50 protein-coding genes and 2 pseudogenes (2 of these 52 cut by a window edge) are annotated in these 57671 nt (G+C 61.4%); 26 read left to right on the top strand and 26 right to left on the bottom strand.

Going from position 1 to position 57671, the window contains the following annotated elements:
• The 3 genes from LOY53_RS12445 to LOY53_RS12455 all read left to right on the top strand — a co-directional run.
• Positions 1 to 489, top strand: the 3' portion of a protein-coding gene (locus LOY53_RS12445) for a LysR family transcriptional regulator (RefSeq protein ID WP_252824046.1). 408 nt of this gene lie to the left of the window's left edge; the window shows 489 of its 897 coding nt (coding positions 409-897); the start codon falls outside the window, past its left edge; its stop codon occupies positions 487 to 489.
• A gap of 93 nt (positions 490 to 582) precedes the next feature.
• A complete protein-coding gene (locus LOY53_RS12450; protein WP_258704098.1) occupies positions 583 to 1398 on the top strand; it encodes an alpha/beta fold hydrolase in 816 nt (271 codons plus the stop codon).
• A 130-nt stretch (positions 1399 to 1528) separates the two neighbouring features.
• On the top strand, positions 1529 to 2977 hold the full coding sequence (locus LOY53_RS12455; protein ID WP_258704099.1) for a sodium:alanine symporter family protein: 1449 nt from the start codon (positions 1529 to 1531) through the stop codon (positions 2975 to 2977).
• A gap of 278 nt (positions 2978 to 3255) precedes the next feature.
• Here the strand turns inward: LOY53_RS12455 and LOY53_RS12460 are convergent, their stop codons facing one another.
• The 10 genes and pseudogenes from LOY53_RS12460 to LOY53_RS12505 all read right to left on the bottom strand — a co-directional run bounded on the left by LOY53_RS12460 (position 3256) and on the right by LOY53_RS12505 (position 12764).
• On the bottom strand, positions 3256 to 4251 hold the full coding sequence (locus LOY53_RS12460; protein WP_252824051.1) for an aldo/keto reductase: 996 nt from the start codon (positions 4249 to 4251) through the stop codon (positions 3256 to 3258).
• A 116-nt stretch (positions 4252 to 4367) separates the two neighbouring features.
• Positions 4368 to 5218 (bottom strand): annotated as a pseudogene (locus LOY53_RS12465) (LysR family transcriptional regulator).
• A gap of 37 nt (positions 5219 to 5255) precedes the next feature.
• Positions 5256 to 5876 (bottom strand): TetR/AcrR family transcriptional regulator, encoded by a 621-nt coding sequence (locus LOY53_RS12470; protein ID WP_099454225.1) that lies wholly within the window; start codon positions 5874 to 5876, stop codon positions 5256 to 5258.
• Between the two features lie 2 nt (positions 5877 to 5878).
• Positions 5879 to 6703, bottom strand: coding sequence for a CoA ester lyase (locus LOY53_RS12475; RefSeq protein WP_252824055.1), 825 nt, complete (start codon positions 6701 to 6703; stop codon positions 5879 to 5881).
• The gene (locus tag LOY53_RS12480; RefSeq protein WP_085272895.1) at positions 6700 to 7542 is read right to left on the bottom strand and encodes a MaoC family dehydratase N-terminal domain-containing protein; all 843 of its coding nucleotides are present in this window, start codon (positions 7540 to 7542) and stop codon (positions 6700 to 6702) included. The genes LOY53_RS12475 and LOY53_RS12480 overlap by 4 nt, the downstream gene beginning before the upstream one ends.
• 40 nt (positions 7543 to 7582) lie before the next feature.
• A complete protein-coding gene (locus LOY53_RS12485) occupies positions 7583 to 8785 on the bottom strand; it encodes a CaiB/BaiF CoA-transferase family protein (RefSeq protein WP_027593334.1) in 1203 nt (400 codons plus the stop codon).
• 63 nt (positions 8786 to 8848) lie between these two features.
• Entirely contained in the window at positions 8849 to 10012 is a 1164-nt protein-coding gene (locus LOY53_RS12490; RefSeq protein WP_252824056.1) for an acyl-CoA dehydrogenase family protein, read from the bottom strand.
• Positions 10013 to 10081: 69 nt separating this feature from the next.
• Complete coding sequence (locus LOY53_RS12495; protein ID WP_252824058.1) at positions 10082 to 10678, bottom strand: thiamine pyrophosphate-dependent enzyme; 597 nt, start codon at positions 10676 to 10678, stop codon at positions 10082 to 10084.
• The gene (locus LOY53_RS12500) at positions 10666 to 11196 is read right to left on the bottom strand and encodes a thiamine pyrophosphate-binding protein (RefSeq protein ID WP_027593331.1); all 531 of its coding nucleotides are present in this window, start codon (positions 11194 to 11196) and stop codon (positions 10666 to 10668) included. The genes LOY53_RS12495 and LOY53_RS12500 overlap by 13 nt, the downstream gene beginning before the upstream one ends.
• A 201-nt stretch (positions 11197 to 11397) precedes the next feature.
• Positions 11398 to 12764 (bottom strand): annotated as a pseudogene (locus LOY53_RS12505) (MFS family transporter).
• 190 nt (positions 12765 to 12954) lie between these two features.
• Here LOY53_RS12505 and LOY53_RS12510 point away from each other — a divergent pair.
• The gene (locus tag LOY53_RS12510) at positions 12955 to 13878 is read left to right on the top strand and encodes a LysR family transcriptional regulator (RefSeq protein ID WP_027593329.1); all 924 of its coding nucleotides are present in this window, start codon (positions 12955 to 12957) and stop codon (positions 13876 to 13878) included.
• Here the strand turns inward: LOY53_RS12510 and LOY53_RS12515 are convergent.
• Positions 13875 to 15074 carry an MFS transporter gene (locus LOY53_RS12515; protein WP_252824060.1) on the bottom strand — a complete coding sequence of 400 codons (1200 nt, stop codon included), beginning with the start codon at positions 15072 to 15074 and terminating at the stop codon, positions 13875 to 13877. The genes LOY53_RS12510 and LOY53_RS12515 overlap by 4 nt on opposite strands.
• Positions 15075 to 15166: 92 nt before the next feature.
• Positions 15167 to 16102 carry a LysR family transcriptional regulator gene (locus LOY53_RS12520; protein WP_258704101.1) on the bottom strand — a complete coding sequence of 312 codons (936 nt, stop codon included), beginning with the start codon at positions 16100 to 16102 and terminating at the stop codon, positions 15167 to 15169.
• Between the two features lie 106 nt (positions 16103 to 16208).
• Between LOY53_RS12520 and LOY53_RS12525 the strand changes: the two genes are divergently transcribed.
• Entirely contained in the window at positions 16209 to 16481 is a 273-nt protein-coding gene (locus tag LOY53_RS12525) for a PepSY domain-containing protein (RefSeq protein ID WP_252824061.1), read from the top strand.
• 7 nt (positions 16482 to 16488) lie between these two features.
• On the opposite strand, the gene LOY53_RS12530 is transcribed toward LOY53_RS12525, so the two are convergent.
• Positions 16489 to 17412, bottom strand: coding sequence for a LysR family transcriptional regulator (locus LOY53_RS12530; RefSeq protein ID WP_085272891.1), 924 nt, complete (start codon positions 17410 to 17412; stop codon positions 16489 to 16491).
• 102 nt (positions 17413 to 17514) lie between these two features.
• On the opposite strand from LOY53_RS12530, the gene LOY53_RS12535 reads away from it, so the two are divergent.
• Entirely contained in the window at positions 17515 to 18267 is a 753-nt protein-coding gene (locus tag LOY53_RS12535; protein ID WP_252824063.1) for an SDR family NAD(P)-dependent oxidoreductase, read from the top strand.
• Between the two features lie 50 nt (positions 18268 to 18317).
• Here LOY53_RS12535 and LOY53_RS12540 read toward each other — a convergent pair whose 3' ends face one another.
• Positions 18318 to 20864 carry an HWE histidine kinase domain-containing protein gene (locus tag LOY53_RS12540; protein ID WP_258704102.1) on the bottom strand — a complete coding sequence of 849 codons (2547 nt, stop codon included), beginning with the start codon at positions 20862 to 20864 and terminating at the stop codon, positions 18318 to 18320.
• Between the two features lie 232 nt (positions 20865 to 21096).
• Between LOY53_RS12540 and LOY53_RS12545 the strand changes: the two genes are divergently transcribed.
• Positions 21097 to 22041 carry a GlxA family transcriptional regulator gene (locus LOY53_RS12545; protein ID WP_258704103.1) on the top strand — a complete coding sequence of 315 codons (945 nt, stop codon included), beginning with the start codon at positions 21097 to 21099 and terminating at the stop codon, positions 22039 to 22041.
• A 40-nt stretch (positions 22042 to 22081) separates the two neighbouring features.
• On the opposite strand, the gene LOY53_RS12550 is transcribed toward LOY53_RS12545, so the two are convergent.
• The 5 genes from LOY53_RS12550 to LOY53_RS12570 all read right to left on the bottom strand — a co-directional run bounded on the left by LOY53_RS12550 (position 22082) and on the right by LOY53_RS12570 (position 27898).
• A complete protein-coding gene (locus LOY53_RS12550) occupies positions 22082 to 23458 on the bottom strand; it encodes an amino acid permease (protein WP_258704104.1) in 1377 nt (458 codons plus the stop codon).
• A 331-nt stretch (positions 23459 to 23789) separates the two neighbouring features.
• On the bottom strand, positions 23790 to 25178 hold the full coding sequence (locus LOY53_RS12555) for a tripartite tricarboxylate transporter permease (protein WP_099454212.1): 1389 nt from the start codon (positions 25176 to 25178) through the stop codon (positions 23790 to 23792).
• A complete protein-coding gene (locus LOY53_RS12560) occupies positions 25175 to 25651 on the bottom strand; it encodes a hypothetical protein (RefSeq protein ID WP_258704105.1) in 477 nt (158 codons plus the stop codon). The genes LOY53_RS12555 and LOY53_RS12560 overlap by 4 nt, the downstream gene beginning before the upstream one ends.
• 58 nt (positions 25652 to 25709) lie before the next feature.
• A complete protein-coding gene (locus LOY53_RS12565) occupies positions 25710 to 26612 on the bottom strand; it encodes a hydroxymethylglutaryl-CoA lyase (RefSeq protein WP_252824070.1) in 903 nt (300 codons plus the stop codon).
• Positions 26612 to 27898, bottom strand: coding sequence for a hydroxymethylglutaryl-CoA reductase, degradative (locus LOY53_RS12570; protein WP_252824071.1), 1287 nt, complete (start codon positions 27896 to 27898; stop codon positions 26612 to 26614). The genes LOY53_RS12565 and LOY53_RS12570 overlap by 1 nt, the downstream gene beginning before the upstream one ends.
• A 138-nt stretch (positions 27899 to 28036) precedes the next feature.
• Here LOY53_RS12570 and LOY53_RS12575 point away from each other — a divergent pair, with 138 nt between their 5' ends.
• The 4 genes from LOY53_RS12575 (at position 28037) to LOY53_RS12590 (ending at position 33726) form a co-directional block, all read left to right on the top strand.
• Positions 28037 to 29416, top strand: coding sequence for a PLP-dependent aminotransferase family protein (locus LOY53_RS12575; RefSeq protein WP_258704106.1), 1380 nt, complete (start codon positions 28037 to 28039; stop codon positions 29414 to 29416).
• 85 nt (positions 29417 to 29501) lie between these two features.
• Positions 29502 to 29924 carry a hypothetical protein gene (locus tag LOY53_RS12580; RefSeq protein WP_252824073.1) on the top strand — a complete coding sequence of 141 codons (423 nt, stop codon included), beginning with the start codon at positions 29502 to 29504 and terminating at the stop codon, positions 29922 to 29924.
• A gap of 14 nt (positions 29925 to 29938) precedes the next feature.
• Complete coding sequence (locus LOY53_RS12585; protein ID WP_258704107.1) at positions 29939 to 30556, top strand: dTMP kinase; 618 nt, start codon at positions 29939 to 29941, stop codon at positions 30554 to 30556.
• Between the two features lie 320 nt (positions 30557 to 30876).
• A complete protein-coding gene (locus LOY53_RS12590) occupies positions 30877 to 33726 on the top strand; it encodes an HD domain-containing phosphohydrolase (protein ID WP_258704108.1) in 2850 nt (949 codons plus the stop codon).
• Positions 33727 to 33835: 109 nt separating this feature from the next.
• Here LOY53_RS12590 and LOY53_RS12595 read toward each other — a convergent pair whose 3' ends face one another.
• From LOY53_RS12595 to LOY53_RS12605, 3 genes are all read right to left on the bottom strand, one after another.
• Positions 33836 to 34477: a 3-oxoacid CoA-transferase subunit B gene (locus LOY53_RS12595; RefSeq protein ID WP_027593312.1), complete on the bottom strand. Its 642-nt coding sequence runs from the start codon at positions 34475 to 34477 to the stop codon at positions 33836 to 33838.
• Between the two features lie 8 nt (positions 34478 to 34485).
• Positions 34486 to 35181, bottom strand: coding sequence for a 3-oxoacid CoA-transferase subunit A (locus tag LOY53_RS12600; RefSeq protein ID WP_027593311.1), 696 nt, complete (start codon positions 35179 to 35181; stop codon positions 34486 to 34488).
• 246 nt (positions 35182 to 35427) lie between these two features.
• The gene (locus LOY53_RS12605; protein WP_408981361.1) at positions 35428 to 36333 is read right to left on the bottom strand and encodes a LysR family transcriptional regulator; all 906 of its coding nucleotides are present in this window, start codon (positions 36331 to 36333) and stop codon (positions 35428 to 35430) included.
• Positions 36334 to 36447: 114 nt separating this feature from the next.
• On the opposite strand from LOY53_RS12605, the gene LOY53_RS12610 reads away from it, so the two are divergent.
• The 5 genes from LOY53_RS12610 to LOY53_RS12630 all read left to right on the top strand — a co-directional run bounded on the left by LOY53_RS12610 (position 36448) and on the right by LOY53_RS12630 (position 41569).
• On the top strand, positions 36448 to 37638 hold the full coding sequence (locus tag LOY53_RS12610; protein ID WP_258704110.1) for a CaiB/BaiF CoA-transferase family protein: 1191 nt from the start codon (positions 36448 to 36450) through the stop codon (positions 37636 to 37638).
• Positions 37639 to 37654: 16 nt separating this feature from the next.
• Positions 37655 to 38620, top strand: coding sequence for a hydroxymethylglutaryl-CoA lyase (locus LOY53_RS12615; RefSeq protein WP_252824077.1), 966 nt, complete (start codon positions 37655 to 37657; stop codon positions 38618 to 38620).
• Positions 38617 to 38994 carry a VOC family protein gene (locus LOY53_RS12620; RefSeq protein ID WP_252824078.1) on the top strand — a complete coding sequence of 126 codons (378 nt, stop codon included), beginning with the start codon at positions 38617 to 38619 and terminating at the stop codon, positions 38992 to 38994. Before LOY53_RS12615 ends, LOY53_RS12620 begins: the two co-directional genes overlap by 4 nt.
• A gap of 38 nt (positions 38995 to 39032) precedes the next feature.
• Positions 39033 to 39284, top strand: coding sequence for a hypothetical protein (locus LOY53_RS12625; RefSeq protein ID WP_258704111.1), 252 nt, complete (start codon positions 39033 to 39035; stop codon positions 39282 to 39284).
• A gap of 215 nt (positions 39285 to 39499) precedes the next feature.
• A complete protein-coding gene (locus LOY53_RS12630; RefSeq protein WP_258704112.1) occupies positions 39500 to 41569 on the top strand; it encodes a PAS domain-containing sensor histidine kinase in 2070 nt (689 codons plus the stop codon).
• 133 nt (positions 41570 to 41702) lie between these two features.
• On the opposite strand, the gene LOY53_RS12635 is transcribed toward LOY53_RS12630, so the two are convergent.
• Both LOY53_RS12635 and LOY53_RS12640 read right to left on the bottom strand, forming a co-directional pair.
• Positions 41703 to 42380, bottom strand: a complete 678-nt coding sequence (locus tag LOY53_RS12635; protein ID WP_252824085.1) for a type 1 glutamine amidotransferase domain-containing protein — start codon at positions 42378 to 42380, stop codon at positions 41703 to 41705.
• 16 nt (positions 42381 to 42396) lie between these two features.
• Entirely contained in the window at positions 42397 to 43140 is a 744-nt protein-coding gene (locus LOY53_RS12640; protein WP_258704113.1) for an SDR family oxidoreductase, read from the bottom strand.
• A 105-nt stretch (positions 43141 to 43245) separates the two neighbouring features.
• On the opposite strand from LOY53_RS12640, the gene LOY53_RS12645 reads away from it, so the two are divergent.
• Together LOY53_RS12645 and arfB are read left to right on the top strand one after the other, a co-directional pair.
• A complete protein-coding gene (locus LOY53_RS12645; RefSeq protein ID WP_258704114.1) occupies positions 43246 to 44172 on the top strand; it encodes a LysR family transcriptional regulator in 927 nt (308 codons plus the stop codon).
• A gap of 115 nt (positions 44173 to 44287) precedes the next feature.
• Positions 44288 to 44701 (top strand): alternative ribosome rescue aminoacyl-tRNA hydrolase ArfB, encoded by a 414-nt coding sequence (arfB, locus tag LOY53_RS12650; protein ID WP_085272877.1) that lies wholly within the window; start codon positions 44288 to 44290, stop codon positions 44699 to 44701.
• 310 nt (positions 44702 to 45011) lie between these two features.
• Here arfB and LOY53_RS12655 read toward each other — a convergent pair whose 3' ends face one another.
• Both LOY53_RS12655 and LOY53_RS12660 read right to left on the bottom strand, forming a co-directional pair.
• Complete coding sequence (locus tag LOY53_RS12655) at positions 45012 to 46088, bottom strand: aromatic ring-hydroxylating dioxygenase subunit alpha (protein ID WP_252824089.1); 1077 nt, start codon at positions 46086 to 46088, stop codon at positions 45012 to 45014.
• A 36-nt stretch (positions 46089 to 46124) separates the two neighbouring features.
• Complete coding sequence (locus LOY53_RS12660; protein WP_252824090.1) at positions 46125 to 47078, bottom strand: PDR/VanB family oxidoreductase; 954 nt, start codon at positions 47076 to 47078, stop codon at positions 46125 to 46127.
• 285 nt (positions 47079 to 47363) lie between these two features.
• On the opposite strand from LOY53_RS12660, the gene LOY53_RS12665 reads away from it, so the two are divergent.
• The 8 genes from LOY53_RS12665 to LOY53_RS12700 all read left to right on the top strand — a co-directional run.
• A complete protein-coding gene (locus LOY53_RS12665; protein WP_027593298.1) occupies positions 47364 to 47834 on the top strand; it encodes a MarR family winged helix-turn-helix transcriptional regulator in 471 nt (156 codons plus the stop codon).
• A gap of 369 nt (positions 47835 to 48203) precedes the next feature.
• Positions 48204 to 49883, top strand: a complete 1680-nt coding sequence (locus LOY53_RS12670) for a DUF1302 domain-containing protein (protein WP_186678471.1) — start codon at positions 48204 to 48206, stop codon at positions 49881 to 49883.
• A 12-nt stretch (positions 49884 to 49895) separates the two neighbouring features.
• Entirely contained in the window at positions 49896 to 51260 is a 1365-nt protein-coding gene (locus tag LOY53_RS12675; RefSeq protein ID WP_252824091.1) for a DUF1329 domain-containing protein, read from the top strand.
• Positions 51261 to 51318: 58 nt separating this feature from the next.
• A complete protein-coding gene (locus LOY53_RS12680) occupies positions 51319 to 52407 on the top strand; it encodes a BNR domain-containing protein (RefSeq protein WP_252824092.1) in 1089 nt (362 codons plus the stop codon).
• Between the two features lie 4 nt (positions 52408 to 52411).
• Positions 52412 to 54877, top strand: coding sequence for an RND family transporter (locus tag LOY53_RS12685; protein WP_258704115.1), 2466 nt, complete (start codon positions 52412 to 52414; stop codon positions 54875 to 54877).
• A gap of 112 nt (positions 54878 to 54989) precedes the next feature.
• Positions 54990 to 56195 carry an MFS transporter gene (locus LOY53_RS12690; protein WP_252824094.1) on the top strand — a complete coding sequence of 402 codons (1206 nt, stop codon included), beginning with the start codon at positions 54990 to 54992 and terminating at the stop codon, positions 56193 to 56195.
• A 45-nt stretch (positions 56196 to 56240) separates the two neighbouring features.
• A complete protein-coding gene (locus LOY53_RS12695; protein ID WP_099429313.1) occupies positions 56241 to 56813 on the top strand; it encodes a cupin domain-containing protein in 573 nt (190 codons plus the stop codon).
• Positions 56810 to 57671, top strand: partial view of a fumarylacetoacetate hydrolase family protein gene (locus LOY53_RS12700; RefSeq protein WP_252824095.1) — the 5' portion only. The gene runs 131 nt beyond the window's last position; the window shows 862 of its 993 coding nt (coding positions 1-862); the start codon lies at positions 56810 to 56812; the stop codon falls past the right edge of the window. The genes LOY53_RS12695 and LOY53_RS12700 overlap by 4 nt, the downstream gene beginning before the upstream one ends.

Genomic DNA, 57671 nt, shown 5'->3' on the forward strand with positions numbered 1-57671 from the left:
GTGCCTTCGCTGGAGGCGGGCGATATAGACCTGGCGTTCGCGAGGCTGGATGGCGACTTGGGCAAGGGCATCGAATGGCGCCCGTTGACCGAAGAGCAACTGATGGTGGCACTGCCGGTTGATCACCCTCTGGCGAACCATCGCGAGATCGCGCTGGCGAGCCTGGCCAGCGAGCCGCTGGTGATGTTCGCGCGCAAGGTCAGCCCCTTGTACTTCGATAACCTGATTGCCACCTGCCGCGCCAACGGGTTTTCGCCCCGGGTGCTGCACGAAGTGCGTTCAGTGGCGTCTCAGATAGCCTTCGTCAGCTGCGGGCAGGGTATCGCCCTGGTACCGGCGGCCATGGAAAAACTGGCACCGGCGAACGTGGTCATACGCCCGCTGGCGCAGCAGGTGAGTGTGGTGACCACCACCTACGCCTGGAATGCCGAGCGCGCCAACCCACTGGTGCAGGCATTGGTAAACCAACTGAGCGAACGCATTTCATAGGTTTGACCTATGAAATTGATCGCTGATGAGGAATTTACAGATCGTCGATGGGCGTCGAGAGTGTGCCTCTCAACTACAAGAGGAGTTTACGGCGTGCCCGAATCCCAATCGTTCCGCCAGTTCATCCTGCCTTTGAACGTGGAGGGCGTCGACCTTGAACTGTCCACTGTCCACCGCGAGGGCCGTGGGGCGCCGATCCTGTTTCTGCACGGGTTCGGCTCGACCAAGGAAGACTATGCAGGGCTGACACGCCAGCCGGCGTTTGCCGGCCGCCCATTCGTGGCCTACGACGCACCGGGGTGCGGGCAGAGCCACTGCAGCGACCTTTCACGTGTTTCGATTCCGCTGCTGCTGGCGACCGCGTTGCAGGTGCTGGAGCACTTCGGTATTCAGCGTTTTCACCTGGTGGGCCACTCGATGGGCGGCCTGACGGCGTTGCTACTGGCGCATGAATGCCCCGAGCGGGTGATCAGCTTCATCGACATCGAAGGCAATATCGCCCCGGAAGACTGCTTCCTCAGCCGTCAGATCGATGACTACCCGGCCAACGACCCGCAGGTGTTCTTCGACGCGTTCATCGAGCGCACCCGGCACAGCAGTGACCCGGCCAGTGCCTTGTACGCTGCCAGCCTGCCTTACAAAGTGCGGGCAGAGGCCGTGCGGGGGATCTTCAGCTCGATGGTAGAGCTATCTGACCACGGCGACCTGATGAGCAAGTTCCTCGGCCTGCCGTGCCCACGCATGTTCATGTATGGCGAGCAGAACAGTCACCTGTCTTACCTGGCGGACATCCAGGCGCAGGGTGTCGAGCTGGCCAGCATCCCCGCGTGCGGGCACTTCCCGATGTATTCCAACCCTATCGAAATGTGGCGCCGGATCGCCGGCTTCCACGCGCGTCACGCCGGCTAAGGCTGTCAGCACCCCCGGCTTCGCGGGGGTGCCATTTCCACCCTAAAGAATCGATGTGCGGCCGCGGCGCTGCGCAGGGGCACCCGTGTGCCCGTTTCAAGCCGCGAATAAAAACAAAGAGGTATTGACCATGCTTGAAGCCATCAATGGTTTTCTATCCGGCAAGGTGCTGATTGTGCTGATCGTAGGGTTGGGCAGCTATTTCACCTGGCGCTCACGTTTTTTGCAGTTTCGCTATTTTTTCCACATGTTTGCGGTGTTCAAGGACAGCCTGCGCAAGAGCGGCGGGCAGCTCAGCTCGTTTCAGGCACTGATGCTGAGCCTGGCCGGGCGCGTAGGTGCCGGTAACATTGCCGGTGTCGGCCTGGCAGTGACCCTAGGTGGGCCGGGTGCGGTGTTCTGGATGTGGGTGACCGCGTTGGTGGGCATGGCCAGCAGTTTCTTCGAATGTTCGCTCGGCCAGTTGTACAAGCGCTGCGACGAGCATGGGCAGTATCGCGGCGGCCCTTCGTACTACATTCACCATGGCCTGCAGCGTCCATGGCTGGCCAAGCTGATGGCGGTACTGCTGCTGGTGACCTTCGGCTTTGCGTTCAACGGGCTGCAATCGCACGCCGTTACCCATTCGTTGCAGAACGCCTTCGGCTTTTCGACGGGCCACAGCGGTATCGTGATCGCTGTCCTGCTTGGGTTGGTATTCATCGGCGGCATCAAACGCATCGCCGCCGTGTCGGACCTGCTGGTGCCGGTCAAGACGCTGGCCTATATCGGGGTAACGCTCTATGTGATCGTGCTGCAGTTCGAGCACGTGCCCGACATGCTGGCCACCATCTTCAAAAGTGCCTTCGGCCTGGAGCCGGCGTTTGCGGGCCTGGTGGGCAGTGCAATCGTCATGGGCGTGAAGCGCGGCGTGTTCGCCAACGAGGCTGGGCTGGGCAGTGCACCTAACGTCGCGGCGGTGGCCAAGGTCGAACACCCTGCCGCCCAGGGCGTGGTACAGGCGTTCAGTGTGTTTTTCGACACGTTCGTCATCTGTACCTGCACGGCGTTGCTGATTTTGCTGTCGGGCTTCTACACGCCTGGTTTCGAAGGGGATGGCTTGGTGCTGACCCAGGATGCCCTGGCAGCGGTGGTGGGCGACTGGGGGCGCGTATTTATCAGCGTTGCGCTGGCGTTGTTCGTGTTTACCTCGATTCTTTACAACTACTACCTGGGCGAAAACAATTTGCGTTACCTGGCGGGTAACCGACGGTGGCCGATTCTGATGTATCGCGGCGTGGTGCTGTTGCTGATTCTGTGGGGTTCGGTGCAGAACCTGGGCACGGTGTTCGCGTTTGCCGACATCACCATGACCTTGCTGGCCCTGGTCAACCTAGTAGCGCTGGCGTTGTTGGGCAAGGTAGTGTTGCGCCTGATTGACGATTATGACCGGCAGCGCAAGGCCGGGGTGCAGATACCGGTATTTGATGCTAGCCAGTTCCGCGATCTAGACCTGGACCCACGCGCCTGGCCGGAGGGTGATCAGGTTGCGGCTGAGGGGGAGGGGCGTAGCGCGACGCGCATGCCTCAAGCTCTTTAGCGCCTGCGAGATCGAGCGCCGCCCGCGCGGCGCTTCGCAGCACAAGGCTGCTCCCACATCTGTTTCGGGCCAGTGAGGCCTGTGATGTTTGCGCGCGACCGCCTTGTGGGTTTGACGCAATATTGCGCCATGCACCAAGACGGTCGCGTGCGTTTGCCCCAGGAATAATTGGCCCGAAACAAACGTAGGAGCGAGCGTTGCTCGCGATGCGCCGCGCGGGCGGCGCTCGATGTCCGCAGCCCCACAAAACGCCAGCCTTGCACCAGGGCCTACAACCCCTATTTAAACCCGGTAACCGCATGCGGCACATACGGTGCTTCCAACCGCGCAACCTCTTCATCAGACAACTGCACCCCCAATGCCGCAATGGCATCGTCAAGATGCCCAGGCTTCGATGCGCCAATAATCGGCGCCGACACGGCGCGTTGCCTGAGCACCCAGGCCAAGGCAACCTGAGCCATGGGTAAGCCACGCTCGCTGGCAACCTGCTCGACCACATCAATCACACGGCCATCCTCGACTTCCGTCCCTTCATAAAACGACTTGCCAGAAACATCGCTGAGCGTGCGCGCGGTTTCCTGGCCCTTGGGCCGGGTCAGCCGGCCACGGGCCAGCGGGCTCCAGGGCATCAGCCCGACGCCCTGGTCCTGGCACAGGGGGATCATCTCCCGCTCTTCTTCCCGGTACAGCAGGTTGAGGTAGTTCTGCATCGACACAAACCGGCTCCAGCCATTGGTCGCTGCGACGTGCTGGGCTTTGGCGAACTGCCAGGCATACATCGAAGACGCACCGACATAGCGTGCCTTGCCGGCCTTGACCACGTCGTGCAGGGCTTCCATGGTTTCTTCGATCGGCGTGTGATAATCCCAGCGGTGAACCTGGTAGAGGTCGACGTAATCCACGCCCAGGCGGGTCAGGCTGGCGTCGATGCTGCTGAGGATCGCCTTGCGTGACAGGCCTTGCTCGTTCGGCTTGCTTGCGCCTTGCCACATGTTCGCCGGGTAGAAGACCTTGGTCGCGATGACGGTGTCTTCACGGCGGGTGAATTCCTTCAGCAGTTGGCCGAGGATCACTTCCGATGTACCCGCCGAGTAGCTATTGGCTGTGTCGAAGAAGTTGATGCCTTGCTCTACCGCGTGGCGAATGATCGGGCGGCTCTGTTGCACATCCAAGGTCCAGGGATGGGTACCGGCATCCGGGTCACCGAACGTCATGCACCCCAGGCACAGTCGGGAGATGTCCAGGCCGGTGTTGCCGAGTTTGACGTACTGCATCTGTGAATCCTCTTGGTCAGCATTGCCCAGCGTGTGTAGCCGAGCGATGGAACAAGGTTAGCGGCGCGACGTGAGCGTGCAAATTCCCAGGATGTGCAGGTGATATCTGCAAAAATTCACAAGCGCAGCAGGGGTTTGACCTGTTCGAGCAGAAAATCCGTTACGGCTTTGATGCGGGGGTGTTGCGCACGTCCTCGTGCACGGCCAGCCAGATTTCGATGCTCATTGACCTGTCGTCCTCGCAGGCTTGCTTGAGCCCGTACTCTTCGGCCATGAAGGCGGGCAGGCAGGCAACCCCTACGCCACCGGCTGCAGCCTGGGCTTGGATGCGCAGGTCGTTGCTGTGCAGGGCGAAAGGGCGACCTGCGGCCTGCTCAAGCAGCCAGCGCTGCTGCGGGGATTTCGCCTGGGAGTCGTCGTAGCCGATGTACAGGTGCGGTTCGCGTCGGCGCACGTAGGCCGCCGATGCGTACAGCCTGTATTCGAGATGCCCGAGCAGGCTGGCCACCAGGGTTGGTTCGGTGGGCCTGGCCAAGGCGATTGCCACGTCCGCCTCGCGGCGGGCCAGCGACGCGCGCGACTTGCTGCCGACCAAGGTGAGTTGCAAGGCAGGGTAACGTTTGTACAGTTCGCCTAGCCTACGCGCCACCATGCTGCCCAACAGCGCGGGCGGGGCGGCAATCACGACTTCGCCTTCAACGGCCTGTTGGTCAGCACTGGCAAAGTGCTCCAGCGCAAACGAGGATGCCAGCATCTGCTCGGCAAACTCGCCAACGCGTACGCCCTGCTCGGTCAGGGCGTAAGCCCGGGGGCGGCGGTCCACCAGCTTCAACTGCAGCGAGGCTTCCAGCGAACTGATCCGCCGCGCCACGGTGGCGTGGTCAACGCACAGTCGCTTGGCAGCGGCCGACAGCGAACCGGCGCTGATAAATGCAGAAAAATGACGCAGGTCTTCCCAATCAAACATGACAGGCCTCTGGTGTGAGGCCCGATGATACGCGGTTTCAGGCGGCTCCCGTCAGCCGGGCGGCGCGTGCCGGTCGTTTCGCAGGCGGGCATGCTGACAGCAGCGCATGGCTCATCTGTATCACCCAGGCCTCGATTTTCGCGTCATCCACCGGCATTGGCCGACGGCGCATACCTTCGGCGGTGTCTATCAAGGCCAGAATCGCCTCGGCTGCGCTGGCGATATCCCCCACCGTGAAACGCCCCTGTTGCTGGCCGTGTTCGATGATCTGGCACAAAGGCGCTCGTGAACGATTGAGCGCCTGCTCCAGCCACCCACGTTGGCCAGGCTCGACATGGCGTGATTCGTGGCGCAGTAACAAGGCCTCGTAGGGGTGCGATGCCTGGCGCGCGAGTTGAAACCGCAGGTAGCCGCGCAGGTCGCGGGTGTAGGGCCCTCGGCGCCAGGCTTCGAGGCGCTGGGCGAGAATGTCCAGCAATACATCGAGCAGCAGGTCCTGTTTGCTCGCAACGTGGTGGTAAAGGCTGCCCGGCTGCAGGCCAGCCCGGGCCGCGAGCTGGCGCATGCTCATGGCGCCATAGCCGACTTCTGCCATCAAGCCCTGTGCCACAGTGAGCAGAGGGCTGGGGCAATGTTGCACGTGACGGGCGTCGGGCATGGCTATTCACCCTTGCCTGCGGCGTGCACAAGGGCACGGGCGCGCAGGATCACCGGCGCATCCACCATCTGCCCATCCAGGGTGAACACGCCGGCACCGCCTTCGGCCGCAGCCAACACGCGGTGCGCCCATTCCAATTCGTCGGGCGAAGGTTGCAGGGCGCGATGAATCACGCTGACCTGGCTGGGGTGAATGCACAAGGCCCCGCCGAAGCCCATGTCGCGAGCGAACTGTACGTGCCGCTGCAGGCCAGCGACGTCCTGAATGGCCGCGTGCACGCCATCGAGCGGCGGCGCAAGGCCGGCAGCGCGGCTGTGCAGCAAGACGGCATAGCGCGCATGCCCGAGCACCTGTTCGGCGGCTTCGCTGGTTGTGCGCAGGTTCAGGTCCAGGCCGAGGTCGAGGCTGCCAAAGGACAAGCGTTCGACGCCCTCACAGGCCGCCAGCAAGGGCAGGGCGACCAGCCCACGTGCGCTCTCGATAATTGGCCAGACCGGCTTGCCGGTAGCACGCGCACGCTGCACCTGCTCGACCGTTTCGGCCTTGGGCAGCAGGATGCCACTGACACCGGCATGACGCTGGCACAGCGCAAGGTCAGCCGCGTGCGCCCAATGCTGCGGGGCGTTGACCCGCACCAGCACGCAGGCCTCGGGCTGCTCGGCCAGAAATGCCTGCAGGTTGTCCCGCGCCCGCGCCTTCGCCGCTTCTTCAACGGCGTCTTCCAAATCCACAATCACCCGATCAGCGCCGCTGGCCAGCGCCTTGGCAATACGTTCCGGGCGGCTGGCGGGGACGAACAGGGCAGAGCGCACGATAGCCTGGCTCATTGGCTGGCCTCCAGGCTGAATTCGACTTCTGCGGTTTGCGCCATGCCCGCTTCGGCGGTTGCCCAAAGCTGCGCCTTGCCGCGTTCGAGCAGGCGCCCACCCACCTCGAAGGTGTTCGGCGAAATCAACGGCCGCAAGCCGCGGAAGCTGAATCGGCGTATCTGGGCGGCGGGGTTGGCACGGGCAAAGGCGCGCAGATTGAGCGTGGCAATCAAGGGCCCGTGCACCACCAGCCCCGGGTAGCCTTCGGTGTCAGTGACATAGGGCCAGTCATAGTGGATGCGATGGCCATTGAAGGTGACGGCCGAGTAGCGGAACAACAGGGTTGCGTCGGGCGTCACGGTCTCCTGCCAAGCGCCGGCGGGTGCCGGCTCGGTACCGCCAAGCTTGGGTGGGGTGGGCTCGCGGTAGACGATGTCCTGTTCTTCGATCAGCGCTTCATGGCCATCCTGGACATACACGTGCCTGACCGTGACAAACAGCAGCGACCCGGTGCGGCCCTGTTTTTCTTCGACGTTGAGAATCGTCGAGTGGCGTGCTACCTGCGCTTCCACCTGTAAAGGGCTGATGAAGGTCAGGCGGCTGCCGGCCCACATCCGGTTGCGGTTGTCTGCTGGCGGTAAGAAACCGCCGCGCGCGGGGTGGCCATCGGCGCCCAGCCCGGTGGCCTCGACGGGGTCCTGGAAGAACGCCCAGTGCCAGAGCAAGGGTAGGGGTTCTCCCGCCGAGGGTGCGGGCTCGCTAAGGGTCGCCGCGAGGCGCTTGACCAGGTTGTGGGTGATGCGATCGTGGCTGGTTTCGCTACGGCCAATCCAGCGGCTGAGGTCGTGTGTTGTCATTGTCGTGGTCCTCGATCATTCAACGCTGTGCCTGAAGCGGTCAGATGACCCCATCGCGGCGCAGTTCCTGTATACGTTCGGCAGACAGCCCAAGCTGGGCGAGGATGCATTCGCTGTGCTCCCCCAAGGCTGGCACTGGGTCCATGCGTGGGCGGTAGGCATTGCTGCTGGCCGGGGGCAGCAGGCTGGGTATGCTGCCGTTTGCCGTGGCTACCTGGCGCCAACGGTCGCGGGCTTGTAACTGCGGGTGCTGCCACACCCCCTGCATGTCGTTGACCCGTGCGTTGGCAATGCTGGCGCTATCAAGGCGCGCAACCACCGTGTCCAAGTCCAGGGCGGCGAACGCCTCAATGATCAACGCACGCAAAGCCTCACGATTGGCCACCCGCAGGTAGTTGGCAGAGAACCGCGCATCGTCGGCCAGCGCGGGTTGCAGCAGCACCTGCTCACAGAACAGGCGCCATTCGCGCTCGTTCTGCAAACCGAGCATTACGGTATTGCCATCGCCGGTGGGGAAGGGGCCGTATGGGTAGATGGTCGCGTGCGCCGCGCCGGCGCGTGGCGGCGGGGTCGCGCCTTCGTAGGCGTAGTACAGCGGGTAGTTCATCCACTCCACCAGGCTTTCCAGCATCGACACCTCCACATGGCTGCCTTCGCCGGTGCGGCCACGCAGCAGCAGGGCCGACAACACGCCGGTGTAGGCGTACATGCCGGCCGCGATGTCGGCAATCGAGTTGCCCGCCTTGGCCATCTGCTCGTCACCCGGGCCGCCGGTTACCGATAAAAAGCCGCCTTCGCTCTGAATCAGCAAGTCGTAGGCCTTTTTCTGTTCAAAAGGGCCGCCCGCGCCGTAGCCCGAAATGTCGCAGACGATCAGCGTGGGGAACCGCGCATGCAGTGCCTCGAACGACAGCCCCAGGCGCGCAGCGGCGCCCGGCGCCAGGTTTTGCACCAACACGTCGGCCTGCTCCAGAAGCTGGTCGAGAATGTCGCCGGCGATGTCCTGCTTGAGGTCCAGAGCGAGGCTTTCTTTCGAGCGGTTAGTCCAGACGAAGTGCGAAGCCAGGCCGTTGACCCGTTGATCGTAGCCCCGCGCAAAGTCACCGACCCCCGGCCGTTCGACCTTGATCACGCGGGCGCCAAGGTCCGCCAGTTGACGGGTGCAGAAGGGCGCAGCAATGGCATGTTCGAGGCTGATGACGGTGATGCCGTCTAGCGGGCGGATTGCCGTAGGCTGGCTCATGATGGTTATCTCTCTTGTCATGGCAGGGCCCCTTGGCGCCTTGGCGACCAGGGGCGGCATCGGTCAGAACGAGCGTGGCAATTCCAGCAGGTGCTCGGCGACGTACGACAGGATCAGGTTGGTCGAGATCGGGGCCACCTGGTACAGGCGCGTCTCACGGAACTTGCGCTCGACGTCGTATTCGTTGGCAAAGCCGAAACCGCCGTGGGTTTGCAGGCAGGCGTTGGCGGCTTCCCAACTGGCCTTCGCCGCCAGGTACTTGGCCATGTTGGCCGCGGCGCCGGCGTTCTTGCCGCTGTCGTATTCGGCACAGGCACGCCAGCGCATCAGGTCGGCTGCTTCGATCTCTATGTGCGCTTCGGCGATCGGGAACTGCACGCCCTGGTTCTGCCCGATTGGGCGGCCGAACACCACGCGGTCGCGGGCGTACTGGCTGGACTTTTCGATGAACCAGCGGCCATCGCCGATGCACTCGGCGGCGATCAGCGTGCGCTCGGCGTTGAGGCCGTCGAGGATGTAGCGGAAGCCTTTGCCTTCTTCGCCAATCAGGCTGCTGGCAGGGATTTCCAGGTTGTCGAAGAACAGCTCGTTGGTCTCATGGTTGACCATGTTGGCGATGGGCTGCACGGTCAGGCCGTTGCCGATGGCTTCGCGCAGGTCGACGAGGAAAATCGACATGCCTTCGGATTTTTTCTTCACCTCTGCCAGCGGTGTGGTACGGGCCAGCAGGATCATCAGGTCGGAGTGCTGGACGCGCGAAATCCAGACCTTCTGACCGTTGATGATGTACTTGTCGCCCTTGCGCACGGCAGTGGTCTTGATCTTGGTGGTGTCGGTGCCGGTGGTGGGCTCGGTGACCCCCATCGACTGCAGGCGCAGTTCGCCACTGGCGAGTTTTGGCAGGTAATAGCCTTTTTGTTCTTCGCTGCCGTTCCGCAGCAGCGTGAACATGTTGTACATCTGGCCGTGAATGGTGCCGGAGTTACCGCCGCAACGGTTGACTTCCTCAAGAATCACCGAGGCCTCGGCCAGACCCAGCCCGGAGCCACCGTACTCTTCCGGAATCATCGCCGAAAGCCAGCCCGCATCGGTCATGGCCTTGACGAAGGCCTCCGGAAAGCCCTTTTCTTCGTCGATCTTGCGCCAGTATTCGGCAGGGAAATCACCACACAGGGCACGCACGCCCTCGCGGATGGCGTTGAGTTCTTCGTTGTCGTAGTCGCTCATTATTGTTCTCCAGGCGGCGCAGGCTGGCAGCCTTGTCGTGGCTCGGTTGCCAACCTGCGCCTGACACAGTCAGAGAGGCTGGAAGCCCAGGGCAGCACGGAAGCGGTTCTTGATGTAGTGGCCGTCACGCGGCGGCAGCACGCGCGGTGGGTTCTCGGCCTTGATCTTGACGGTAGCCAGCTTCACACCTTCGCGGCTGGCGAAGCGTTCGCGCAGGTCATGCACGCCTTCCATGTCGCGAATCTCGCGGGTCCAGCTGAAGCCGCAGGTTTGGGCAACCTGGTCGAGCTTGATGCCGAAACCGGCGTGGCTGACCTGCATGCCGGTCTCGCCGAAGTGGCCGTTGTCCAGCACCACTATGGTGAGGTTGGCAGGCTTTTGCAGGGAGACAGTAGCCAGCGCGCCGAAGCCCATCAGCAACTCGCCGTCACCGGTGATGACCACCACCGACTTGTCGGGTTGCGCGTTGGCCAGGCCCAGGCCTACGGTGATGGCACTGCCCATGGCGGCCCAGAGGTAATAGTTGCCATCGTGGTCACCGGCAGCCATGACGTCGTAAGACGCCGAACCCAGGCCGGTCACGACCAGTACATCCTGGCGATCAGCGAGCAGGGTACGCACCACCTCACGGCGGCACAGCGTGTGGTTGGCGCTTACTTGACCCATTTCTTTTCTCCGATCAGGCGCTGTCCGAGCAGCAAGGCAGTGGCGGAATCACCATTGAAGGCCATGGTGGCGGCGCCATGCAGCAGTGGCGCAACGTCTTCTGGCACATCGGCACGCCAGGTCATGACCTTCATCAGTTGCAGCGAGGCCTCGGTGGCCTGGCCCATGGGGTTTTGCCAAGCGTTGAACTCGGCCCAGTCACCGCGCATGGTCACCACCATCAGCAGGGGGAAACCCGCGCAGTTCTGCAGGGCCAGGGTGTTGATGCAGTTACCAACGCCGCTGGACTGCATCAACAGTGCACCGCGTTCGCCGCCCAGCCAGGCGCCGGCCAGATAACCAATGCCTTCTTCCTCGGTGGTGAGGACGACGGCCTTGATATCAGGGTCCTGGTACGACATGCGGATCGCGGCCGAATGGCCGGCGTCCGGAACGAACACGACATGCTTGACGTCGTGGGCCTTGAGGACGCGGAAAACGTCTTCTTGCCAGCTTTGTTCAGCTTCTTGCGATGACATGGTTGTCTCCAGTGCTGCTCTTGTTTTGCCTCATCATGCAGGCAACGCGGGGTACCGACGACTACCGTTTTTCTCTTTGAGATATGCCGGCATGGCATAGCTCGCGGAGTGGCCGGCCAAGCGAAACGAAGCGGCCCTGGTGGCTTCCTCGGGGAAGCCATCAGGGCCGCGCGGGTCAATAAAGGGGCAATGTTGGCGAGGTCAGGCCTTGGCGGTCTGCACCTTGCTGGCCGGCATGCCGGTATTCTCCTCGACCCTGCCATCGCCACTGATGTACCCATGCCGCGTCAGGTTGGGCATTAGCATCGATGCGATGAAGGTCACGCACAGGACGGCGGCCACGTAGAAGAAGAAGTAGTCCTCGGCCCCTTCGGCCCTGAACGACAGCGCGACATATTCAGCGGTCCCGCCAAACGCCGCATTACCGATGGCATACGGGAACCCGACCCCCAGCGCACGCACTGCGGGGGGGAACAATTCGGCTTTGACGATGCCTGCGATCGGGGTGTAGAGCGAGGCGATGACCAGCCCGCCGAAGACCAGCGCAAAGGCCATGAAGGGGTTGTGGGTATGCTTGATGGCGAACAGCAGCGGGATCACCAGCAACACGCCCAGGCTCGAGAACATCAGCATGTGCGTCCTGATCCCGAGCCGGTCGGCCATCAGGCCGAACAGCGGCTGGCAAAGCATGAAGCCGATCAGCGCCGAGGTCATGATGAAACTCACCGTGGCCGCGTCGAAGCCTGCCGATATCACCAGAAACTTCTGCATGTAGGTGGTGAAGGTATAGAAGTACAGCGACCCACCGATGGTAAAGGCGATCACCAGCCCGACGGCACGCTTGTGCTTGAACATGCCGCGCAACGACCCGGCACCCTCGCGGTGCATGTCCTTTTTCGAGGCGGTTTCGTGCATCGAGCGGCGCAGGTACACGACAACCACGGCGCTGATGGCACCAATGAAAAACGGAATCCGCCAGCCCCATTCGCGCAACTGCTCATCGCTGAGCGTCTGCTGCAGGATGACTACGGTGAACAGGGCCAGCAATTGCCCGGCGATGATGGTGAAGTACTGGAACGAGCCATAGAAGCAACGCCGGCCTGGTGTTGCGATTTCGCTGATGTAGGTTGCGCCGGTACCGTATTCGGCACCCACCGAGAGCCCCTGTATCAGCCGTGCAACGACTAGCATGATCGGTGCGGCGATACCTACCGTTTCATAGGTCGGCATCACCGCGATCAGCAGTGACCCGGCGCACATCATGAACACCGAGATAATCATCGACACCTTGCGCCCACGGGTGTCGGCCAGCCAGCCGAAAATCCACCCACCCAGGGGCCGCATGAAGAAACCGACGGCGAACACACCCGCAGTGGCCAGCAACTGCGTGGTGGTATCGCCTTTGGGGAAGAACGACGCCGCGAAGTAGATTGCCGTATAGGCGTAGATGAAAAAGTCATACCACTCGACCAGGTTGCCGGAGCAGGCCCCATGATCGCTCTGACACGATTGGGTTGGCGGGCGGGGGCATCTTCAACGAGGGTGGTGCTGGAGCGGGGAGTTGGCATGGTAGTCAGCCTCTGGTCTTATTCTTGTAGCGGGCGTCCGATCGGTGATCGACCCTGTTTTCACGCTACTCCAGAGTGGGCCCGTCAATAAGGGGACTAGCTGACTAACTGATATGCTGAAATTCTATAGCTCCTGACAGGTGTGCTGTTTAGACTGCCAGTTACCTTCTGCCTCGACACGGGCCTGCCGATGGACGTCGTTCAACTGAAAACCCTGATCCATGTTGCCGAGCTTGGCAGCCTCAGTAAGGCGTCCGACAGGCTGCACATTGCACAGCCCGCCTTGAGCCGGCAGATCCGGCAACTGGAAAAGGAGCTTGGGGTCTACCTGTTCGAGCGCCATGGCCGCGGCATGATCATCACCGACGCCGGCAGCGAAGTGCTGCAGCACGCCACGCGGATCATGGATGAACTGGAGGCCATTCGCAGTTCGGTAGTGGGCGGGCATGCATCGTTTCGCGGGGCCGTGGCGATCGGCACCACACCGACCATCGCGGAAATCGTCACCGTGCCCCTGGTGACCCGGATCCGCGAAGCCCACCCGGACTTGTCGATCCGTTTCTCGTCGGCCTTCAGCGGTTACCTGGTGGACTGGATTCAGCGTGGCGAACTGGAGCTGGCGATCTCTTATGACCTGGAGCCGCTGCACACTTTGCGCATCGTGCCGGTGATGATGGAGAACCTGGTATTGGTCGGGCCGCCCAGCGCAGGCTTGGCGTGGGACAACCCGGTCAACTTCGCAACCCTGGCCCAGCAGCAGTTGGTGCTGCCCAGCCCGCGCCATGGCTTGCGCAAGATCATGGACCACTGCGCCGCAGACGTCGGCTTCAAGATTGCCGCCAACGTCGAGGCCGATTCGTTCGGGGCGATGATCGACCTGGTGCGTCATGGCTTCGGCTTGACCGCGCTGCCCTTGGCCTCGATCTACACCCACCTGCAGAATGGCACCTTGTGTGCAGCGCCACTGATCGAGCCGACTCCGATGCGCAAGCTGGTCATGGTGTCGCCTGCGGACAGGCATGTCAGCCCAGCCACGCGCTATGTGGGTGAAACCTTCGTCGAGCTTGCTTCAGAGCTGGTAGCGCAGGGCATCTGGGCGGGGCACATGCTTTAAGCGCTGGGTGCCTGACGCTGCAGCCGCGCCACGGCGGGCACACACAGCAACGCCAACAGCGCCACCCCTGCGGCCACATAGCCCAGCGTCGATACCCCGAATGTTGGGATGACCAGCCCACCCAACAGCGCGCCCAAGCCAATACCGGCATTGGCGGCAGACACGTTGGTGGTGCCAGCCAGAGCCTGAGAGTGCGCCACCGAATGCATCACGCGCACCTGGCAGATGGGGTAGAGCGCCGTATTGGCGATGCCCCACAGTGCCAGTGCGCCCCAGAGCGTTACAGGCGCAGAGGCCAGTGGGCTGAAGGCCGCCATGCCCATCGCCAGCAACACAAGAAACAGCGCAGTGGCCTTGATCGGCGAATGCCTGACAGCTCGCCCCCCCAGCCAGTTGCCCAGCAAACCAATGGCACCGAAGCCCATCAGCCACCAGCCGACATCCGCAGTTGCAACACCTGCGGTACGCTCGAGCATGTCGGCCAGGTAGGTGTAGGCAATGAACATGGCGGTGAACACCATGATCGACAGCGCCACATTGGCGAGGAAGTTGGGTTCACGGAAGATCCGCGCCTGGTGGCGCAAATTGACCCTGGGCAGGCGCGCAACCGCGGGCATCCATGTGAGCACGGCAAAGGCCATGGCCGCCGAAGCAGCAGACAATATCCAGAAAGCGCCGCGCCAGCCTATGGCGTCAGCCGCCAACGTCCCTAATGGAATGCCCAGCAACAGCGCAGCTGAGATGCCGAGGTAGACCCGCGCGACGGCCTGCCCTTGGCGATCGGGGCTGACCATGCTGGCGGCCGTTTCGCTGGCTGTACCCCAAAAGACAGGCAGTGCCAGGGCGGGCAGGAAACGCGCCACTGCCAAGACCCCGATGTTTGGTGCAAGGGCAGCCAACGCATTGGACGCCGCGAACAAGGCGAGGATGGCCGCGAACAGCTTGCGCCTGTCGAGGTGGGCAAGTGCCGCCGTCAACGGCGGGCCCGCCAGCATGACGGTGAAGGCAAACAGGGTGATCAACTGCCCGGCAGTCGAAATCGAGACATCAAGGTCGCGTGCCAGCCCGGGCAGCAGGCCGACCATCAAGAACTCGGTAGTAACAATCAAAAAGGCGGAGGCGGCGAGGACCAAGGTCCCCAAGGTCGCGCGTCGGTCGGTCGCCAAGCCCACGGGTGGGCGTTCAACAGCAGTCATGCAGGCAATTCCTCAATCGGGGACTGCCATTGTATTGATTCTTAAAAAGCCTATTACGGGCAATATTTCAGATGGAGCGCGAATTTTATTCACTAATCGTAGGGCGCGAGGCGGTGGCCGTCTTTTCGCAGTGCGTTCAGCAGCACATCCAGCAACGCCCTGACGCGGGGGAGGGCCTCGCGTTTTTTGAGCCACACCACGTTCATCGGCAGCCCATCTGTCGCCAGGTGTGGCAACACTTCAATCAACGCCCCACTTTCCAGCTGTTGATTGACCAGCCAGGTGGGCACCTGAGTGATCCCCAACCCCTGCACGACAGCCTGTACGACGCCTTCGCCATCGCCGATGGCAAGCCGCGCCGGCATGAAGCGCCGCTCCATTTCACCCGGCTGCATGCCGGTCATGTGCCAGGGGCTGCCCACCCCGTCGGGCTGCCCGTAAACCACACAGTCATGGGCTTGCAGGTCCGTCTCATCGAGCGGTGTGCCACGGGCTTCCAAGTAGGCCGGTGAGGCACAGAAGATGAACCGTTGCGCACCGATGAACTGGTGCCCCAGGTCCTCCGGCCAAACGTCCGGGCCGCCGATACGTACCACGATATCGATACCCTGCTCGGTCGGGTTGACGAAGCTGTCGGTAAAGGACACGTGTGGCTGCAACTGGGGATGGCGTTTGAGGTAGTCGAGAATGACCGGCAAGACGTGCAGCCGCCCATACGCTGCGGGCAGGTCGATGCGCACCCGACCCCGTGGCTCGAAGTAGTCTTCATGCAGGGCCAATTCCGATGCTTCGAGGTCGGCCAGCACGCGTGAGCAGGTCTTGTAGAACGTTTGCCCCGCGTCGGTCAGGGCAAGCCGACGGGTCGTGCGCTCGAACAGGCGTAAGCCCAGGCGAGCTTCCAGCCGCGCGACACCTTTGCTGACAGCCGAGCTGGTCAGGTTCAGGCGCTGCGCCGCCGCGGCAAAACTGCCGAGGTCTGCCACGCAGACAAAAACGTCAATGCCCTTCAAACGCTCGGAGGAGTGCACCGTCAACCCTTTGTGTAATGAACGTGGCTGCAAGCGTAACGATGATTGAACCGAAACGACAGCGCCCAGGTCGCATCCTTTAACTCAGGCAAAAAGGATGTTGACGATGAAAACCATGACGCGCGTATTGACGGGGTTGGCACTGGCTGGCGCACTGGGCGCTAGTGCCGCGTGGGCTGACCAACCAGGTGCCGACTGGAAGGTGAACAAAGACCAGGCCGAGACGGTGCTCAAAGGCGCCGGCTACACCCAGATCACCAAGATCGAAGCGGATGACGGCCACTGGGAAGGCGAGGGCATCAAGGCCGATGGCAAGCAGTACGAATTCCACGTTGACCCACACTCCGGCAACATCACCAAGGATGAACTGGATAATTGAGCCACCGTCAGGTCACGTTTGGCGTCAGCCATTGTGACCCGGCCAGCCGCTCGATGAAAAAATCAGCCAAAGCCTGCACCTTTCGCGGCCGGCTTCGGGCTGAAGGTGTGACGAAATACAAGCCGCCTTGGGTCATGCTCCACGTTGGCAGCAGGTGCTCAAGGCGGCCGTCCGCCAAGTATTCGGAGGCGATGAAATCCGGTAATTCGGCGATCGCCAAGCCCTCCAGCAACGGCGCTACCAACGCATCCGAATTGGTCACACGCAGGGGCCCCCGCGGCACGACGTCTTGTTCGGTGCCGTCACTGTGGGTGAACCGCCAAACCTGGCTGCGGGCGCGGTAGGCGTAGCTCATGCAGGCATGGTCAACCAGGTCGCGCGGGTGCTCAGGGCGCCCATGACGAGCAAGGTATGACGGCGCGGCTACCAGGTATTGCGTGACCGCACAGATACGTCTCGCCACCAAGGACGAATCCGGCAGTGCGGCAATGCGCAGTGCCGCATCGAACCCCTCGGCCACCAGATCGACTGTCGAATCTGACAAGTGAAGGTCGAGCTCCAACTGGGGGTACCTGGCCATCAACGCGGGCAGCAGCGGCGCCACCCAGCGCAAGCCGAATGACATAGGCACCGCCAGGCGCACCAAGCCCCGTGGCTGCACCGACATCTCCTGGGCGGCGCTTTCCATCTCTTCTGCCTGACGGTACAACGCGCTGGCCTGTTCGACCATGCGCTGGCCGAACTCGGTGACGCAAAGCTGGCGTGACGTGCGATTGAACAGACGACCGCCCAAGCGTGCCTCCAGACGCGCCACCGCACGCGATACCGTCGGTACCGACACGCCCATGGCGCGCGCTGCCGCTGCGTAGGAACCTTCTTCCGCCACTTTGGCGAACATTGCCAGCCCTTCGAAATCGGGAATTCTTGCCATTTCATTTCTGCAATGATGAGTTTCAAATGATTCTATTTTGAAAATACCGGTGCGTCGATAAGCTTCTCCCATACCCCAACACTACCCCTCGGGAGAAACACCATGAGCAACAAACTTGAAGGCAAGATCGCACTGGTAACCGGCGGCACCACCGGTATCGGCCTGGCCACCGCCAAACGTTTTGCAGAGGAGGGCGCCCATGTGTACATCACCGGCCGCCGCCAGAGCGAGCTGGACAAGGCCGTAGCGCTGGTCGGTAACGCCACCGGCATCGCCGTCGATTCGACCCGGCTGGACCAGTTGGACGCTCTGTATGCCCAAATCGGCCAGCAACAGGGGCGTCTGGATGTGCTGTTCGCCAACGCGGGTGGCGGTTCGATGCTCCCCTTGGGAGACATCACCGAGGCCCATTACGACGATACGTTCGACCGCAACGTCAAAGGTGTGCTGTTCACAGTGCAGAAAGCGTTGCCGTTGCTGGCGCCGAACGCCTCCATCATTCTTACGGGCTCTACCGCCGGTAGCTCCGGGACTGCGGCATTCAGCGTGTACTCGGCGTCCAAGGCCGCCGTTCGGGCATTCGCACGCAGCTGGATCCTCGACCTGAAGGACCGCGGGGTCAGGGTCAACACCCTCAGCCCAGGTGCCACGCGAACCCCAGGCCTTGTTGACCTGGCTGGCCCCGATGCAGAGCAACAGCAGGGGTTGCTGGACTACCTGGCCGGCCAGGTGCCGCTGGGACGTGTCGGTGAGCCTGTGGAAATCGCCAATGCCGCCGTCTTCCTGGCGAGCGATGACTCAAGTTTCGTCAATGGCGCCGAGCTGTTTGTCGATGGCGGTCAGGCTCAGATCTAGAGCGTGAGCCTGGGCAGGGTAGGCAGCGGACGATCGTGTGCTCCCGCTGCCTACTGCCCGCTGTCGATCAGGCTTTCCAGGTTCGACAGAATCGTCAGGGCATCGTAGGGCTTGCGCACAACAGGGACGTGCTTCAAATGCGCAGGAATGCTAATGCTGTCGCCATAGCCGGTGGCGAACAGGAACGGGATGTTTTTGCGTGTGAGTTCTTCGGCGACGGCAATCGACGTGCCCGTCCCCAGGTTGATATCCAGCACCGCGACATCCGGCCTGCGACTGGCGAGCAGCTTCATCGTCTCGGCTTCGGAGCTTGCGGTAATCACGTCTTCGACCAGCGCATCGGCCAGAATCTGTTCGAGGCCTACTGCAATGACCAGCTGGTCCTCGAGAATCAGCACGCAGGATTTGACCAGGTCCGAGCCGCTGACATGCGGCGCAGCCGGTGGCGCCATTGGCGCAACGGCATCGACCGTTTCGACCTGGGACAGGTGTTTGGCGGGGATCTTGAAATACCCCTGCAGCCCTTCTGGCCTGTATTCGAGCGTGCTGGTGCCGCCGAGGTCGAAGGGGATGCTGCGTTCGATCAGCACCGAACCGAAACCACTTCGGCTGGGTGGGCGGACCGTTGGCCCACCGCTTTCGCGCCACGTGATGTCGCACGCCCCACTCACATCGACCTGCCAACTCACGGCCAGCTTGCCACCTGCCCGAGACAGCGCGCCATACTTGGCGGCGTTGGTCGCCAGTTCATGGAGCACCAAGGCCAGCACCGAGTAGGCGCGGGCATCAAGCAGCAGGCTGGGGCCGTTCAGCTCGATGACATCGGCCGAGGTGCGGTAGGGCGACAGTTCGGCTTCCAGAAGTGTGGAGAAACGCCCACCGCCATCACCTCGCACGACCTGGTCATGCGCCAGGGAAAGCGCCTGAATGCGGCCTTTGAGCGTTGCCACGTAGCTGTTGAGGGTCTGGTTTTCGGCGGTGGGGTGGGCCACCAGCGCACCGATCAGCGAAAGAATGTTCTTCACCCGGTGGTTGAGCTCTTCGTTGAGCATCCGTTGGCGGACGTCTGCCTTGGAGCGCTCGTCGGCCATGAGCTCACTGTTATGCAGCACCACCTCGACTATCGCGGCGCGGATGGCCTCGCCAAACTGGCGGTCTTGCTCGGACCAAGGCTGTGAGTGGTGGTGAACGGTCTGTTTCCACACCGCGAAGCTCTTGCGTGGCGTCAGGCGTTCACCTAACGGGCCGCTGTCGTAGGTCTTGTTAGGGTCGCCGGCCCAATCCAGGGTCTCGATCACCTCTTTGCGAAACAGCATCAGGTAATCCCGGGGCTGCTGTGACATCGGAATGACCAACACGCCCGAAACGTCGACGGCGTAATCCTGGGCAGGCGGGTGCGCCATCGAGAGGCAGTTCGACGCCCAGGTACGGCCCTCGGCGACACCTTCGGCGAACCTCAACAAGCTGGGCAACGCCACGTTTGGCGGTGTCAGTGCCTCAGCGGTCCAGCGGCCTTGCAGCGACATGCCAATGCCGTCGCAGGGGATGAGCGCCTTGAAGTCCGTCATGCGAGCACGCAGCAGCTCTTCGAAGTCAGCGGTGCGGTGTGCGTCACGCAGCAGATTGTCGAGCACTTCGCGTGCGTAGGCGGCGGCCTCCAGGCTTTGCTTGGCGCGCAGGGTCTGGATATGCAGCGAGAAAAATTCGCCGAACATTTCTGCCGCCACGCGTTGGCCCATGGACAGCGTGCGGGGTGCGTAATGGTGGCAGGCAATCAGCCCCCAGAGCGCGCCGTCGACGATGATCGAAATGGACATGGAGGCGCCCACGCCCATATTGCCCAGGTATTCACAGTGAATGGGCGAGACGCTGCGCAGGTGCGCGTAGGACAGGTCGAGCGGTTCACCAGACAGGTCCAGCACCGGGGTGATGGGCACGGTCTTGAACTGGACATCGGAAATGATGCGGACCGGATTGCGCAAGTACAGGGCGCGCGCCTGCTGCGGAATGTCGGACGCGGGGAAGTACTGCCCCAAAAAGCTTTCCAGGCCGCTGCGCTTGGCCTCGGCAATCACCTTGCCAGCGCCGTCAACGCCAAGCTGGTAGATCATCACCCGGTCGTAACCCAGCAGTGCTCGCACACGTCGGGCGGTGTCGGCGAACAGCTTATCGGAGCGGTCGATCTCGCGCAGTTGGGCGATGACGGTGCGGACCAGTTCCATCGGCTCGGCGGTGCTTGCGCCGAAGGGCTCGAACTCAAGGATGGCGGTGCCTTTGAAAATATGCGCGGCAATATCGAACGCATGACCGGACGGCAGGCTCACGGCAAACGACAGTGCCGGGCGAGTGCCCTCTTTGACCCGTGCCAGTGCGTTGCGAAGGGTATGCGCAGCCTCGGTGCCGATAATTGCTTCGAGGCGTTGACCGTTGATGTCCCCGGCAACGCCCAGCATGCCTGGGGTATTGGCGGAGTGCCGCAGGACCACGCTTGCCGACGCATTGCAGGCCAACAGGCAACCGTGCGGCTGGATGCTGCCCGGAATCTGGATGGGTTCGCGATCGCAGTTGGTCAGATTGACGGGAGGTTGCAAAGTCATAGGCGGCCCCTGCCGGTTTACCAGACACCGGCTGCCTGCATGACCGCCGAACAGTTTCAGGCAAACGAAGTGTTTACGGTCACATTCAGCGTTTGATTCTAGCGGGCGCGTTACGCTTCGTCATCAGGGGCGCCAGAGCGCCAGCGCAGGGCGGGGTTTTCGCGTCAGATTGCCCACGGCTTGAATAACGCATAGAGTGCTGATTCAGGACATGACGTTATGGAGCACAGCAATGCATCGAGTCGGCTATCTGATCACGGAGGGCTTCCAGGTCATGTCCCTGGCAACGCAGACCGTGTTCGAGTTCGCCAACCTTGTGGCGGGCGAAGAGGTCTACAGGATTCAGAACTACTCAATCGGCGGGGGGACTGTGCGCTCTTCTTTAGGGATGCACATCGATACGTTGCCCTTGGGGGCGCCGGGCCTTGCTGACAGCTGGATGGTCACCGGAACACTCACCCCGTTGACGCCGCCCTCTGACGACGTGCTGAAAAGCGTACGGGGATTTGTCGACGGCGCGCGTCGCGCTGCTGGGTTGTGCACCGGTACATTCGTGCTCGCCCAAGCGGGTGTACTGGAGGGGCGTCGCGCCACTACGCACTGGGCCTACGCCAAAGCCCTGCAGCGCATGCACCCGCGAATCACGGTCGAGGACGACCGTATCTTCATCGTTGACGGCCCTGTGTGGACCTCGGCGGGGATGACCGCGGCGTTGGACATGGCGCTGGCGATGGTGGAAAAGGACTTGGGGGCTGAGCTTGCCCGTTCTATTGCGCACAAGCTGGTGATGCATCAACGCCGCTCTGGCGGCCAGTCGCAGCATTCGGAGTTGTTGTCGCTGGCGCCCAAGTCAGACCGCATCCAGAGCGCGCTGGACTACGCGCGCAAGCACCTTAACCGCCCGCTCAGTGTTGAGGAACTGGCGGATGTGGTGCACCTGAGCCCCCGGCAATTCACCCGTGTGTTTACTGCGGAGACGGGACAATCACCGGCCAAGGCAGTGGAAAGCCTGCGCCTGGAGGCCGCCCGGTTGATGATCGAGCAAAGCCGCCACAGCCTGGATACGGTGGCCAGGGAAACGGGGTTCAGGGATCGCCGCCATATGCGTGAGGTGTTCATGCGCGGGTTTGGCGTGCCGCCGCAGGCCGTGCGCAGGGATGCACGGCGGCTTGTATAGGGCCTGATTCCAGCCCTATGGGCTGGAATCAGGCTGGCCATCAGCTACCTACATAGCCAATTGTCTTCCCCGCCAGCCGATTACGCATCACCCAGTACGCCCCCAGCACAACCAGTGAGGTCACCGAGGTGAACCAGAACTGGAACCGCGAAGCCGGGTCGAACGCTTGGGTGATAATCACCGCCAGCAGTGCGAACAGCGCAACGATGTTGGCGTAAGGGAAGAACCACGCCCGGAACGCCGTAGGGTCGACCGCTTCATGCCGGGTTTTCCAGCGCATGGCGAAGTGGGCGACGATGATGAAGATCCACACGATCATTACGAACGTGCCGCTGCTCTTGGCCAGGGTCATGAACAGGTCGCCGCCGCTGACAAAGTGCACGGTCAGGATCAACAGGCAGATGCTCAGGCTCAGCAGCAGCGCATTGAGCGGTACCCCTTTGGACGTGGTGCGGGAGAACAGCTTCGGCGCATGCCCTCGCTGGCTCAGCGAGAACAGCATGCGCGAGTTGGAGAACATGAAGGAGTTCATCACCGACATGAACGAGATGAACAACACGATCTTCATGGCCACTGCGGCGCCACTGAACCCGGCCAGGCTGAACAACGACACATACGGGGACGCCAGGTTCTCTGTGTCTGTCCACGGCAGGCAGAGGATCAGGATCGACACCGAACCGACATAAAACAGCATCACCCGCAGAATGACGCTCTTGATGGCCCGGATGACGTTCTTGCGTGGGTTCTCTGATTCACCGGCGGCAACGGCAGCGATCTCACTCCCGCCCAGCGAGAAGATCACCACCACCACACCCGCCATGACCGGTGACAGGCCATTGGGCATGAAGCCATCGTGCGCGGTCAGGTTGACCCAGCCAGGGGAAGGGATGTTGCTGTGCAGGCCGAGCAGAATCGAGAGCCCCAGCACCATGAAGATCAGAATCGTGGCGACCTTCATCGCCGCCAGCCAGTACTCCACTTCGGCGAAGGATTTGACCGAGTAGGCGTTGCTCGCCATCAATGTCACCAGCATGATGAACGCGCCGGCCCAGATGGGCAGCCAAGGCAGAAAATCGTTGAGGATGGCGCCCAGCAGCACCGCCTCCAAGGTGATGGTCAGCATCGACTTTAGCCAGTACAGCCAGCCGACGGTAAACCCTGCCCATTCGCCGAGGTAGCTGTTGGCATAGGTTGAAAACGAGCCTGCATCCGGGTTGCGGCAGGCCATCTCGCCGAGCATGAACATCACCAGGGTGACCACAATGCCGCCGATGAAATACGACAGGATCGCGGCAGGCCCTGCCGAGGCAATCAACTTGCCCGACCCCATGAACAGCCCCGCGCCGATCACCCCGCCCAACGCAATCATGGTGATGTGCCGTTGTTTCAGGCTTTGCTTCAGACTGTTGGATTGCATTTCCTTGTCCTCTCTTATTATCTGGGAGGCGTCGGCAATGATGCTGCAGTGCAAGGTTTGCCACTGCCGACATTGTCGCCCCAGCCACAGGCATCGTCGTGCGCCTGCGTCCACGCCCTGCAGCCTTTTATTCAGGCAATAGCTGTCAGGCTGGCCACCATGGGCAAAGCGGCCGTGCATCTCAAGCGAATTCTGCGCACAACATCCTGCGTTTTTTTCCTATGGGCGCAATGATGGGCAGGATTGGGTGTGATTTGTTGGTTGGGGAATTGGGTGAAATGGGTTGGGGAAATGGTGCGTAGATCGAGCGCCGCGCGGGCGGCGCTCGATCTTATACCCCCAACAGGGCAATCATCGCCGGTACGGTCAACACCGCGGTGTAGTAACCCATGAACTGCACGCCGATGTTGAAACCGAGAAAGCGTGAGAGAAAACCACCCAGCAGGCCAATGGTGACAATCACCAGCAACCCCAACAGGCCGCCTTCCCAGATACCAATCACCAGGATCAGGCCGACAAAGGTCGCGATCACCGCTTCGTGGCTGATCTTGCGCGACACATAGGCAGCAGCTCGGTGCGCGTAATTCATGGTGAAGGGGTAGGCGATCAGGATCGCGACCACCACCGCCAACATGCCGTAGCCCAGAAACTCCCAGGTACTGAGCAGCGAATGCAGGTTGTTCACCTCACCGCTTGCGGCATCGACGCTGAAGCGTGGCGGGGCGTTGAACAGCGGTGCGGCAGGGCCGGCAGCGACCGGGCTCAGCGGCAGGCCGAAGGCGATCAGCGGAATCAAGGCTTCGGCCAGGTAAGTCGATTCGGTGACGCCGTTGCGCGCGGTGATGACCGTGGTCAGGCGATGGTAGACGTGCTTGACCCGTGAACCGACGGCCTCGCCCATGATCACGGTCATCGCCACCGGGCTGAACACGAATGTGGCACTGGAGACAACAGCTGTGATCGCCGTCCACAGGGTTTGCTTGCTGTCCAGCACGCGCAGCGGGTTGGGGAAGAACCCGCCCCAGCGCTTCACATCGGGCGACAACGAGAACGTGCGCACCTGCTGGCGGCGCATGCTGGCGCGTTCGGCGGGCGCGAGCAGGCAGAACAGCGCCGCAATCAACGGGCCGATAGCGATGCCGAGGAAGTAACTGACGCTGAGCTTGACGCCGTACTGCGCGGTCAGGCTTTGCAGGCCGACAATCACCATGACGAACGGGATCAAGGTCAGCACCGCTGCCAGGCGGCCCTTGGAGAACCAGGCGATGGCCACTGCCGCCAGCAGGAAGACCCAAGGCGCGGCCTGTTTGATCATGTCGCCGAACGGCGCCAGCATCACGGCGAACAGCACTGCCATTGGTACTGCGATCAACGCTGCGATCACAGCCCCGGAAATCATCTTGCGCAGGGCAATGTGCGGCACGCCAAGGTTGCGCAGGAAGTTGGCTTCGCGCATCAGTGGCGTTGCCATGGTGTCGCCGGGAATGCCCAGCAGCGCGGTCGGTACCGCGTGAGTCATGTGCTTGGCCACGGCACCGGCTAGGAAAAACGTCAGCACACCGGCCGCCGGCACGCCCAGCAGCACCACCAGCAAGGTCAAGGGGGCGAGGGTAGTGGTTTCGTCGCTGCCGGAAATCAGACCGATGCCGGCAAAGATCACCGCACCGAGGATGCCCATGCCCAGGGCTATGAGGAACTGATCCATCACCAAGGCGATCATGGCCGGCCTCCGTGGGCAGGGGCGGCATGTACAGGCGCTGCAGCGGGGGCGCTCGGGTCGTTCTGCAGCGCAGGCAGGCCTTTTTCGTACTCGGCGAACAGGTCGTACAGGTCCATTTCCTTCAGCTCTGCAAGGGTCGTTGCAGGCAGGTCGGCGAGACTGCCCAGCGGGCCGAACTCGTTCTGCAATTCGACCAGGATCTTGGCCCGCCAGGCAGGGTCGGCCAAGTGCTCGACGACATTGCGCTTGGGCTTGAACAGCGCGGCACTGATGCCGCCACCGACCAGGCAGCCGACAATGCCGACCAGCATTGCGTAGGCCCGTGCCATTTGCGCCGACGCCACCCAACCCACCAGCAACTGTTGCGCGACAAAGAACGCGCCGAGGCTGACCACGGCGCCAATGGCGATGGCGTAGACCAGGTGGCGACCGTCTACGGTGTCGCCCCAGACTTCGTACAGTTCGGACTTCATGAAGAATCTCCCACTGCCCTTGCGGGCTTTTATTGTTATGAACGTGAAGAGAGGACGTTTAAGCCATTGTGCGCTGGGCGAGCAGGGCGCGCGCTACCCTGGAGGCCGTTGGCCGGCCAAGCTGGGCACCGATGAACTCACCTGCTTCGATCACCGCGTCCAGGTCGACACCATGGCGCACGCCCAGGCCATCGAGCAGGTACAGCAGGTCCTCGGTGGCGACATTGCCGGTGGCACCTGGCGAATACGGGCAACCACCCAGGCCGCCCACCGAGCTGTCGAACACCCGCACACCCGCCTCCAACGCGGTATGGATATTGGCGATTGCCATGCCATAGGTGTCATGGAAGTGCCCGGCCAGTGCGCTCACAGGTACGACCTGGCGGCAGGCCTGGATCAGTGCCCGAGTGGCCGCCGGTGTACCCGCGCCGATGGTGTCGCCCAGGCTGATCTCGTAACAGCCCATGCCGAACAGCGAGGCGCTGACCGCGGCCACGGCCTGCGGCTTGACCGGGCCGCTGAACGGGCAGCCCATGACGCATGAAACATAACCGCGCACGCTAACACCGGCCTCTCGAGCGCGCACCAAGACCTGCTGGTATTGGCGCAGGCTCTGATCTATCGAGCAGTTGAGGTTGCGCTGTGAGAATGCCTCGGAAGCCGCCGCAAACACGGCGACCTCGCGACAGCCCGCCGCTATGGCCGCTTCCAGCCCTTTGAGGTTGGGCACCAGCGCCGTCCAGGCCACACCTGGGCGCACCGGCAACGCCTTGAACACTTCATCGGAGCCGGCCATCTGCGGCACCCAGCGAGGCGAGACAAAGGCCCCGGCCTCCAAGGTTTGCAGCCCGGCGTCGGCCAACCGCAGCAGCAGCTGCACGCGAATCTGCGGCGAAAGCGTCAGCCGTTCATTCTGCAGGCCGTCCCGCGCGCCCACCTCTACCAGCCGTACCGCCTCCATTACTGCGCCCGCTTGTGCTTGAGCAGTTCTGCGGCTTTGTCAGCACGCACATCGCGCGCCTCGACCATCTGCTTGACCAGCCAGTTCAGCTCGTCGCCGCGGGCACCCGCCGACAGCGCAATGTTGCGCGCGTGCAAGGCCATATGGCCGCGCTGGATGCCTTCGGTCGACAGTGCCCGTAGCGCGCCGAGGTTTTGTGCAAGGCCGACGGCAACTGCGATTTCGGCCAGCTCCTGTGCGGTTTTAACCCCCAGGATGCGCAGTGACAGCTGCGCCAGGGGGTGCGTCTTGGTGGCGCCGCCAACCAGGCCGACCGGCATGGGCATCTCCAGGGTGCCGACCAGATGGCCCTGGCTGTCCTTCTCCCAGGTGGTCAGCGAACCGTAGTGCCCATTGCGGCACGCATAGGCATGGGCACCGGCCTCGACCGCACGCCAGTCATTGCCGGTGGCGACGATCAACGGGTCGATGCCATTCATGATGCCCTTGTTGTGGGTGGCGGCGCGGTACGGGTCAACCACGGCAAAGTTGTAGGCATCGAGGATGCCTTCGATGACCGCTTCACCTGTGTAGACGCCAGTGCTTAGCAGTTCTGGGGCAATACGCACCTGCGCGCGGGCCAGGCGCAGGTCGGCCAGGTTGGAGAGGATACGCAGGCGGACCTTGCCGCCGGTAATTTCTTCCAGCAAGGGCGCCACGGCCTCGGCCATGGTGTTGACCGTGTTGGCGCCCATGGCATCGCGTACGTCGACGATCAGGTGGGCCACCAGCATCGGCCCGCGCGGGCTCTGGGCGAAAGTATGCACCTCAATGTCACGGCAACCGCCCCCTAGGCTGTTGAGCAGCTGGTCCTTGCGGTTGGCCAGTTCGATGATTTCGTCTTTGTGGCGCAACAGGCTCAAGCGTGCGTTGAAGGGGTCGGCGACCTCGACGATCTGTACCTGGGCACGCATCAATGGCAGCGAACTCGACGTCTTGAAGCCGCCGGCCTCGCGTGCCAGCTTGGCCATGAAGGACGCCGCAGCGACCACCGAAGGCTCCTCCACCACCAACGGCACGACCACGTCGCGGCCGTTGATCTGGAAGTTGCTGGCCACGGCGTAGGGCAGCTCGAAGGTGCCGATCACGTTCTCGATCATGCCGTCGGCGATGGCCAACGGCAAAGCGCCGGCGTCACGCAGCAGGGCGACGTCTGCCTGGGGCAGTTCGAGTGCGTCCTGCAAGTGGCTGAGGCGTTCAGCGGGTGACATGGCGCGGAACATGGGCAGGCGGGAGTCGATGCTCATGGGGAGGAGTCTCTTGCAGTTATTGTTGTGAGTTGGCGCCACCGTAGTCCGATCTGTCTGGTGAAAGAAGGTACAGTTTGGCCAGACAGTACCTAAGCTGTACCCTTTGTTCAGACAAGGCATTCGGGACACCTGGCGATGGCGCGGCAGACACTCGCAGAGCAACTGGCAGCATCCTTGGCCGAGCAGATCGGCAACGGCACGTATTGCATTGGCGAACGCCTGCCGTCCCTGCGCGAGTGCATGCGTTTGTTCGGCCATTCGAAAAACACCGTGATCAATGCCTATGAGTCGCTGGCCTCGCAAGGCCTGGTCGAAGCGCGCCACGGGCAAGGTTTTTTCGTCAAGCAGGGCGCGCCACGCAGCAACGAGCCAGAGGAGCCACTGCCCTACACCCGGGCGATGGACACCATTTGGCTAATGCGTCAGCAGTTCGTCCGCGAGCCTGGCCATTCGCCATTGGGCGAGGGCTTCCCGCCGGTGGAGTGGTTGATGGACATGCGCCTGGACAAGTTCACCCGGCAAATCATGCGCACCGGCGTCACCACGCTGTTTCGTTATGGCAACCGCCTGGGCAACGCCAGCTTGCGTCAACACCTGGTGCAAAAGCTGGCCAGCTATGCAATCACCGCCAGCCCCAGGCAAATCGTCACCACCCACGGCGCCAACCACGCGCTGGACCTGATCATTCGCCGCTTCATCGCCCCAGGCGACAGCGTGCTGGTGGAAGACCCTGGCTACTACCCGCTGTTTGGCAAGTTGCAGCTGCAAGGCGCACGCATGCTCTCGGTACCTCGGCTGCAGGATGGGCCGGATATCGAGGTGCTGGAACAGCACCTGCGCCTGCATAAACCCAAGCTGTTCTTCATCCAGTCTGTCGGCCACAACCCGACGGGGTCTGATATTTCCCCCAGCAAGGCGCATCGGTTGGTGCAACTGGCTGAAGAACACAACTTCCTGCTGGTGGACGATGATGCGATGGCCGATTTCAAACCGGCTGCGGCGATCAAGGTGTCGGCACTGGACCAATTGCAGCGCTCACTGTATGTCGGCAGCTTCTCCAAGTCGGTGTCTGCGGCCTTGAGAGTAGGCTTTATCGCCGGCAGCAAAGAGGTGATCGATGAACTGGGCGACCTGAAGATGCTGCTGCACACCAGCACCTCCGAGCTGTGCGAGCGCACTGTTGACGTCATCCTCACCGAAGGGCACTTCCTGCGCCACGTGATCCGCCTTCAAGAGCGCTTGAAAGCCGCTACCAGCGCAGGCTTACAGATGCTCGACGGGATCGGCGCCGAGGTATTCGCGCGGCCCGAGCAAAGCCTGTACCTGTGGGCCAGGTTTGCCCATGTCGACGACGCCAGGGAGTTGACCCGGCAATTACTGCCCAAGGGCTTCATGATTGCCCCGGGGCATATCTTTGCGCCGGAGCAGGCGCGGGTTAACCCTTGGACGCGCTTGAACGTGGCCTATTTGAATGATGCGTTGCTCAAGGCGGTGTTGGGGCGTGAGGCAGGCTAGGGTGCCCTGTCAGCGCAGCCAACGGCGTAGCGCGTATTGCCGTAAACTGGTTATCAAGGGTTTACCTGTGCAGGAGGCCTTCATCATGCGCAGATTCATGCTGTTGCTCGCTATCACAGCGATTGCGGGGTGCCAGGCGCCCATGCCGGCTGCCAACCCGCAGATGGCCTGGGTCGATTTCTCGGTGCCGTTCCCCAACGACAGGGTGCTGATGGCCGAGCGTCTCGACAATCAGCGCCTGCGCGACGGTCGCTTTTTCCAGGTCAGCCCTGGCAGCCATGAGCTGATTGTCCGTTTCGACTTCGAGGCCAGCGGTGGCTCAGGCATGAGCATGATGGGGGGCAGCACCGTTCGCGAATGCTACCTGACCCTCAACTACTTGCACTTCAAGGCGGGCCAGCGCTACGTGCTGGAGGCGCGCTCAATGGCCTTGACGCCGGAAGCGCGGTTATACGATGCCCAAGGGCAGAAGGTTGCAGAGGTGAGCGAGTTCTATTGTCTTATGTGAGTGATACCTGCCGTATGAATCGTCCGCTGTTCGTTTCTCTGGATGGGCCCAAAGGCACCGGCAAGACCACCTTGCTGGAGGCCATTACCCAAGTGCTGAGGGCAGGCAACAACAAGGTAATCCGGCTTAGCGAGCGCAATAACGACCCCAACAGGGGTAAAACCATGGCCTTGGTCAACCAACTCGCCAGAAACCCCTGCCGGGAGCTGGAGTTGGGGGTTTGTGAGCGCTTGGCCGATAGCCGAAGCTGGATTTCACAGCATGTGCTGCCCAAGCAGCCGCCGGGCAGCATCATCCTGATCGATCGCTGGTACCCCTCTGATGCCGCGTTTCGGCGGACAGTGCCGTTTGCGGAGATTCTGCGGTTGAACATTGAGCGAAACGTGCGCGTGCCAGACCTGCATGTCGGCGTGGTCACCGACCCTGAGGTTTCATGGGCGAGGGCTGCGGCGCGCTCGCGTGGGTTGGGGAGCACGGTGATGTTCAACTTGGGGGAACAGGTGGCCAGTACCGAGGCATTCGAGCGGGCGGTGGCGGAGCAGGGGTGGGTGTTGTGCCGGAATGAAGGGACGGTGGAAGAGGCGACGATGCAGGTGGTTTCGGAGATTTACAGGGTGTTGGGATGCCGGTGAATGCTGCTTGATCCACGAGGAGGGTGAAGAAATCCATGGGCGGAGTACAAGTGTACTCTCTGCTGCCGGTTTCAAACCTAGATGGCAGTATTAAGGGCCATGCTGCTACCCGGCCGGGTACGGTCTATGCTCGAACCGTGAATCACGCATTGCCCTTCTACAGCCAGCCTGTTCGTCCTGGCTGATTACACTGTTCGCATCGCCACACATGGAGTACCCGGGATGGGCTGCATGTTGATCGCTCGTGCTGCTCTGAAGCCAGGCGGCCTATGGCTTGTGCTTATTGCTACAGCGCCTTCGGGCGGCAGAGGGCCGCAGCCATGAGCAATAAAGGGCGCGGCTATTCCTTGCAATGGCTGGTGGCGTTGGCCATTGTGCTGGGCATGTCGCTGCTGGGCGCGGGGCTTGCCTGGCAGGGCTATCGCGGTATCCAGCAGACGCTGGTGGCTGCCGCAGGCGACACTGCCCGGCAGTTCGGCAAGACCATCGATGAACGCGCCCGGCGCTTGGTCGACCCCGTGCAGAGCAGCATCCGCCTGCTGGCCTTCAACCCGACGGCCAGCACCCTCGCGCAGCGCCTGGAGCGGCTGCCGCAACTGGTCGAAAGCCTCAACGCGAACAAGATGCTGAGCGCCGCTTATATGGGCTATCCCAATGGCGAGTTCTTGCTGGTGCGCAGGCTCAAGGACCCGCAACTGCTCCAGCGTTACGCCGCACCGGCAGGAACCGCGTTTCTGGTGCAGAGCGTCAGCAAGGGCGACGACGGCACGCTGCTGGGGGAGTGGCGGTTCTACGACCCGGCGCTGGCGCTACTCAAGTCCGAGGCCAAGCCGAATTACCGCTATGATCCCCGCGTACGCCCCTGGTTCGTCGAAGCATCCGGGCAGTCCACCACTGTCTTTACCCACCCCTACGTGTTCTTCACCACCCGCGAGATCGGCATGACCATGGCCCAGCGCAGCGTCGACGGCGGCTCGGTGGTCGGCATGGACGTCTCGGTCGACGACCTGGCCAGCGAAACCCGCGACATGCGCATGACCGCAGGCACCGAGATCGCCGTGGTAGACGGGAAGGGCAGTGTGGTGGCGTACCCGGACCTGGCGCGGGTCATCGTGCATGAAGGGGAGGCCGTGCGCCTGTCCCGTATCACCGAGCTGGGCATCCCGAGCCTGGCACAGCTCTACGCGCACTTGCCCCAGGGCAGCCAGCCTGAAGCGTTCCAGGTGGACGGTGAAACCTGGTACGGCATGCTCGAGCAACTGACGACCCTGGCCGGGCAAGACTTGCAGGTGCTGATTGCCGTGCCGGCCCACGAACTGCTGGCCGACGCACGCAAGGTGCTGGTCGAGCAGTTGCTCTGGGCCGCAGTGCTGATGGGGGTGTTGCTGCCGCTCGGCGGCTTGCTGGGCCGGCGAATCGGCCGCCCGCTGCGCCTTCTGGCCGATCAGGTGCGTGGCCTGGCCAGCTTCGATTTCAGCCGTGAGGTGGGGGTTGAGTCGCAGGTGACCGAGGTGCGTGAGTTGAGCCGGGTGCTTAGTCGCATGTCCGGGACCATCCGCAACTTCCAGGCGATCACCCTGACGCTCAGCCGTGAAAGCCAGTTGGAACACATGCTCGACGGGGTGCTCACCCCTCTGGTGGATGCTGCCGGGGCCAGTGCTGGCGCGGTGTACCTGTTCGATGCCGAGCGCGGCGTGTTGCGCCTGGCCGCCGCCTGCCGAGGCGAGGGCTACCCGGAGGCGTTGCCGATTGGCGAGCACGCCCCTGATAAGTTGGCGAACGCCGTGACACAGGCCCTGGCACTACAGGGCCGCGGTCACGCGGTGGTGCTCGATGATCGTGGTCACGCGTTGCTCGGCATCCTGGTGCTGCAGCTGGCGAGTGAGCAGGCGCTTGCTGGAATGGGTGAACCGTTCCGACGCTTTGTCGAGGAACTGTCCGGCGCTGCTGCGGTGGCGATCGAGACCCGTCAGCTGGTCGAGGACCAGCAGCGCCTGCTCGACGCCATGATCAAGCTGCTGGCCGATGCCATCGATGCCAAGAGTGCCTACACCGGAGGCCACTGCGAACGCGTGCCGCAACTGGCGCAGATGCTCTTGGACAAGGCCGTGGCGGCCGACAGCGGCCCCTACGCCGGTTTCACCATGAGCGAGGCCGAGCGTTATGAATTTCGGGTAGCGGCCTGGCTGCATGACTGCGGCAAGGTCACCAGCCCCGAATATGTGGTGGACAAGGCCACCAAGCTGGAGACCCTGTACAACCGCATCCATGAGGTACGCATGCGCTTCGAGGTGCTCTGGCGCGACGCCGAGCTGGTGTACTGGCAAGGCGTGGCCAGCGGCGCGGATCAGCAGGTGCTGCAACGTACGCTTGAGCAGAGCAAGGTCGAACTGCAGGAGGCGTTCGCCTTCGTCGCCAAGGCCAATATTGGCGGCGAGTGCATGCAGGACGAAGACGTCGAGCGTTTGCGCCGCATCGGCGAGCGGCGCTGGCAGCGCCATTTCGACAACCGCCTGGGCATCTCCCGCGACGAAGAGGCGCGCTTTGCCGGTGCGCCGCCTGTGCAACTGCCGGTGGACGAACCGCTACTGGCCGACCGCACCGAACACCGGGTGCCCTGGGGGCCGCGCAAACCACCGGTGGCCAAAGGCGACCCGCGCAATGTCTGGGGTTTCGACATGCGCCTGCCGGCCAATGCCAGCGACCATGGCGAGTTGTACAACCTATCAATCCGCCGCGGCACGCTGAACGACGAGGAGCGCTTCAAGATCAACGAACACATCGTGCAGACCATCATCATGCTCAGTTCGCTGCCGTTTCCGCGTCAGATGCGGCGTGTGCCCGATATCGCCGGCAATCATCATGAAAAAATGGACGGCAGCGGGTATCCGCGACGGTTGGGCAAGGCAGACCTGGGCATCGCCGAGCGGGTGATGGCGATCGCCGATATCTTCGAGGCACTGACGGCGGCGGATCGGCCGTACAAGGCGCCGAAAACCCTGTCCGAATCAGTGAAGATTCTGGTGTTCATGGCGCGGGACAACCATGTGGATAGTGAACTGCTGCGCTTGTTCCTGAGCAGTGGCGTGTATCGGGAATATGGCGAGCGGTTCTTGCGGGCAGAGCAGATGGATGAGGTGGATGTAGGGTATTGGCTAGGGCAGATCTAAGCGAGCTTTGGCCCGATATTGCTAACGCGCACTGTAGAGTCCGCCTTGGCGGCGATGCGACCTTTTCAGGTCCATTCGCCGGCAGGCGGATACCTACACGTTGCGCGGATTACTTGATCAGCGGTACGCCACTGAGCTTCTGCAATTCGTCGAAGTCGATGTCGGCGCAGATCTCGACCACTTTCAGCCCGTCGGACGTCACGTCCAGCACGGCCAGGTCGGTGTAGATGCGGCTGACGCACCCAATGCCAGTCAGCGGATAAGTGCACTCGGGCACGATCTTGCTTTCGCCGGACTTGGTCAGGTGGTCCATCATCACGAACACCTGGCGGGCGCCGGTGGCGAGGTCCATCGCGCCGCCTACGGCCGGGATCGAGCCTTCGGCGCCGGTGTGCCAGTTGGCCAGGTCACCTTTGGCCGATACTTGGAAGGCGCCCAGTACGGCGATGTCCAGGTGGCCGCCACGCATCATCGAGAACGAGTCGGCGTGGTGGAAGAAGGCACCCCCGGTGAGCAGGGTCACGTGCTGCTTGCCGGCGTTGATCAGGTCATCGTCTTCTTCGCCCGGCGCGGGGCTTGGGCCCATGCCCAGCAGGCCGTTCTCGCTGTGCAGGAACACTTCCTTGTCGCCCAGGTAGTTGGCCACCATGGTCGGTGCGCCGATGCCCAGGTTGACGTAGGCGCCTTCCTGAATGTCTGCGGCCACGCGCTGGGCCATCTCGGTGCGGGAGAGCTTTTTGGTGATGGTCATGGCAGGCCTCAGACAGCGTTGGCGATCGAAGAAGCGGCAGCACCGGTGACGGCGACCACGCGCTGGACGAAGATACCCGGGGTGATGATGTGCTCCGGGTCCAGTTCACCGAGTTCGACAATCTGGTCGACCTGGGCAATGGCGGTCTTGGCAGCCATGGCCATGATCGGGCCGAAGTTGCGAGCGGCCTTGCGGTAAACCAGGTTGCCCCAACGGTCACCCTTGTGCGCCTTGATCAGCGCGAAGTCAGCGTGCAGCGGCATTTCCAGGACGTACTGGCGGCCGTCGATCTCACGGGTTTCTTTACCTTCGGCCAGCAGGGTGCCGTAGCCGGTCGGCGAGAAGAACGCACCGATGCCCGAGCCTGCGGCGCGGATACGCTCCGCCAGGTTGCCTTGTGGTACCACTTCGAGTTCGATCTTGCCGGCCCGGAACAGTTCGTCGAAGACATAGGAGTCGGACTGGCGCGGGAACGAGCAGACCACCTTGCGCACGCTGCCCGCCTTGAGCAGCGCGGCCAGGCCGACCTCACCGTTGCCGGCGTTGTTGCTGATGATGGTCAGGTCGCGGGTACCGGTGGCGATCAGAGCATCAATCAGCTCAGACGGCATACCAGCAGTGCCGAAGCCACCGACCATGATGGTCGAACCGTCGGTGATGCCTTCCACCGCGCTGGCGATGGACTCAAACGTTTTATTGATCAAAGCGAGCTCCTGGTTTTTCCTGGAGTAGGGATTGTCGACCTGGCCGGCGCGCTTCGAAGCGACTGGGCCAGTCAGCGCCTAGGAAATGTTTGCTGACTGCCGATAGCGTGCCGCAAGATTGGGCACAAGTAGAGAGAGGGGAGCGGATTTTGTGCGATTATCGAACTGTTGTGCGGTGTGCGGGTATGGTTGATGAGCATCTCACCCCAGGTTTTTCTTTGAATCGTGCGGGCGTCATTGCGCAAATTACAGGTCGTTTTCTCTACCCGCGAGATACTCGAACAGCTTGGCCGCCTCCGGCGATAGCTGGGTCTCACCTGCAACCCCTACATACAGCGTTCGCATGGCCCACTCATCGGTGAGCCCGATGGCTTGGATCTGCGTCCCTAGCAGCTCTTTCCTCACTGATGCCAGTGGCAGAACGCCCACGCCAAGGCCGGCCTCGATCATCCTGCAGATCCCATCGAAGCTGCTGACCTGAATGCGAACCTTCAGCATCTGTCCGTTCGCTACTGCTGCGTCAGTCAAGCGCCGGAGCAGGGAACTGCCTTGGTTGAGTGCCACGAAATCGTAGTCTAGCGCGTGCGCCAGCGCTATCTCGCTCGATGCAGTCAGTGGGTGATCAGTGGGCACCAGCAGCACCAGTTGATCACGCCGGTAGACCCTCTTCAACAGCCCCTCAGACGCGACGTTGTCAGCAAAAATCCCGATGTCAGCTCGGCCATTGAAAACAGCGTCCACAATGTCGTCGCTGAGCGCTTCGTCCATCCCTATGCGGACATGCGGATTATCGGCCAGGTAGCACGCCAGATCCTGGGGTAGAAATTGGACGACAGCAGACGTGTTGGCGGTCAGTCGAACGTGACCCCGCACCCCCATGGCAAAGTCATTTGCATCGCAGGCCATGCGGTTGACGCTCTCGAGTATATGCCGAGCGTGATCAGCGATGCCTCGACCCGCTGCAGTCAATTCCACCCCGCGTGGCAAGCGGACGAACAGTGCGCAGTCGGTTATTCGCTCCAGCTCAGACAGGCGCTTGCTCGCGGTGGAGAGCGTCATGTTTGCGCGATGGGCCGCTTGGGTCAGATTGAGCGTTTCTGCCGCGAAGACCAAGAGGCGTAGGGATACCAAATCCACATGTAGAAGGCTCATCAACGGCTCCTAGCCTTTCGATTTTGGAAAGGGTACTGGATAATTTCGCAATTTTCATCATGCACAATGAGAGGGATCATCCTGCCATAACAACCCACAAGAGCGGATGACGCCATGACCCTCCCATTACAAGGCATCAAGGTCATCGAAATGGGGCAGCTGATTGCTGGCCCGTTTGCTGCCAAGATGCTCGCCGAGTTTGGTGCCGACGTTATCAAGATCGAGCCACCTGTGACCGGCGACCCTCTGCGCAAATGGCGCATGCTTCACAACGGAACATCCGTATGGTGGGCGTCTCAATCGCGCAACAAGCGCTCTATTACGCTGGATCTGCGTCAGGCTGAAGCCCATGATGTGGTCAAACGGCTGGTTGCAGACGCTGATATCCTCATCGAAAACTTCCGCCCCGGCACGCTTGAAAAGTGGGGCCTAGGGTGGGACGTCCTGCGCGAAATCAACCCACGCCTGGTCATGCTGCGTGTGTCTGGCTACGGGCAGAGCGGCCCGTACCGTGACTTGCCGGGCTTTGGTGTCATTGGGGAGGCCATGGGTGGCTTACGCCATCTTTCCGGTGAGCCAGGGCGTACGCCTGTGCGGGTTGGGGTGTCGATCGGTGACTCTCTGTCTGCGCTTCATGGGGTGATTGGCGTTCTTCTGGCTTTGCGCCATAGAGAGCAGAACAACGGCGAGGGGCAGCAGGTTGATGTCGCGCTGTACGAGTCTGTGTTCAACATGATGGAAAGCCTGATCCCTGAGTACTCGGTATTCGAGTCCATTCGCCAACCGGCTGGCAGCAGCCTGCCTGGGATCGCACCCACAAATGCATACCGTTGCAAGGATGGAAAGTATGCGCTGATCGCGGGTAATGGGGACAGCATCTATCGCCGCCTGATGGAGAAGATTGATCGCCTCGATCTCGCCAATGATCCTGAGCTTGAACAGAACGATGGCCGCGTCCGACACGTGGCCCGCATCGACGCTGCGATCTCGACCTGGACAGCCGAGCGCTCGCTTGAAGAAGTCCTGGATGCGCTGAACGATGCGCGCATTCCTGCCGGCAAGATCTACGACGCCGCCGATATCGCAGCCGACCCCCATTACCAGGCTCGTGACATGTTGCTGGCGAGCACGCTGGACGATGGAACACCGGTCACCCTGCCAGGCATCGTGCCCAAGCTCCTTTCCACGCCAGGGCAATTGCGATCAAGGGCACCGACCCTCGGCGAGCACACCGACCACGTCTTGAATGCGTACGGCATCGACGCGCAAACCCGTGAACAGTGGCGCGCACGCGGCATTATTTGAAGTACGGAGTAACCTGATGAAACGTCTATTTATGCAGGAAGTCGCAACCCGTGACGGCTTCCAGAACGAAGCAACCTTCATCGAGACGGCTGACAAGATTTCGATGATCGACACGCTTAGCCAGTGCGGCTTCGCCAAAATTGAAGTGACCTCGTTTACCTCGCCTAAGGCGATTCCGGCGCTGCGTGACGCAGAAGCCGTGATGCATGGCATCAAACGCCAGCCCGGGGTCGAGTATACGGTGCTCGTTCCCAATGTCCGGGGTGCCGAGCGCGCTTTGGGTTGCGGAATCGACGAGGCCAACCTGGTCATGTCGGTGAGCGAACCCCACAACAGGTCCAATCTGCGCATGACCCGTGAAGACTCCTTTGCTCAATTGAAGGAAGTAGTCTCGGTTATTGGCCAAGGCCCCGTTGCCGTGAACGTGTCGCTCTCTACGGTATTCGGTTGTCCGATGCAGGGCGATGTGGCGTTTGCAGAGGTAATGAGCTGGGTTGCCCGCTTCGCAGATTTGGGTGTGCGTGGGGTTACGCTGTGCGACACCACAGGCATGGCGTTCCCTTCACAGGTGCAGGCCATGTCAGCTGAGGTGCTCAAACGCTTCCCTGAACTTCAGGTCACGCTGCATTTCCACAACACCCGCGGCATGGCCCTGGCCAACACGTTGGCCGCACTCGAGGCCGGGGTCGATCGGTTTGACGCTTCACTCGGTGGGCTGGGCGGCTGTCCCTACGCCCCGGGCGCGAGTGGCAATGTGTGTACTGAAGACCTCGTTCACATGCTCGACCTGATCGGATACGACACCGGCGTCGACCTGGACAAAATTCTCTTGGCCTCAGCACGCCTACCGGGGTTGATTGGGCACTCAACGCCCAGCCAGATCCTCAAGGCGGGTAAGCGCCTGAACCTGCACCCCATCCCTGATCACGTTCACAACATGACCAAGCAAGTCGTGTCGGCGGTACCGGAGGTGGCGAAATGATTGACCACCTGGATCATCTGGTACTTACCACGGTCGATGTCGAAGCGTGCAAAGACTTCTATGTCCGCGTGTTGGGCATGCGCCTCGAGACTTTCGGGGCAGGGCGCCTGGCCTTTTGTTTTGGTAATCAGAAGATCAACGTCCACGTCCGCGGTCAGGAGTTCGAGCCAAAGGCCCATCTGCCCGTTCCTGGCGCGTTGGACTTGTGCTTCATCGCCAGCGTCGATCTTGAACAGGTGATTGCACATCTGCAGGCCCAGGCGTGGCCGATCGTTGAAGGGCCCATTCAGCGAACGGGCGCCACTGGGCCTATCCGTTCAGTCTACGTGCGCGACCCAGATCTCAACCTGATCGAGATTTCCGAGCCGCTGTGAACGCGCTCGCGACCTAACAAAATAACAAGAGGTACTTCATGAATATCGTATTCCTGGACGGCGCCAGCCTGCCGTCTGCCATGCCGCGCCCCGCATTGGCTAACAGCTGGACTGTCCGCGAGCGCACTGGCCCTGACGAGGTGGTCGCTGCGCTTGCGGATGCCCAGGTCGCCATTACCAACAAGGTGCAATTGGGGCGGGTGCAGCTTGAACAACTCCCTGGGTTGAAGCTGATCTGCGTCGCAGCGGTTTACGTGCTGGCCTTCCTGATGCCTGCCACGCACAGGTAGCGGGCGGGCTGGCGCGTGACTTTTCAGCTATGAGGCAAGCATGCCTCAGCCGTTCCGCTGTAAGCGCTATATGAGATATTCCGCGTTGAGTACAAATGTACTCCATGCGAGTGCGCTTCCAAAAGGCGAAGCGCTGTGCTCGCTATCGCTCGGCATCACGCTTTAGAATCGCCTCCAGTGGAAAGTCGCTCATAAGCGTAAGAAAGAGGCAATTTATGGATCGCGAAGGCGCCGGCTCTTCAGGAGACTTGGATGCTCCCGCATCACCCCATCAGGAGTCCGCGTTTCCGACGAGCGTTTTGGAGCGCCTGCAGTTGGCGCTCGATGCTGGCGCGATCGTTGGAACGTGGGTATGGAACATCCTCGACAACCAAGTGACTGCGGATGAGCGATTCTCGCGATCTTTTGGACTTCCAGCAGATAAATGCATGGCGGGTATCCCGATTGAGGAAGCCTTCGCCTCTATTCACCCTGACGATCGTGAACGTGTCTCTGCCGATATCGAAGAGGCGATGAGCCGCGGGGGTGCCTACCGGTGTGAATACCGCGTCAGACAGCATGATGGCAACTACCGTTGGATTGAGGCTAATGGTAGAGCTGAGCTTGACGATGAAGGTCGCGCTGTTCGGTTCCCTGGCGTTCTCATGGACATTGAGTCACGCCGGTCAGCAGAGGCTGAGCGCGACAGGATGTCAGCGTTGCTTCGTACCTTCACTGCTGCCGTTCCGGGTGTTGTCTACGCCAAAGATCTAGCGGGGCGGCTGATTGTTGCCAACGATGGTGTCACCCAACTGGTTGGCAAGCCACCGGAGCTCTACCTGGGCAAAACCGATTTGGAGTTTTTGGAAGACAAAGCCCAAGCACGCCAGATAATGGAAACCGATCGGCACATTATGCAGGGCGGGCAGGCCGTTCAGATCGAAGAGCGTGTCGACATGCCGGATGGCACAGCCACCTACTGGCTTTCGGTCAAAGCGCCACTGTGCGACGAAGCAGGCGAGGTCATCGGGCTGATCGGCTCGTCCATCGATGTAACCGCGCGAAGAAATGCCGAGGCGGAACTGCTTGAACTCAACCGCACCTTGGAAGCGAGGGTTGCAGAAGCCGTGGCCGAGCGAGAAGCGGCGCAAGCAGCGCTGCGTCAATCGCAAAAAATGGAAGCGGTCGGCCAACTGACCGGAGGTATCGCACACGACTTCAACAATCTGCTGGCGGGCATCACGGGGAGCCTTGATTTGATCAAGCTCCGCTTGAAGCAGGGACGCATAGCTGATGTAGAGCGCTACCTGACGGTGGCCCACGGTGCGGCGCATAGGGCAGCCTCACTCACTCACCGGCTGCTAGCGTTCTCTCGCCGCCAGACACTGATGCCTGTTCATACCAATGTGAACACCCTCATCAGCGATATGGAGGAGCTAATAAGTCGGACAGTAGGGCCGGCCATTCAACTCAAGGTGGAGCTCCATGCGGCATCGAGTACCTGCCTGGTCGACCCGGCCCAAGTGGAGAACGCGCTGCTGAACTTGTGCATCAACGCGCGTGACGCGTTGAAAGGCGGAGGGTCAATCGCCATCAAGACCTACAACGAGGAGCTGGTGCAAGGGGCCGAGCTGGATCCGGAATTGGAGCCTGGAACTTACTTCACAATCTGTGTCGCCGACGACGGTCTCGGCATGAGTACTGAAACGCTCACTCGAGTATTTGAGCCGTTCTTCACGACCAAACCCGTAGGGGCGGGCACCGGGCTTGGGCTGTCCATGATTTATGGCTTTGCCAAACAATCGGGCGGCCAGGTCAGGATCGAGTCGGAAGAGGGGCGAGGAACCCGGGTGTTCCTTCAATTACCCAGCCTTGCAGCCAGCGTCGAAGCTGTACCTCGCGCAGAGTCCGTGCCTGAATCGCCAATGGCCGCGCCAGGCGAGACGGTACTGGTCGTCGATGATGAGCCCTCCGTCCGCATGTTTGTGAGTGAGGCGCTGGGGAACTGCGGCTATATCGTCATTGAGGCCGCCGACAGTCTAGCGGGCCTTCAATTACTGCGTTCGGATACCCGCATCGATTTGCTGGTGACCGACATTGGCCTCCCAGGAGGCATTGACGGCAGGCAGATGGCCGATGCCGGCCGCTGTACTCGGTCGGGGCTTCCGGTCTTGTTCATGACTGGGTATGCGCAGCCGCACGTTTTGGACAATGCCCAGCTAGAGCCCAACACGGCTGTGCTGACGAAACCGTTCACGCTTGAAGCGTTGACGTTGAACGTTAATGCTTTGCTCAAGGGTTGCTAAACCAAAACGAGTACGACACGCAAATATCTGAGGCGATCGACTGCGGTCATGACGGACTCCTCTGCAGTTCTCAATGAGGGGTGTTTTATCTGGCCCGCCTGAAATCTTGATGAGATCAGGCGGGCTGAAGAGACTATTTCAACTGAGCGACGAGTGCCTTGGCTACGCCTTCAGAGCTTGCTGGGTTCTGCCCTGTGACCAGCTTGCCGTCTTCGATGATGAATGGCGCCCAATCGGGGCCTTTCTGGTAATGCCCGCCCAAGCGCTGGAACTCATCCTCGATCAGGAAAGGCACCACGTCGGTTAACGCCACGGCCGCTTCCTCGCCGTTCGTAAAGCCGGTAACTCGACGGCCTTTAATCAACGGGGCGCCGTCAGCAGCCTTGACATGGCGAAGTGCGCCAGGCGCGTGGCATACGAACCCAATGGGTTTGCCAGCGCGCTCAAAAGACTCAATCAGGCTGATGGAGGTCTTTGACTCCGCGAGGTCCCACAGCGGCCCATGACCTCCCGGGTAAAATACCGTGTCAAAGTCCTTCTCGCTGACGGTATCGAGCTTGACGGTATTCGCCAGTGCCTTTTGCGCAGCTGCGTCGGCATTGAAGCGTTGGGTCATGTCAGTTTGGAAGTCAGCCAGTTCACTTTTCGGATCAAGCGGTGGTTGGCCTCCTGCAGGCGACGCGAGAACGATTTCGGCACCAGCCTCCTTGAAGATGTAGTAGGGGGCGGCGAATTCTTCGAGCCAAAACCCCGTTTTCAACCCGGTGTCACCGAGTTTGTCGTGCGACGTAAGTACCATCAAAACTTTCATTTCTTGTCCCTCTAACTCAGAAGTCCTGCGATGTCGGACGCAGCACGATCTCGTTGATATCCACGTCAGCCGGTTGCTCAATGGCGAATGCGATGGCTCGTGCAACGGATTGCGCAGGAATTGCGTTTTTGTAGAAATCAGCCACTGCCTGCGCACTGGCCTCATGCCCGCTACCGAACTTAAGCTCAGAATCTACCGCACCGGGTTCGATTGTGGTCGTGCGGATGCTTCTACCAACCTCATGGCGCAAGCCATCCGAGATCGCGCTAACAGCGTATTTTGTGCCGCTGTAGACAGAACCCCCTGGGCTGAACACCTTGATACCGGCCACGGAAGAGATATTGATGAAGTGACCTGAGCCTTGCTTCTCGAACAGAGGTAACGCAGCCGCGATACCGTACATGACCCCCTTGATGTTGATGTCGATCATACGATCCCATTCATCGACTCGCAGTTCCGAGAGAGGTGCGATTGCCATCAGGCCGGCGTTGTTGATCATCACGTCTACACGGCCAAACGTGTCCACTGCGTGCTGAACGAGGGCAACCAGGTTTTCGCGACGGGTCACGTCTACCACGCACGCCGTGGCTTTACCGCCAGCGGCTTGGATGTCCGCAACGATTGCCTGAAGCCGGTCGTTGCGGCGTGCGGCCAACACGACGGAGGCACCCCGTTTCGCCAAGTGCCGAGCGCTGGATTCGCCCAGACCACTACTTGCACCCGTGATTACGACTACCTTCCCTTCGATACCATTGTTCATTTCGTTAACCTCGGTGGGTGGAGATGGCACCGATTATGAGTTGCCATTCAATCACATAGAATGGAATATTTAGGATTTGAAAATTCCAATTTGTGGAATAACGTAATGCTGAACCGATTAGAAATGATCAGAGTTTTCCTTACGGTCGTAGACGCTTCGTCCTTCCGTGAGGCCGCGAATCAGTTGGGAGCCTCCCCGCAAAAGGTTACGCGAGCGGTGCAGGAGCTTGAGCGGCTACTGGGCGAGCCCCTGTTTCACCGGAGCACGCGACAGATGAGGATCACGGATTTCGGAAGGGAGCTGGCCCGGGATGCGAGAGCGTCCGTAGAAAGTTTCGACCAACTGTTTGCGAAGGCAGACCATGGTGAGGAGGACGGGGTCGTTGGGCGCGTGGGGCTGACCGCCCCTCATGCGATCGGCAAACTCTATCTTGCGCGCTTCCTGGCAGAGTTGCGCCGGCAACATCCACAATTGAGCATCGACCTTTCGTTGGATGATGAGCTGACAGACTCAGTGGTATCGAAGATTGATATTGGCATTCGGGTGGGTACCGTCCGAGATCGGCGATTTATCGCCAGGACTGTCGCGAGTGTTCCGCTGATTGTCGTTGCCGCGCCCGCGCTCCTCACCAGTGCGGGTATGCCCTCGAACCTGGACCAGCTCAAAGACATGCCCTTGTCCTTGCTCCTGGATCGTAGGTCCGGGCGCGGTTGGCCGTGGATTTTTGCTAACGAAGAAAGTTTTACGCCTGAGCAACCTGGCTTCACCTGTGATGATCCGGAAACCGAGTTGGAAATGGTGCTGCAGGGGGCTGTGTTTGCCCAAATGCCCTTGTATCTCGCGGAGCCTCATTTGTCCCAAGGTACCCTTGTGCAGGTGGTGCCTGACTATGCTCCGCAGCCGCTCGATTTGGTTCTTTATCGTACGCGACCCGGGCCCGCGCCACGCCGAATACGACTGGTATATGACTTCTTGTTGAAGAAGCTCGGCGACAAAGATCTGTTTCCTGGTGGTGCTCCAACGGTGGCTTAACAGGGTGTGCACAGGTCAGCAATGATCATCTTCCGCGCTGATCCAAAAATTATGTGTTGTTCTAGGGGTAAGCGGCGCAGGCGGTGATAATAGGGGCAATGACAAGGGCCATATCATGCTGACCATCTCCAATAACGTGCATCTGCCGGATGCCGAAATCGAACTGACATACATCCGCGCGCAAGGCGCGGGTGGCCAGAACGTCAACAAGGTGTCCAGTGCCGTGCACCTGCGCTTCGACATCCGTGCCTCATCGCTGCCCGAGTTCTATAAGGAGCGGCTGCTGGCGCTGCGTGACAGCCGCATCACCGGTGACGGCGTGTTGATCATCAAGGGCCAGCAGTATCGCACCCAGGAGCAGAACCGTGCTGACGCACTGGCGCGTCTTGCCGAGTTGATCATCAGTGCCGGCAAGACCGAGAAGAAACGCCGCCCCACCAAGCCGACCCTCGGCTCGAAGACCCGCCGCCTCGAAGGAAAAGCCAGGCGGAGTACGGTCAAGGCGGGTCGGGGTAGGGTGGACTTCTAGTACGGGTAGGCCAGCACCTCTGGGTCAATGCTGTGATTGCGCTTGCAGGTTATGAGTTGGAGCCGAAGCGGCAAGGGCGGCAGGCCTGGATGACAGGGCTGCGATTGCCGCTATCAAGGCGAGGCCACCAATGAAGCACGATGGCGACCGTTTTTGCCGAGCTGTTGAGGCAATGGTGTGCACAAGTGCAGCCCCAAAACTGAGCGACTGGATGGGCCTCAATATCGACTGACCTGCAGCAGGTGGTGATGGGGGCGATCCCGCTCGCCCCCGTAGCCTGATACCCGCACGATATAAATGCACTGGGCATTCAGCGGGTGGAGTGACAAAGCCTTTCTATGATCCGGCGGGCCCTGTTGGCACCGACGTCAACATGAATATCAATCATCTGCCGTTCACCGAATCGACACAGGTTCTTGTATTGAGATTCGATAACAACTTTGTCCTCATCAAATGTCATTATGGTTTGCTCAACTACTTTCGCTTTAACTTCTTCGTGATTGCTTTCCGGGTTGGTGGCGATGGTCCAGAAGTAATGGCTAGTGGTTTCGGTTTCCGGGGTCACACCATGGAAGCCGCGCATGTGGAAGCCGCCCCGCTGCGGATTGTCCAGGGGCTCGGTTCCGGCATCTACAGCGCCGGTCCAAATACGCAAGTGGCTGATATGAAACTCAATTTCCTGCCAGCGATCGACAGTGCCCTTGAATGGGTAGGCGGCGACATAGGTCGGAGGTGGGACGGAGTCAGGCATGTGTCGAACAACGCGAACCGAATGGTCGTCACTTTCTACCGTCATCTGGGCATTCATGTGAACGCTGGCGTTACCGCCAATGGTGCGTAGGTGGACATAGCCCAAATGGCTCAGATCCATCAAGTTGTCGTGTATGAGCTGATAGGGTGCGTCATAGTGATACACGTCACCCTCAAAAAGATAATGCCCATTCGTGTGAACATCGTAGGCAGGAGGTTCATCGATAGGCGCTGGGTGTTCGGGGCTGCCAAACCAGATCCAAACGATCTGGTCTTTTTCAACCACGTGAAAGGCTGCCACTTTTGCTTTGCTAGGTATTTTTTCCTGGCCAGGGATCTCAATGCATTTACCGGCCTCATTGAACAAGAGACCGTGATAGCCGCAGCGAAGGCCGCTGGCTTCAAGTGTTCCATCAGACAGCGGTAGTGCCCTGTGACAGCATCGGTCTTCGAGTGCCGCCACCTTGCCATCCGCTGTGCGGAACATCACGACTGATGTGTTCAGCAAGGTTCGGCCTACGGGACGATCCTTGAGTTCCCAGCCCAACGCAGCCACATACCATTGATTAAGCGGGAATGTGGAAGGCTTGGCGGGTGCAATATCCTGGGCGAGTGACTGAAGGGGAGAGGCAGTCATAGGAGTCTCCGTTGCAGTGAATGTGTTGGTTAGAGATCAGAGGTCAAGTACGAGTCGAGGTGACTTTGCCCGCGAGCAGCACGGCGTGAAGCAATCATTCCTGGCGTGTTCATTGGCGGTCATGAATTGATCCCTGTGATCCGGGATACCCTCCAGCACGCGTGTCACGCATGTCCCACACACGCCTTGTTCGCAGGATGTTTGAACTTCAATTCCCGCGTCGTCCAACACCTCGAATACGCTGCGGTCGACTGGGATTTCAAAGGTTCTACCGCTCCTGGCGAGCACTACCTCGAAGGGCGTGTTCGAACCCTGGTCGCTGATCTGGCCGGCAAAGAACTCCCGATGCATGCGCGCTTGCGGCCAGCCGGCAGCCTCGCCGGTTTCCAGAATGTGGTTCATGAAGCCGGTGGGGCCGCACACATACAGATGGCAACCTTGATCGACCCTATCGAGAATGGCGGCGGCATTCAGTTTTTGCTGCTGCACGCCGCTGTCATCATGGAAAGTGATGCGGTCCGCGAACGGCGCATGGGCAAGTGCGTTGACGAATGCTGCACGGTCGCTGGAGCGGAAGCAGTAATGAAGCTCGAACTCCAGGCTGCGATGCGAAAGCTCATAAGCCATGGCCAGGATTGGGGTAATACCAATGCCTCCGGCAAACAGCAGGTGGCGCTTTGCGCGGTGGTCGAGCTGGAACAGATTGCGTGGCGCACTGATCGTCAGCGTTTGACCTTGCTCTACAGCTGAGTGCATTGCCTGCGAGCCGCCGCGGGAGCTAGGCTCCCTCAGAACACTGATGAGATAGCGATTACGCTCTCGTGGGTCATTGCACAGCGAGTACTGGCGAATGAACCCGCCTGGTACATGAACGTCGATGTGGGCACCGGCTTCAAAGGGCGGAAGTGATCCGCCATCCAAGGGGCTCAATTCAAAGCTGCAAACACCTTCTGCTTCGATTGCCTTGCGGCTGACGTTGACTTCAAACATGACTCATCCCTCCACATTCAAGTGGCTACTGAAAATTCACAGGTAAACGATCGACCGGGAGGAGGTCAGCCTGGCGCGAATGGCGGCAGTTCTGGCTTGCAGCCAGGCACGCGGGAAGTGACTAGGTGACGGGTGTTCATGGCACTACCTGATAATTATTTTTGTGAGGTGCTGTGACGGCATATCATGCTGGGCTGGCCCCAGCTATCGGTTGAGTAAATCCTCGGATCAATTGGTTGCGGTGTCAACTAATTTTCTCCAAGGCTAATTGAAGGTGTGCTCTCTATGTCCACGGCCCCCCAGCTAGACCTCGCCCGCTATGTGCCCGCGCTGCTGAATTTTTTGTCGAACAAACTCTCCTCAGGGGCTTCGCAGTGCTATCGAAAACACTTCGGGATTGGCGTTGTGGAGTGGAGGATGCTGTCCATGCTGGCAGTGGAAAGCGGGATAACGGCGAATCGTATCTGCCAGGTGATCGGCCTCGACAAAAGTGCTGTTAGCCGCTCTCTACAGGCGCTGGAGGTGGCAGGGCGAGTTCGTACGGAAGTAGATCCTGCTGACGGAAGGCGCTACACCGTTTCGCTTACCGAGAGCGGTGTGCAGTTGTACAACCGGGTCTTGATGGTTGCGCTTGAACGAGAGCGTCGCTTGCTGAGCGGCCTCTCATCAGCCGAAGTCGATACCTTGATCAACTTGCTTGGACGCTTGAACAGCCAGGTCTCTCACGTCAACGACTACGATCCAGAGAACCCCTGAGCGTGGTGACCATGATCTTCATCCGTTCGACGACCAAGCTGCACCTGAGATAACACTACCGGCTACCGGCGCCCCCTTCCGGTATCAACCTTCCAGGCTGCCTTCGCACCTTTGCGCGGGCATACCCCCCTCGGACCATCGCAACCGCACGATTCAATGCTTGGCCACAAGTATCGCGATTGCCGATAGGTCACATCCCAACAAGCGATTAGTCAGAGCCCTGCACTGAGGTCAACCTGTTCCCGTCGTCTGGTCTATCCCGCCAGCTGACTTCACCTCGGCAGGTCGATCGCATCGATCCCGTTCGCCTCGTCCGGCCGTGGTGGCAAAGAAAATTGCCAACAAAAACAATAAAAGAGGGTTCGTTCGATGGCTATTCGCTCCATCGCCGCAGCGCGGCGTGCGCCTTTCACTCTGACGCTCGCCACTGCCTTGGTCTGCGGTCTTCCATGTGCCCAGGCGTTTGAAGTGCAGACCGACAACCCTGACCTCAGTCTGCGGTGGGACAACACGCTCAAGTACAGCTCTGCCTGGCGCCTGAAGGACCAAAGCAGCAAGCTCAGCAGCGGCTCGGTAGCGTTGAACCAGGACGATGGCGACCGCAACTTTGACAAGGGCCTGATCTCCAACCGCCTGGATGTACTCTCTGAACTGGACATTGGCTACCGCGAATACGGCGCGCGGATCAGTGGCGCGGGCTGGTTCGATACCGAATACCAGAAAGACAACGACAACAATGACCCGACGCGGGCCAACCAGCGTTCGGTTGCCTACGACGAATTCACCGACGATACCCGCCACTTGCACGGCGGCGACGGCGAGCTACTGGATGCCTTTGTCTACTGGAACGGTGATCTGGCCGACCGCGCGCTCTCGGTACGTCTGGGCCGCCACGGGCTGATCTGGGGTGAAAGCCTGTTCTTCGGCGCCAACGGTATCGCTGGCGGCATGGCACCGGTAGACGTGGTCAAGGCAGTGTCGGTACCCAACACCCAGTTCAAGGAAATCACCCGGCCGGTCAGCCAGCTGTCGACCACCTATCAACTGACCGATGCATTGTCAGTCGGCGCTTACTACCAGTTCGAATGGGAAGAAACCCGTTTGCCGGGGGCAGGCAGCTATTTTTCGGTGAGCGACACCATTGGCGAAGGTAACGAGCGACTGATTGTCGGCGCACCGTTCCCGCCATTTCTGGGCGGCAACCCCGGCAGCCCGGCAGCCTTTTTCCACGGCAACGACAAAGAAGCCAAGAGCTCGGGGCAGGGCGGCCTGCAGTTGCGCTACACCGCCGACACCGTTGAGTACGGCCTTTACGCCATCCAGTACCACGACAAATCCCCCAAGCTGTACTTGAAGCCAAGCGCTACCGGACCGAACTTCGCCACTGGCCAGATCGGCGAGTACTACTGGGTCTATCCCGAAGAGATCCGTGCACTGGGCGCAAGCTTTGCCACCACGCTGAATGAGTACAGCTTCGCCGGTGAAGCCTCCATGCGCTGGAATATGCCGCTGGTTTCCAACGGCCAGACCGTTACGCCGGGCATGGTTGCCGACAATGACGACCATCCGCTTTATGCCGTGGGCCGCACGGCGCACCTGAACCTCAACATGCTGGCGTCGCTGGGCCCCTCGTTCATCGCCAATGAGGCAAGCCTGGTCGGCGAAATCGCTTGGAACCGCTTGCTCAGTGTCACCAAGAACCGTGCTGCGCTTGACCCGAGCGCTACCGACGACGGCGTTGGCATCAAGCTGGTGTACAGCCCGACATATCGGCAGATTTTCCCTGGCATCGACCTCAGTGTGCCAGTGGGCGTCAGCTACTTCCCCATGGGCAAATCGGCGGTGATCAGCAGCTTCGGCCCGGACCGCGGTGGCGATTTCAACATCGGCCTGAGTGCCACCTACCTGGACCGAGTCACCTTCGGCCTGACCTACACCCACTATTACGGCCCAGAGGACACCAACCTCAACGCCGCCAGCCAGTTTACGTTCAAACAATCACTGAAAGACCGGGACTACCTGGCCTTCTCGGTCAAAACAACATTCTGAGGGGACGCGTGCATGAACATTCCTTTCTCACTCAAGCACTTTTGTGTGGCCCTGCTCGGCGCTGCCGCGCTCAGTTTGCAACCCGTGCAAGCCGCTGGCCCGGATGATCTGGGCAAGCAACTGACGCCGCTGGGCGCTGAGCGCGCCGGTAACGCCGACGGCAGCATTCCGGCCTGGGACGGCGGCTACACCAAGGTGGACCCCGCGTTCAAAGAGGGTGGCAAGCGCGGCGATCCGTTTGCCGCTGACAAACCGCTGTTCAGCATCACTAGCAAGAACATGGACCAGTACGCGGCCAAACTCAGCGATGGCACCAAAGCCATGTTCAAGCGTTACCCGGATACCTATCGCATCGACGTTTATCCAACCCGGCGCAGCGCTGCAGCTCCGCAATGGGTGTACGACAACACCCTGAACAATGCCAAGCACGCCAAGCTGGTGCAAAGCAGTGCAGGCCTTGTGCCCGAAGGTGCCTATGGCGGTATTCCGTTCCCGATCCCGAAAGACGGCACAGAGGCGATGTGGAACCACATCCTCAACTGGCGCGGCACGTCACTGGCGATGGATTTCCGGCATTACCTGATCACCGCCGATGGTGCTCAAGTGCTCACCACTGACGGCAAAGCGGTGCAGGAGATGCCGTATTACTACAAGGATGGTAACGCCGCCAGCTTCGGCGGTGACTATTGGCTGTTCCGCCTGCTCAACGTTGGCCCGCCATTGCGGGCAGGCGAACAAATCATGGGACGTACCAACCTCAATGGCGACAAGTCAGAGGCCCACGTCTACCTGACCGGTCAGCGACGAGTGCGCAAGCTGCCCAACGCCTGCTGCGACACCCCTACGCCGGCGACTGCAGGCGTGATGTCGTTCGATGAGCTGAGTGTGTTCCAAGGTCGGCTGGACCGCTTCAACTGGAAGTTGGTGGGCAAGCAAGAGATGTACATCCCCTACAACACCAACAAGGTCCAGGCTGCCGGCAAGCCTGAAGACCTGTTCGACAAACATCACCTGAACCCCGACCAAGTGCGCTGGGAGCTCCATCGTGTGTGGGTGGTAGACGCCGAACTTGCACCCGGCAAGCGTCACCAGTTGCCCAAAGGGCGGTACTACCTCGACGAGGACACATGGCAAGCCATGCTCGGTGACCGCTGGGACGCCAATGGCCAGTTGGCCAAGACCCTGTGGTCGCTGCCTGCGGTGATGCCAGACCTGCCGGCGGTGGCCCAGTTGTCTTCGGGCTTCTACGACCTGGTGTCCGGTGCCTGGTTCATCCAGAACGTTTACACCGGCAAAGCTCAGCAGTACGCCTTGGTCGAACGTTACAAACCTGCTGAATTCTCACCTGCCGCAATGGCCGGGCGGGGCGTGCGCTGACGATGTTCAGGGGAGGGTGCAGAGCGCCTTCCCCTCCTGCGACAGAATCGAGGTAGCTATGAACACACTGCGTCAGTTGAGTGGCCTGTTGTTGGCCCTCCTTATGCCTTTTGCGCCTTATTGCCTGGCTCAAGGGCTGGTGGTCAGCGACGTACTACAGAGCCCGGCGGCCAAGGTTGCCAACCCTCAGCGCGGGGTTTTCACTGCCCTGGCCTTGGCGGGCCAGCGCCTGGTGGCGGTAGGTGAACGCGGTCTGATCCTGCTATCCGATGACAACGGCGAGCATTGGCGTCAAGCCGGCGTGCCGGTGTCGGTGGGGCTCACCGCAGTGCAGTTTGCCGATGCCAATGTCGGCTGGGCCGTGGGCCATGGCGGTGTAGTACTGGGGACGGGCGACGGTGGCGAAAGCTGGCGACTTCAGCTCGATGGCCTGCGTGCAGCACAGCTTGAATTGCAGGCAGCGCAAAGCGCGCTGTCGACCCAGGCGGATGACGAAGCGGCGCAAGCACGCGTACAAACCGCCGAACGCCTGCTTGCTGAAGGGCCCGACAAGCCACTCCTGGCGCTGGCAGTCCGTGACACCAAGCATGTGCTGGTGGTGGGTGCCTACGGCCTGGCTTTGCGCAGCGATGACGGCGGCGCTAGCTGGCATTCAGCGATGGGCCAGATCGATAACCCAATGGGCCTGCACCTGTATGCCGTGGCGTACCAAGGTAATGACTTGGTGCTGGCCGGCGAGCAGGGCTACTTAGCGCGGGCGCTGGACGGTGAACACTTCGAACAGATAAGCAGCCCCTATGCCGGCACGCTGTTCACCTTGGCAACGCGCGGCGACGGTGCACTGCTCATTGGCGGGCTCAAAGGCCACGCGTTTGTCTTGGCGCCCGGTGCCGAGCGCGCCGAAGCGTTGCCGACCCTGGCGCCGGTGTCCTTCAGTGATGCCCGTGTTCTAAACGATGGTCGCGTGTTGCTGGCCAATCAAGCGGGCGGATTGTTTGCAAGCGCTCCCTCGGGATTCACCCCGGTCTCCGAATCGTTGCGCAAACCGGTTTCAGGCATCGTCCAGGCCGCCGATGGCAGCCTCGTTGCCGCGGGGTTCTCCGGGCTTTCGCGCCTGCCACAGCCCACCGTTTCCGCTTCGGAGTGAGTCAATGAATTCCGCTCGCCAAACCCTGTCATCCGCGTCCGATAGCTTCGATCCTCGCTCTGGATCGCTGATCGAACGCGCACTGTTCAATCACCGCCATTGGGTGCTGTTGCTGTGCTTGCTGACCACCGTACTGCTCGGCTGGCAGTCGGGCCGCCTGGAGCTCAATGCCAGCTTCGAGAAGATGATCCCCACCGGGCACCCCTACATCGCCAACTACCTGGACAACCAGAAGGAGTTGTCCGGCATCGGCAATGCGGTGCGTATCGCCGTCACCAACCGCCACGGTGATATCTACGACGCCGATTACCTGCGTACCCTGCAGGCGCTGAGCGACCAGATCTACCTGTTGCCGGGTGTTGACCGCGCCTACATGAAGTCGCTATGGACGCCTGCCACCCGTTGGGTTTCGGTGACCGAAGAGGGCCTGGACGGCGGCCCGGTGATTCCTGATGAATACGATGGCAGCCCGTCATCGCTGGGCGAACTGCGGCGCAACGTGCAATTGTCCAACGAGATTGGTCAATTGGTAGCCTTCGACCAGCGCTCCAGCATCATCTACGTGCCGCTGATGGCGCGCACGCCCGATGGCAAGCCGTTGGACTACCGGGTGTTGTCCGATCAGTTGGAGACCCTGCGGGCGAAGTACCAGAGCGACAGCGTCGATATCCACATCACCGGTTTCGCCAAGAAAGTGGGTGACCTGATCGAAGGTCTGGAGCAGATCCTGCTGTTCTTCGCTGTTGCCATCCTGATCACCACGGTGGTGCTCTACGGCTACACGCGTTGTGTGCGCAGTACCTTGCTGGTGGTGTTCTGCTCGCTGGTGGCGGTGGTCTGGCAGCTTGGCCTGCTGCCCCTGCTGGGCTACGAACTGGACCCCTATTCGGTGCTGGTGCCGTTCCTGGTGTTCGCCATTGGCATGAGCCACGGCGCGCAGAAAATGAACGGCATCATGCAGGACATCGGTCGCGGCATGCACCGCGTGGTGGCTGCGCGTTTCACCTTCCGCCGACTGTTCCTCGCAGGCCTCACTGCGCTGCTGTGCGACGCCGTGGGCTTTGCCGTTTTGATGCTTATCCAGATCCAGGTGATCCAGGACCTGGCGACCATCGCCAGCATCGGTGTGGCCGTGCTGATCTTCACCAACCTGATCCTGCTTCCGGTGCTGCTCTCCTATGTCGGCGTCAGTCCTAACGCTGCTGCGTTGAGCCTTAGAAGCGAGCGGGCCGAGGAGGGGGGCCAGGTGCGTCATGCATTCTGGCGCTTCCTTGACCTGTTCACCCGCAAGCCCTGGGCCGCCGTCTGCGTGGTTGTCAGCCTGGTGATGGCAGTGCTCGGCTTCCTGGTCAGCCTGAACTTGGCCATCGGCGATCTTGACGCCGGGGCCCCGGAGTTGCGCGCCGACTCGCGCTACAACCTGGACGATGCCTTCATGACCCGCAGTTACGGGGCCAGCAGCGATCTTTTCGCGATCATGGTGCGTACACCAAACAGCGCCTGCGCACGCTACGACATCCTGCGCAAGGTCGATGAGCTGGACTGGCAACTGCGCAGCCTGCCGGGCGTGGACTCGACCAACTCGCTGGCGCTGCTCAACCGTCGGATGCTGGTAGGTCTCTCCGAAGGCAGCCCCAAGTGGTACGAACTGCAGAACAACCAGGCGATGCTCAACATGATCACCGCCAGCGCGCCGCGCGGCCTGTACAACGAGTCGTGCAACTTGCTCACGCTCTATGTCTACCTCTCCGACCACAAGGCGCAAACGCTGACCCGGCTGGTGGAGCACGTCGAAGCCTTCGCCGCTGCCAACGACACCGACGAAGTCAAATTCCAGTTGGCTGCCGGTAACGCCGGGATCGAGGCCGCTACCAACATCGTGGTCAAGGAAGCCAATCGCGAGATGCTGTTCTGGGTCTACGGCGCGGTGATCTTGCTGTGTCTGATCACCTTCCGCTCCTGGCGCGCCACCCTTTGTGCGGTGATTCCGCTGATGCTTACCTCCATTCTCTGCGAGGCGTTGATGGTCTGGCTGGGCATCGGCGTCAAGGTCGCCACCTTGCCGGTGATCGCCTTGGGCGTGGGCATTGGCGTCGACTACGCGCTGTATGTGATGAGCATCATGCTTGGCCACCTGCGCCAGGGCGCCAGCCTTTCCGAAGCCTATTACCGCGCGCTGGTCTCCACCGGCAAGGTGGTGATGCTCACTGGCGTGACCCTGGCCATCGGCGTCGGCACCTGGATCTTCTCACCCATCAAGTTCCAGGCCGACATGGGCGTGCTATTGGCCTTCATGTTCGTCTGGAACATGGTCGGCGCATTGCTGCTGTTGCCAGCGCTCGCCTATTTCCTGCTGCCAGCGACCCGCCGCAGCGATGCAGTCGTCGCCGCCGAGCCCGTCGCCGATATGCAGCCCGCCAAGGCCGCCGCCACGGGTCGCCCGTTGTTGCTGGATACCGCCACCCGCTGACCTTCGCCCCAACAACAAGAGCACATGGGTATGACACCACTGATCGAGACTTTGCAAACCCTCTGGCTCGCACTGTCGCGCGGCCTACAGACGGCCATGGAGGCGCACTGCAATGAGCACTGAGCGCCAGGCGGGTTTGCCGCAATCCTTGTTGCTACTGTTTGGCAGCTGTTTGCCGGTGCTGGGCGCGGTGCTGCTGGCACCGGTACTGCCGCGCATGCAGGCGCATTTTGCCGATACACCCGGCGCCGAAGTGCTGGTGCCCATCAGCCTGACTATTCCTGCATTGGTGATCGCGCTGCTGGCGCCGTTTGCCGGTGTCATCGCCGACCGCCTGGGGCGCAAGCCGCTGTTACTGGCATCGATGGTGCTTTATAGCCTCTGCGGGCTGCTGCCGCTGTGGCTTGAGTCGCTGCTGGGTATCGTCATCAGCCGTGCAGGCCTGGGCCTGGCGGAGGCTGGCATCATGACCTGCTGCACGACGCTGATGGGTGACTACTACCAGGGCGGGCGGCGCGAGCGCCTGTTCGCCCTGCAGATGGTCGCCACTTCGCTTTCGGCGGCAGTGTTCATCGCCTTGGGCGGCGCACTTGGGCAAAACGACTGGCGTCTGCCTTTCGTGCTGTACGGCGCCGGCCTGTTGCTCCTGCCGCTGATGGCAATGCTGCTCTGGGAGCCGAAGGTCGCTGAAGCCGCGGCGTTGTCTGGCAAGGCTGAGGACTTCCCGTGGCGCAGGCTCTTGCCGTTGTACCTGCTCACCGTACTGGCGGGCATCAGCCTATTCATCGTGCCGGTGCAAGCCGGCTTCCTGCTCACCTTGCTGCACGTCGATTCGCCCCAGCAGATCGGCATGACCATGGGCGCCAACCAGCTCGGCGTGCTGGCCGGTGCACTGAGCTTCCGCCTGCTCAACGCCCAGCGCCGGCAACACCTGCTGCTGCTGGCTTTCGCCACAGCCGGGGGCGGTGGGCTGCTGATGGCCACCACCGACAACCCAGCGCTGGTGGTGGTTGCGGTGCTGATCAATGGCCTGGGCATCGGATTGATGCTGCCGACCCTGATCACCGGGGTGATGAGGCAGGTCGATTTCACCCAGCGCGGCCGCGCCACCGGAGGCTTCACCGCGGCCCTATTCGCCGGCGAGTTCATCAGCCCTCTGGTGGTGCTGGGCCTTAATGGCGGCGTGGTCGCCCAATTGCCTGGCGCCCTGACCGTGGTGGCTGTCGCCCAGTTGCTGCTGGCGCTCGCCTGCGTGGTGCTGGCGAAGTGTTTCCGTTCGCGCGGCGCTGGCGCTACAACCACGCCTGATCACATCTAGAGGTAGCCATGCCCCTCGTGACGGCAATTGATTGAAGGAGTTTTCATGCAAGCACTTCCCCCATTCCAGCGCGTGGTCACCGGCCACGACAACGAGGGCCGCGCCGTGGTCACCCTGGCAGGCGCTACGCCCAACAACTTCCCGCTCAAGGCGGTGCCCGGCACCTTGTTCTATGAGGTCTGGAACAGCAGCGTCAGCCCGGCGCTGCTGGACAATGGCGCCGACCCAACCGACAAGCCCCTGCAGCTTTCCCCCGGCGCCCAGGGCAGTGTGATCCGTGTGGTGGATATCCCGCCGGACAGCGTGCAGAACCAAGTTAGCGCCGAGGAGGCCGCCGCGGCCTTCGCCGAGATCGGCCAAGCCCATGCAGGCACTGGCAAGGCCGACTCCAGGCACAAGCTCATGCACCGCACCGAAACCCTCGACTACGGCCTCGTCACCGAGGGTGAGGTATGGCTGGTGCTCGACGGCGAAGAAGTCCACCTCAAGCGCGGCGACATCGTGGTCCAGCGCGGCACCAACCATGCCTGGAGCAACCGCACCGAGAACATGGCGCGGATGGTCTTCATCCTGCTTGACGGCCGTTACGCCCCCGAACTCAAGGAGATGCTGCAATGAAGCTTGCCACACTCGACGACGGCAGCCGCGACGGCCGCCTGCTACTGGTTTCCTGTGACTTGAGGCGTGCGGTGGACGCCGCCGATATCGCCCCCACGTTGCAAGCGGCCGTGGATCACTGGCCGAACGTGGAGGCCGACTTGCGCGGCCGCTACGATGCCCTTAACAAAGGTGAACTCGCCGGCGCCTTCGACTTCGAACCCAACCGCGTGATGGCGCCGCTGCCGCGTGCCTGGCAATGGCTGGACGGCTCGTGCTTCCTCAGCCACGGCGAGCTGATGCAGCGCGCGTTCAACCTTGCGCCCATCGAAGGCGTAGAGTCCACGCCGCTGATGTACCAGGGCGCCGGCGACGACTTCCTTGGCGCGCGGCAGGACATTGCACTGCCCAGCGAGGCCCATGGCATCGACTTCGAAGGCGAGTTCGCCGTACTGGTGGACGAGGTGCCCATGGGCTGCACGGCCGAGCAGGCACTGGCGCATATTCGCTTGGTACTGCAGGTCAACGACGTCAGCCTGCGGGCGTTGGCGCCACGGGAAATGAAAACCGGCTTCGGCTTCGTCCAGGCCAAATCCTCCTCCAGCTTCGCCCCGGTCGCAGTTACCCCAGACGAGCTGGGAGATGCCTGGCGCGACGGTCGCGTGCACCTGCCGCTGAACGTGGAGTGGAACGGCCAGTGGTTTGGCCACCCGCATGGCGGCGCCATGCACTTCGGCTTCCACCAGTTGATCGCCCATGCCGCACTGACCCGTCGCCTTGGCGCCGGCAGCGTGATTGGCTCTGGCACCGTTTCCAATGCCGACCGCAGCGTGGGGTCGGCGTGTATTTCCGAGCGCCGCGCCATTGAAATGATCGAAC

Origin of the sequence: Pseudomonas sp. B21-031, from assembly GCF_024748985.1 — a bacterium.
Lineage (GTDB): Bacteria > Pseudomonadota > Gammaproteobacteria > Pseudomonadales > Pseudomonadaceae > Aquipseudomonas > Aquipseudomonas kermanshahensis.

Coding starts and splice junctions, on each gene's coding strand:
- LOY53_RS12455 (WP_258704099.1), top strand. CDS start 1,529: ATGCTTGAAGCCATCAATGGTTTTCTATCCGGCAAGGTGCTGATTGTG.
- LOY53_RS12460 (WP_252824051.1), bottom strand. CDS start 4,251: ATGCAGTACGTCAAACTCGGCAACACCGGCCTGGACATCTCCCGACTG.
- LOY53_RS12470 (WP_099454225.1), bottom strand. CDS start 5,876: ATGCCCGACGCCCGTCACGTGCAACATTGCCCCAGCCCTCTGCTCACT.
- LOY53_RS12475 (WP_252824055.1), bottom strand. CDS start 6,703: ATGAGCCAGGCTATCGTGCGCTCTGCCCTGTTCGTCCCCGCCAGCCGC.
- LOY53_RS12480 (WP_085272895.1), bottom strand. CDS start 7,542: ATGACAACACACGACCTCAGCCGCTGGATTGGCCGTAGCGAAACCAGC.
- LOY53_RS12485 (WP_027593334.1), bottom strand. CDS start 8,785: ATGAGCCAGCCTACGGCAATCCGCCCGCTAGACGGCATCACCGTCATC.
- LOY53_RS12490 (WP_252824056.1), bottom strand. CDS start 10,012: ATGAGCGACTACGACAACGAAGAACTCAACGCCATCCGCGAGGGCGTG.
- LOY53_RS12495 (WP_252824058.1), bottom strand. CDS start 10,678: ATGGGTCAAGTAAGCGCCAACCACACGCTGTGCCGCCGTGAGGTGGTG.
- LOY53_RS12500 (WP_027593331.1), bottom strand. CDS start 11,196: ATGTCATCGCAAGAAGCTGAACAAAGCTGGCAAGAAGACGTTTTCCGC.
- LOY53_RS12510 (WP_027593329.1), top strand. CDS start 12,955: ATGGACGTCGTTCAACTGAAAACCCTGATCCATGTTGCCGAGCTTGGC.
- LOY53_RS12515 (WP_252824060.1), bottom strand. CDS start 15,074: ATGACTGCTGTTGAACGCCCACCCGTGGGCTTGGCGACCGACCGACGC.
- LOY53_RS12525 (WP_252824061.1), top strand. CDS start 16,209: ATGAAAACCATGACGCGCGTATTGACGGGGTTGGCACTGGCTGGCGCA.
- LOY53_RS12530 (WP_085272891.1), bottom strand. CDS start 17,412: ATGGCAAGAATTCCCGATTTCGAAGGGCTGGCAATGTTCGCCAAAGTG.
- LOY53_RS12535 (WP_252824063.1), top strand. CDS start 17,515: ATGAGCAACAAACTTGAAGGCAAGATCGCACTGGTAACCGGCGGCACC.
- LOY53_RS12540 (WP_258704102.1), bottom strand. CDS start 20,864: ATGACTTTGCAACCTCCCGTCAATCTGACCAACTGCGATCGCGAACCC.
- LOY53_RS12545 (WP_258704103.1), top strand. CDS start 21,097: ATGCATCGAGTCGGCTATCTGATCACGGAGGGCTTCCAGGTCATGTCC.
- LOY53_RS12550 (WP_258704104.1), bottom strand. CDS start 23,458: ATGCAATCCAACAGTCTGAAGCAAAGCCTGAAACAACGGCACATCACC.
- LOY53_RS12555 (WP_099454212.1), bottom strand. CDS start 25,178: ATGATCGCCTTGGTGATGGATCAGTTCCTCATAGCCCTGGGCATGGGC.
- LOY53_RS12560 (WP_258704105.1), bottom strand. CDS start 25,651: ATGAAGTCCGAACTGTACGAAGTCTGGGGCGACACCGTAGACGGTCGC.
- LOY53_RS12565 (WP_252824070.1), bottom strand. CDS start 26,612: ATGGAGGCGGTACGGCTGGTAGAGGTGGGCGCGCGGGACGGCCTGCAG.
- LOY53_RS12570 (WP_252824071.1), bottom strand. CDS start 27,898: ATGAGCATCGACTCCCGCCTGCCCATGTTCCGCGCCATGTCACCCGCT.
- LOY53_RS12575 (WP_258704106.1), top strand. CDS start 28,037: ATGGCGCGGCAGACACTCGCAGAGCAACTGGCAGCATCCTTGGCCGAG.
- LOY53_RS12580 (WP_252824073.1), top strand. CDS start 29,502: ATGCGCAGATTCATGCTGTTGCTCGCTATCACAGCGATTGCGGGGTGC.
- LOY53_RS12585 (WP_258704107.1), top strand. CDS start 29,939: ATGAATCGTCCGCTGTTCGTTTCTCTGGATGGGCCCAAAGGCACCGGC.
- LOY53_RS12590 (WP_258704108.1), top strand. CDS start 30,877: ATGAGCAATAAAGGGCGCGGCTATTCCTTGCAATGGCTGGTGGCGTTG.
- LOY53_RS12595 (WP_027593312.1), bottom strand. CDS start 34,477: ATGACCATCACCAAAAAGCTCTCCCGCACCGAGATGGCCCAGCGCGTG.
- LOY53_RS12605 (WP_408981361.1), bottom strand. CDS start 36,333: ATGAGCCTTCTACATGTGGATTTGGTATCCCTACGCCTCTTGGTCTTC.
- LOY53_RS12610 (WP_258704110.1), top strand. CDS start 36,448: ATGACCCTCCCATTACAAGGCATCAAGGTCATCGAAATGGGGCAGCTG.
- LOY53_RS12615 (WP_252824077.1), top strand. CDS start 37,655: ATGAAACGTCTATTTATGCAGGAAGTCGCAACCCGTGACGGCTTCCAG.
- LOY53_RS12620 (WP_252824078.1), top strand. CDS start 38,617: ATGATTGACCACCTGGATCATCTGGTACTTACCACGGTCGATGTCGAA.
- LOY53_RS12625 (WP_258704111.1), top strand. CDS start 39,033: ATGAATATCGTATTCCTGGACGGCGCCAGCCTGCCGTCTGCCATGCCG.
- LOY53_RS12630 (WP_258704112.1), top strand. CDS start 39,500: ATGGATCGCGAAGGCGCCGGCTCTTCAGGAGACTTGGATGCTCCCGCA.
- LOY53_RS12635 (WP_252824085.1), bottom strand. CDS start 42,380: ATGAAAGTTTTGATGGTACTTACGTCGCACGACAAACTCGGTGACACC.
- LOY53_RS12640 (WP_258704113.1), bottom strand. CDS start 43,140: ATGAACAATGGTATCGAAGGGAAGGTAGTCGTAATCACGGGTGCAAGT.
- LOY53_RS12645 (WP_258704114.1), top strand. CDS start 43,246: ATGCTGAACCGATTAGAAATGATCAGAGTTTTCCTTACGGTCGTAGAC.
- arfB (WP_085272877.1), top strand. CDS start 44,288: ATGCTGACCATCTCCAATAACGTGCATCTGCCGGATGCCGAAATCGAA.
- LOY53_RS12655 (WP_252824089.1), bottom strand. CDS start 46,088: ATGACTGCCTCTCCCCTTCAGTCACTCGCCCAGGATATTGCACCCGCC.
- LOY53_RS12660 (WP_252824090.1), bottom strand. CDS start 47,078: ATGTTTGAAGTCAACGTCAGCCGCAAGGCAATCGAAGCAGAAGGTGTT.
- LOY53_RS12665 (WP_027593298.1), top strand. CDS start 47,364: ATGTCCACGGCCCCCCAGCTAGACCTCGCCCGCTATGTGCCCGCGCTG.
- LOY53_RS12670 (WP_186678471.1), top strand. CDS start 48,204: ATGGCTATTCGCTCCATCGCCGCAGCGCGGCGTGCGCCTTTCACTCTG.
- LOY53_RS12675 (WP_252824091.1), top strand. CDS start 49,896: ATGAACATTCCTTTCTCACTCAAGCACTTTTGTGTGGCCCTGCTCGGC.
- LOY53_RS12680 (WP_252824092.1), top strand. CDS start 51,319: ATGAACACACTGCGTCAGTTGAGTGGCCTGTTGTTGGCCCTCCTTATG.
- LOY53_RS12685 (WP_258704115.1), top strand. CDS start 52,412: ATGAATTCCGCTCGCCAAACCCTGTCATCCGCGTCCGATAGCTTCGAT.
- LOY53_RS12690 (WP_252824094.1), top strand. CDS start 54,990: ATGAGCACTGAGCGCCAGGCGGGTTTGCCGCAATCCTTGTTGCTACTG.
- LOY53_RS12695 (WP_099429313.1), top strand. CDS start 56,241: ATGCAAGCACTTCCCCCATTCCAGCGCGTGGTCACCGGCCACGACAAC.